The organism is Streptococcus sp. 2018110, from assembly GCF_019754115.1.
Classification (GTDB): domain Bacteria; phylum Bacillota; class Bacilli; order Lactobacillales; family Streptococcaceae; genus Streptococcus; species Streptococcus hashimotonensis.
Map to the genome: position 1 here is coordinate 115,343 of NZ_JAIJZO010000001.1, position 57,671 is coordinate 173,013.

General features: G+C 40.0%; 55 protein-coding genes (2 of these 55 running past the window's edge). 26 read left to right on the forward strand and 29 right to left on the reverse strand.

Going from position 1 to position 57,671, the window contains the following annotated elements; all coding sequences use genetic code 11:
• From yihA to lepA, 3 genes are all read left to right on the forward strand, one after another.
• Positions 1-365, forward strand: partial view of a ribosome biogenesis GTP-binding protein YihA/YsxC gene (gene yihA, locus K5Q34_RS00575; protein WP_014638915.1) — the 3' portion only. Its footprint begins 223 nt before the window's first position; the window shows 365 of its 588 coding nt (coding positions 224-588); the start codon falls outside the window, past its left edge; its stop codon occupies positions 363-365.
• 22 nt (positions 366-387) lie between these two features.
• A complete protein-coding gene (ndk, locus tag K5Q34_RS00580; RefSeq protein WP_221864344.1) occupies positions 388-801 on the forward strand; it encodes a nucleoside-diphosphate kinase in 414 nt (137 codons plus the stop codon).
• Positions 802-896: 95 nt separating this feature from the next.
• Positions 897-2,729: a translation elongation factor 4 gene (gene lepA / locus K5Q34_RS00585; RefSeq protein ID WP_105151301.1), complete on the forward strand. Its 1,833-nt coding sequence runs from the start codon at positions 897-899 to the stop codon at positions 2,727-2,729.
• A gap of 46 nt (positions 2,730-2,775) precedes the next feature.
• On the opposite strand, the gene K5Q34_RS00590 is transcribed toward lepA, so the two are convergent.
• Positions 2,776-2,958, reverse strand: coding sequence for a 4-oxalocrotonate tautomerase (locus K5Q34_RS00590; protein WP_002934978.1), 183 nt, complete (start codon positions 2,956-2,958; stop codon positions 2,776-2,778).
• Between the two features lie 134 nt (positions 2,959-3,092).
• Here K5Q34_RS00590 and K5Q34_RS00595 point away from each other — a divergent pair, with 134 nt between their 5' ends.
• The 13 genes from K5Q34_RS00595 to K5Q34_RS00655 all read left to right on the forward strand — a co-directional run bounded on the left by K5Q34_RS00595 (position 3,093) and on the right by K5Q34_RS00655 (position 18,782).
• Positions 3,093-4,406: an excalibur calcium-binding domain-containing protein gene (locus K5Q34_RS00595; RefSeq protein ID WP_167787238.1), complete on the forward strand. Its 1,314-nt coding sequence runs from the start codon at positions 3,093-3,095 to the stop codon at positions 4,404-4,406.
• 382 nt (positions 4,407-4,788) lie between these two features.
• Entirely contained in the window at positions 4,789-5,370 is a 582-nt protein-coding gene (locus K5Q34_RS00600; protein WP_012028098.1) for a thymidine kinase, read from the forward strand.
• Between the two features lie 271 nt (positions 5,371-5,641).
• Positions 5,642-6,721, forward strand: a complete 1,080-nt coding sequence (prfA, locus tag K5Q34_RS00605; protein WP_105154735.1) for a peptide chain release factor 1 — start codon at positions 5,642-5,644, stop codon at positions 6,719-6,721.
• The gene (gene prmC, locus K5Q34_RS00610) at positions 6,721-7,554 is read left to right on the forward strand and encodes a peptide chain release factor N(5)-glutamine methyltransferase (protein ID WP_202845798.1); all 834 of its coding nucleotides are present in this window, start codon (positions 6,721-6,723) and stop codon (positions 7,552-7,554) included. Before prfA ends, prmC begins: the two co-directional genes overlap by 1 nt.
• Positions 7,541-8,149 carry an L-threonylcarbamoyladenylate synthase gene (locus tag K5Q34_RS00615; RefSeq protein ID WP_202845799.1) on the forward strand — a complete coding sequence of 203 codons (609 nt, stop codon included), beginning with the start codon at positions 7,541-7,543 and terminating at the stop codon, positions 8,147-8,149. The genes prmC and K5Q34_RS00615 overlap by 14 nt, the downstream gene beginning before the upstream one ends.
• Complete coding sequence (locus K5Q34_RS00620) at positions 8,146-8,577, forward strand: GNAT family N-acetyltransferase (RefSeq protein ID WP_202845800.1); 432 nt, start codon at positions 8,146-8,148, stop codon at positions 8,575-8,577. The genes K5Q34_RS00615 and K5Q34_RS00620 overlap by 4 nt, the downstream gene beginning before the upstream one ends.
• A 23-nt stretch (positions 8,578-8,600) precedes the next feature.
• Positions 8,601-9,860: a serine hydroxymethyltransferase gene (gene glyA / locus K5Q34_RS00625; protein WP_172011589.1), complete on the forward strand. Its 1,260-nt coding sequence runs from the start codon at positions 8,601-8,603 to the stop codon at positions 9,858-9,860.
• Positions 9,860-10,834 (forward strand): nucleoid-associated protein, encoded by a 975-nt coding sequence (locus K5Q34_RS00630; RefSeq protein WP_015646852.1) that lies wholly within the window; start codon positions 9,860-9,862, stop codon positions 10,832-10,834. The genes glyA and K5Q34_RS00630 overlap by 1 nt, the downstream gene beginning before the upstream one ends.
• Complete coding sequence (locus K5Q34_RS00635) at positions 10,835-11,434, forward strand: lysozyme family protein (RefSeq protein ID WP_002934990.1); 600 nt, start codon at positions 10,835-10,837, stop codon at positions 11,432-11,434.
• 336 nt (positions 11,435-11,770) lie between these two features.
• Positions 11,771-16,765, forward strand: a complete 4,995-nt coding sequence (locus K5Q34_RS00640) for a starch-binding protein (RefSeq protein WP_202845801.1) — start codon at positions 11,771-11,773, stop codon at positions 16,763-16,765.
• A gap of 117 nt (positions 16,766-16,882) precedes the next feature.
• On the forward strand, positions 16,883-17,641 hold the full coding sequence (locus K5Q34_RS00645; protein WP_202845802.1) for an SDR family NAD(P)-dependent oxidoreductase: 759 nt from the start codon (positions 16,883-16,885) through the stop codon (positions 17,639-17,641).
• Positions 17,642-17,657: 16 nt separating this feature from the next.
• On the forward strand, positions 17,658-18,407 hold the full coding sequence (locus tag K5Q34_RS00650; RefSeq protein ID WP_202845803.1) for a DUF6287 domain-containing protein: 750 nt from the start codon (positions 17,658-17,660) through the stop codon (positions 18,405-18,407).
• Between the two features lie 21 nt (positions 18,408-18,428).
• Positions 18,429-18,782, forward strand: a complete 354-nt coding sequence (locus tag K5Q34_RS00655; protein WP_002943204.1) for an HIRAN domain-containing protein — start codon at positions 18,429-18,431, stop codon at positions 18,780-18,782.
• Between the two features lie 20 nt (positions 18,783-18,802).
• Here K5Q34_RS00655 and K5Q34_RS00660 read toward each other — a convergent pair whose 3' ends face one another.
• The gene (locus K5Q34_RS00660; RefSeq protein ID WP_172115220.1) at positions 18,803-19,660 is read right to left on the reverse strand and encodes a hypothetical protein; all 858 of its coding nucleotides are present in this window, start codon (positions 19,658-19,660) and stop codon (positions 18,803-18,805) included.
• A gap of 118 nt (positions 19,661-19,778) precedes the next feature.
• Positions 19,779-20,567, reverse strand: a complete 789-nt coding sequence (locus K5Q34_RS00665; protein WP_172115222.1) for a hypothetical protein — start codon at positions 20,565-20,567, stop codon at positions 19,779-19,781.
• A 195-nt stretch (positions 20,568-20,762) separates the two neighbouring features.
• Here K5Q34_RS00665 and K5Q34_RS00670 point away from each other — a divergent pair, with 195 nt between their 5' ends.
• Both K5Q34_RS00670 and mcrC read left to right on the forward strand, forming a co-directional pair.
• Complete coding sequence (locus K5Q34_RS00670) at positions 20,763-22,460, forward strand: AAA family ATPase (RefSeq protein ID WP_172115224.1); 1,698 nt, start codon at positions 20,763-20,765, stop codon at positions 22,458-22,460.
• On the forward strand, positions 22,457-23,506 hold the full coding sequence (mcrC, locus tag K5Q34_RS00675) for a 5-methylcytosine-specific restriction endonuclease system specificity protein McrC (protein ID WP_172115226.1): 1,050 nt from the start codon (positions 22,457-22,459) through the stop codon (positions 23,504-23,506). Before K5Q34_RS00670 ends, mcrC begins: the two co-directional genes overlap by 4 nt.
• A 274-nt stretch (positions 23,507-23,780) precedes the next feature.
• On the opposite strand, the gene guaA is transcribed toward mcrC, so the two are convergent.
• A complete protein-coding gene (guaA, locus tag K5Q34_RS00680; RefSeq protein WP_105105855.1) occupies positions 23,781-25,331 on the reverse strand; it encodes a glutamine-hydrolyzing GMP synthase in 1,551 nt (516 codons plus the stop codon).
• Positions 25,332-25,606: 275 nt separating this feature from the next.
• Here guaA and K5Q34_RS00685 point away from each other — a divergent pair, with 275 nt between their 5' ends.
• The 8 genes from K5Q34_RS00685 to xerS all read left to right on the forward strand — a co-directional run bounded on the left by K5Q34_RS00685 (position 25,607) and on the right by xerS (position 34,305).
• On the forward strand, positions 25,607-26,305 hold the full coding sequence (locus tag K5Q34_RS00685) for a GntR family transcriptional regulator (protein WP_172115228.1): 699 nt from the start codon (positions 25,607-25,609) through the stop codon (positions 26,303-26,305).
• Positions 26,306-26,406: 101 nt separating this feature from the next.
• The gene (locus tag K5Q34_RS00690) at positions 26,407-26,739 is read left to right on the forward strand and encodes a putative DNA-binding protein (RefSeq protein ID WP_002935001.1); all 333 of its coding nucleotides are present in this window, start codon (positions 26,407-26,409) and stop codon (positions 26,737-26,739) included.
• Positions 26,740-26,751: 12 nt separating this feature from the next.
• Positions 26,752-28,326: a signal recognition particle protein gene (gene ffh, locus K5Q34_RS00695; RefSeq protein WP_172115230.1), complete on the forward strand. Its 1,575-nt coding sequence runs from the start codon at positions 26,752-26,754 to the stop codon at positions 28,324-28,326.
• Positions 28,327-28,519: 193 nt separating this feature from the next.
• Positions 28,520-29,188, forward strand: coding sequence for a SatD family protein (locus K5Q34_RS00700; RefSeq protein ID WP_172115232.1), 669 nt, complete (start codon positions 28,520-28,522; stop codon positions 29,186-29,188).
• 3 nt (positions 29,189-29,191) lie between these two features.
• Positions 29,192-29,932 (forward strand): DUF3307 domain-containing protein, encoded by a 741-nt coding sequence (locus K5Q34_RS00705; protein ID WP_221864345.1) that lies wholly within the window; start codon positions 29,192-29,194, stop codon positions 29,930-29,932.
• A gap of 579 nt (positions 29,933-30,511) precedes the next feature.
• The gene (locus K5Q34_RS00710; protein ID WP_221864346.1) at positions 30,512-31,669 is read left to right on the forward strand and encodes a trypsin-like peptidase domain-containing protein; all 1,158 of its coding nucleotides are present in this window, start codon (positions 30,512-30,514) and stop codon (positions 31,667-31,669) included.
• Between the two features lie 15 nt (positions 31,670-31,684).
• Positions 31,685-32,545 (forward strand): hypothetical protein, encoded by an 861-nt coding sequence (locus tag K5Q34_RS00715; RefSeq protein WP_208546433.1) that lies wholly within the window; start codon positions 31,685-31,687, stop codon positions 32,543-32,545.
• A 689-nt stretch (positions 32,546-33,234) separates the two neighbouring features.
• A complete protein-coding gene (gene xerS / locus K5Q34_RS00720) occupies positions 33,235-34,305 on the forward strand; it encodes a tyrosine recombinase XerS (RefSeq protein ID WP_221864347.1) in 1,071 nt (356 codons plus the stop codon).
• A gap of 343 nt (positions 34,306-34,648) precedes the next feature.
• Here the strand turns inward: xerS and K5Q34_RS00725 are convergent, their stop codons facing one another.
• The 25 genes from K5Q34_RS00725 to K5Q34_RS00845 all read right to left on the reverse strand — a co-directional run.
• Positions 34,649-36,157 carry a phosphomannomutase/phosphoglucomutase gene (locus tag K5Q34_RS00725; protein WP_221864348.1) on the reverse strand — a complete coding sequence of 503 codons (1,509 nt, stop codon included), beginning with the start codon at positions 36,155-36,157 and terminating at the stop codon, positions 34,649-34,651.
• Positions 36,158-36,232: 75 nt separating this feature from the next.
• Positions 36,233-37,174 carry a sensor histidine kinase gene (locus K5Q34_RS00730; RefSeq protein ID WP_172115241.1) on the reverse strand — a complete coding sequence of 314 codons (942 nt, stop codon included), beginning with the start codon at positions 37,172-37,174 and terminating at the stop codon, positions 36,233-36,235.
• The gene (locus K5Q34_RS00735; protein ID WP_161943640.1) at positions 37,171-37,839 is read right to left on the reverse strand and encodes a response regulator transcription factor; all 669 of its coding nucleotides are present in this window, start codon (positions 37,837-37,839) and stop codon (positions 37,171-37,173) included. Before K5Q34_RS00735 ends, K5Q34_RS00730 begins: the two co-directional genes overlap by 4 nt.
• Before the next feature lie 38 nt (positions 37,840-37,877).
• Positions 37,878-38,135, reverse strand: coding sequence for a type II toxin-antitoxin system RelE/ParE family toxin (locus K5Q34_RS00740; RefSeq protein ID WP_172115243.1), 258 nt, complete (start codon positions 38,133-38,135; stop codon positions 37,878-37,880).
• Entirely contained in the window at positions 38,119-38,370 is a 252-nt protein-coding gene (gene relB, locus K5Q34_RS00745; RefSeq protein ID WP_172115245.1) for a type II toxin-antitoxin system RelB family antitoxin, read from the reverse strand. Before relB ends, K5Q34_RS00740 begins: the two co-directional genes overlap by 17 nt.
• 234 nt (positions 38,371-38,604) lie before the next feature.
• Positions 38,605-40,575: an ABC transporter permease gene (locus K5Q34_RS00750; RefSeq protein WP_172115247.1), complete on the reverse strand. Its 1,971-nt coding sequence runs from the start codon at positions 40,573-40,575 to the stop codon at positions 38,605-38,607.
• Positions 40,576-41,328, reverse strand: a complete 753-nt coding sequence (locus K5Q34_RS00755; protein WP_172078915.1) for an ABC transporter ATP-binding protein — start codon at positions 41,326-41,328, stop codon at positions 40,576-40,578.
• Between the two features lie 8 nt (positions 41,329-41,336).
• Positions 41,337-41,726 (reverse strand): NisI/SpaI family lantibiotic immunity lipoprotein, encoded by a 390-nt coding sequence (locus tag K5Q34_RS00760; protein ID WP_208546431.1) that lies wholly within the window; start codon positions 41,724-41,726, stop codon positions 41,337-41,339.
• 12 nt (positions 41,727-41,738) lie between these two features.
• Positions 41,739-41,879, reverse strand: coding sequence for a hypothetical protein (locus K5Q34_RS00765; RefSeq protein WP_032532220.1), 141 nt, complete (start codon positions 41,877-41,879; stop codon positions 41,739-41,741).
• A 141-nt stretch (positions 41,880-42,020) separates the two neighbouring features.
• Positions 42,021-43,187 (reverse strand): acetyl-CoA carboxylase biotin carboxylase subunit family protein, encoded by a 1,167-nt coding sequence (locus tag K5Q34_RS00770; RefSeq protein ID WP_208546430.1) that lies wholly within the window; start codon positions 43,185-43,187, stop codon positions 42,021-42,023.
• Between the two features lie 17 nt (positions 43,188-43,204).
• On the reverse strand, positions 43,205-43,951 hold the full coding sequence (locus K5Q34_RS00775; RefSeq protein WP_024376612.1) for an esterase family protein: 747 nt from the start codon (positions 43,949-43,951) through the stop codon (positions 43,205-43,207).
• 30 nt (positions 43,952-43,981) lie between these two features.
• A complete protein-coding gene (locus K5Q34_RS00780) occupies positions 43,982-44,809 on the reverse strand; it encodes an alpha/beta hydrolase (RefSeq protein ID WP_024385230.1) in 828 nt (275 codons plus the stop codon).
• A 113-nt stretch (positions 44,810-44,922) separates the two neighbouring features.
• The gene (locus K5Q34_RS00785; protein ID WP_208546429.1) at positions 44,923-45,927 is read right to left on the reverse strand and encodes a DNA glycosylase AlkZ-like family protein; all 1,005 of its coding nucleotides are present in this window, start codon (positions 45,925-45,927) and stop codon (positions 44,923-44,925) included.
• 76 nt (positions 45,928-46,003) lie between these two features.
• Positions 46,004-47,338, reverse strand: a complete 1,335-nt coding sequence (trmFO, locus tag K5Q34_RS00790) for a methylenetetrahydrofolate--tRNA-(uracil(54)-C(5))-methyltransferase (FADH(2)-oxidizing) TrmFO (protein ID WP_125175603.1) — start codon at positions 47,336-47,338, stop codon at positions 46,004-46,006.
• A gap of 195 nt (positions 47,339-47,533) precedes the next feature.
• Positions 47,534-48,283, reverse strand: coding sequence for an HAD family hydrolase (locus tag K5Q34_RS00795; protein ID WP_172115257.1), 750 nt, complete (start codon positions 48,281-48,283; stop codon positions 47,534-47,536).
• 182 nt (positions 48,284-48,465) lie between these two features.
• Positions 48,466-49,668 (reverse strand): site-specific integrase, encoded by a 1,203-nt coding sequence (locus K5Q34_RS00800; RefSeq protein ID WP_208546427.1) that lies wholly within the window; start codon positions 49,666-49,668, stop codon positions 48,466-48,468.
• A gap of 22 nt (positions 49,669-49,690) precedes the next feature.
• Entirely contained in the window at positions 49,691-49,918 is a 228-nt protein-coding gene (locus tag K5Q34_RS00805) for a DUF3173 family protein (RefSeq protein WP_001258320.1), read from the reverse strand.
• A gap of 279 nt (positions 49,919-50,197) precedes the next feature.
• Entirely contained in the window at positions 50,198-50,422 is a 225-nt protein-coding gene (locus K5Q34_RS00810) for a helix-turn-helix domain-containing protein (protein ID WP_024390391.1), read from the reverse strand.
• A gap of 149 nt (positions 50,423-50,571) precedes the next feature.
• Entirely contained in the window at positions 50,572-51,471 is a 900-nt protein-coding gene (locus K5Q34_RS00815; protein WP_221864349.1) for an aldose 1-epimerase family protein, read from the reverse strand.
• Between the two features lie 64 nt (positions 51,472-51,535).
• A complete protein-coding gene (lacG, locus tag K5Q34_RS00820) occupies positions 51,536-52,942 on the reverse strand; it encodes a 6-phospho-beta-galactosidase (RefSeq protein WP_221864350.1) in 1,407 nt (468 codons plus the stop codon).
• A 336-nt stretch (positions 52,943-53,278) separates the two neighbouring features.
• Complete coding sequence (locus tag K5Q34_RS00825) at positions 53,279-54,958, reverse strand: lactose-specific PTS transporter subunit EIIC (protein WP_221864351.1); 1,680 nt, start codon at positions 54,956-54,958, stop codon at positions 53,279-53,281.
• The gene (locus K5Q34_RS00830; protein WP_003048451.1) at positions 54,958-55,275 is read right to left on the reverse strand and encodes a PTS lactose/cellobiose transporter subunit IIA; all 318 of its coding nucleotides are present in this window, start codon (positions 55,273-55,275) and stop codon (positions 54,958-54,960) included. The genes K5Q34_RS00825 and K5Q34_RS00830 overlap by 1 nt, the downstream gene beginning before the upstream one ends.
• A gap of 31 nt (positions 55,276-55,306) precedes the next feature.
• Positions 55,307-56,140 carry a PRD domain-containing protein gene (locus K5Q34_RS00835; protein WP_221864352.1) on the reverse strand — a complete coding sequence of 278 codons (834 nt, stop codon included), beginning with the start codon at positions 56,138-56,140 and terminating at the stop codon, positions 55,307-55,309.
• 188 nt (positions 56,141-56,328) lie between these two features.
• Entirely contained in the window at positions 56,329-57,306 is a 978-nt protein-coding gene (gene lacD, locus K5Q34_RS00840; protein WP_221864353.1) for a tagatose-bisphosphate aldolase, read from the reverse strand.
• 1 nt (position 57,307) lies between these two features.
• Positions 57,308-57,671 carry the end of a tagatose-6-phosphate kinase gene (locus K5Q34_RS00845; RefSeq protein WP_221864354.1) on the reverse strand. Its footprint extends 569 nt past the window's final position, so only the last 364 of its 933 coding nucleotides appear in the window; its start codon lies beyond the right edge, outside the window; its stop codon occupies positions 57,308-57,310.

The following is a 57,671-nucleotide window of genomic DNA, read 5'->3' on the forward strand; positions in this document are numbered from 1 at the left end:
TCGTAGATGTTCCAGGTTATGGCTATGCTAAAGTATCCAAAACTGAGCGTGCTAAGTGGGGCAAAATGATTGAAGAGTATTTGACGACACGAGAAAATCTACGTGTTGTGGTGAGTTTAGTAGACATGCGTCATGAGCCATCAGCAGATGATGTTCAAATGTATGATTTCTTGAAATATTATGAAATTCCTGTTATTATTGTGGCAACGAAGGCTGATAAAATCCCACGAGGAAAGTGGAATAAGCACGAATCGATGATTAAAAAGAAATTGGATTTTGATAAAAATGATCAATTCGTTATCTTTTCTTCTGAGACTCGTCACGGATACGATCAGGCATGGGATGCTATCTTAAGCAACATCTAATAAACAGTTCAGGAGAAAAATCATGGAACGTACTTTCATCATCATCAAACCAGATGCTCTTAAGCGTGGACTTGCGGGACAAATTCTTTCACGTATCGAACGCAGGGGATTTCAAATCCAAGATTTAAAAATGGTTACAGCGACAGAAGAGCTAATCAGTCAACATTATGATCATTTGACCGATAAACCTTTCTTCCCGCAATTAGTACAATATATGACGAGCGGGCCGATGATAGCTGGTATTATAGAAGGGCCAGAAGTTATCAAATCTTGGCGAGATATGATGGGAGCTACCAATCCAGTAAACGCCCTACCTGGGACTATTCGTGGAGATTTTGCGACAGCGCCCGTTGAGGGAATTGTGGCAAATGTCGTTTATGGCTCAGATAGTGCAGAAGCAGCCGAACGTGAGATCGGTCTTTGGCTGGGAAAATAGCAGAGCAGACACCTAGTTTTCTAGGTGTTTTTCTTATGGAAAATTATCACTAAATCTGATATAATGAGGAGTAATACCCTTGTAGAGGAAGAAACATGAATTTAGAAGATTTGAAAAAACGACAGGAGAAAATTCGTAATTTCTCCATTATTGCCCACATCGACCATGGTAAATCAACCTTGGCTGACCGTATTCTTGAGAAGACAGAAACAGTTTCCAGCCGTGAAATGCAAGCTCAGTTGCTGGATAGTATGGACTTGGAACGCGAGCGTGGTATCACAATTAAACTCAACGCTATCGAACTCAACTATACAGCTAAAGATGGAGAGACATACATTTTCCACTTGATTGACACACCAGGACACGTGGACTTTACCTATGAAGTATCGCGTTCTCTTGCGGCCTGTGAAGGTGCGATTCTGGTGGTGGATGCTGCTCAAGGGATTGAAGCACAGACCTTGGCTAACGTTTATCTAGCCTTGGACAATGATTTGGAAATCCTGCCTATCATTAACAAGATTGACCTGCCAGCAGCAGACCCAGAGCGTGTTCGTCAAGAAATCGAAGATGTGATTGGTTTGGATGCTTCAGAAGCAGTGCCAACATCAGCTAAGGCAGGTATTGGTATCGAGGAGATCTTGGAGCAGATTGTCGAGAAGGTTCCAGCACCGACTGGCGATGTCGAAGCTCCATTACAAGCCTTGATTTTTGACTCTGTCTATGACCCTTATCGTGGGGTTATCCTTCAAGTCCGTATCGTCAATGGTGTCGTGAAGCCAGGTGATACCATCCAGATGATGAGCAATGGCAAGACCTTTGATGTAACAGAAGTTGGAATTTTCACACCAAAAGCCATTGGTCGTAATTTCCTAGCAGTTGGAGATGTTGGCTATATCGCAGCTTCTATCAAGACTGTGGCTGATACTCGTGTCGGTGATACAGTAACCTTAGCGGATAATCCAGCCAGTGAGCCGCTCTCAGGCTACAAACAGATGAACCCAATGGTCTTTGCAGGTATCTATCCAATTGATTCCAACAAGTACAATGACCTCCGTGAAGCCTTGGAAAAGCTCCAGCTCAACGATGCCAGCTTGCAGTTCGAACCTGAAACATCGCAGGCCCTCGGCTTTGGTTTCCGTTGTGGTTTCTTGGGCCTCTTGCACATGGATGTTATTCAAGAACGGATTGAGCGGGAGTTTAACATTGACCTCATCATGACAGCACCGTCGGTAGTCTACCATGTCAACATGACAGACGGTGAAATGATTGATGTAGCCAACCCATCTGAGTTCCCAGACCCAACAAAGATTGCTACTATCGAAGAACCTTACGTTAAAGCGCAAATTATGGTACCGCAGGAATACGTCGGTGCAGTCATGGAATTGGCTCAGCGGAAACGTGGTGACTTTGTGACTATGGATTATATTGATGATAACCGTGTCAATGTTATCTACCAAATTCCACTTGCGGAGATTGTCTTTGACTTCTTTGACAAGCTTAAGTCATCCACTCGTGGTTATGCCAGCTTCGACTATGAGATTTCTGAATACCGTTCATCCAAGTTGGTGAAAATGGACATTCTCCTCAATGGGGATAAGGTCGATGCTCTCAGCTTTATCGTCCACAAGGAATTTGCCTACGAACGTGGGAAAATCATCGTTGATAAACTCAAGAAAATCATTCCTCGTCAACAGTTTGAAGTGCCAATCCAAGCTGCTATCGGTCAGAAAATCGTGGCCCGTAGCGACATCAAGGCCCTTCGCAAAAACGTTTTGGCCAAGTGTTATGGTGGTGACGTTTCCCGTAAACGCAAACTCCTAGAAAAACAAAAAGCCGGTAAGAAACGGATGAAGGCAATCGGATCGGTAGAAGTGCCACAAGAAGCCTTCCTCAGCGTTCTCAGCATGGATGAAGATGATAAGAAATAATCTTGATACAAAGAAACACTCCTGCATTGTGCAAGAGTGTTTTCTCTTATTTACGTTTCATTTCACCTTGTGGGTAGTAAGTCCCTTCAGGCATATCATTGATGAAGACATGAATGGCTTCTTTTGGCGCATTAGTATTACGAGATACAACTTCGGTAACTTCACGTGCTAAGGCAATCTTTTGTTCTTCTGTGCGTCCTTCAAACAAATCAATACGTACAAACGGCATATATTTCCTCCTTTATTTTTCGTTTATTGTACCATAGTTTTTATGATTCTCCAAGGATATTTTCATAAGATGTTGCAAAATATATTTATATTTTGTTATAATAATATCGCGATCAACAATAAGGAGAATGATTTATGTTTAAGAAAAAAGCAACTCAGATAGTTAGCGAAACGTCAATTAAAAAATCTAGAAAGTTTCTTAATCGGAAAACAGCAGGAATAACTGGTGGCGTCCTACTTACAACATTTATCGGTTCACAATTAATGACTGCTGAGCTTCCGAAAAAAGATGACCTTTATGGACAACAGTATGTAACAGTCGTAAAACATCTTCAGGAAGCAGGTTTTAAAAATATTCAGGGGGTGGAAATCACTGATTTAGAATTTGGAAAAATAGGTGAAAGCGATCTTGTCGAACTCGTCTCTGTTGACGGAGAAGATTGGAAGGAAGGACGGGCTTTAAAAAATATCCCAATTACAATCTCCTACCATGTTCCCAAAAAAGATGCCGTTGAATTCAACCTACCAGCTTCTAAAAATTTAGCAGATGTCGAGAAAGAGCTGAAAGATTCAGGTTTTAAACAAGTCGAACTAACTCCTGTTCTGCTAGTAGAAGAAGGCAATGCGGACAAAAAAGATAAGATTGATCGCCTTCAAATCGGAAATCACACCTATCAATCCAATCATTTTTACTCTACTAGTCTCCCTGTTACATTAACCTATTTTGACGTTAGCAAAGATAACATCAAACTACCAAAAAATCTAGCAGAGGCTAAAACAAAACCAGAGCTCGAAAAACAGCTAAAAACAGCAGGATTTACAGACATCAAGTGGACTGCTGTTGCAGACAAGGATAAAGCAAAGCACGAAAAAATTCAAAAAATTAGTCTAGGTGGCGCAGAGCTTCAGTTGCCCACCAAACAGGAGATTATCAGCAAAAAATCAACCCCCATTGTAATCACCTACTACGATTTCTCTAGCTTCGCTGAACTGCCATCATCCATTTCAACAAAAACAGCTGCAGATACTAAAAAATTGTTTACTGACGGTGGCTTTTCTCAAGTATCTGAAGTAGCAACAGAGACCAATGAAATTGCTAAAAATGGACAAATCATTGCGGTCGAGATTGATGGAAAATCTTTTAACGAGATGAACGATAAGGTCATCAAAAAAGATAGCAAAGTCATTATCAAATATTGGAACGCTGAAAAAGCTATTGCTGAGAAAGCACGTAAAGAGGAGGAAGAACGTCTTGCCGCCGAAGCGCAAAAAGTTGCAGAAGCAGAAGCACAAAGCCAAGTTCAGCAATTTGCTGCTACACCATCTCAAAACACATATTATCCAAATTGTAAGGCAGTTAGACAAGCAGGAGCTGCACCAATCTATCGTGGAGAACCAGGTTACGGTAGTCATTTAGACCGTGATGGAGATGGAGTTGGGTGTGAGTAAGAAAAACATTGACAGCGTTTACATATTTTGCTATACTATCCTTAAAGGAGGGATTACTCATGGCCTATAAATACCGTATGATTTTATCGTTCCTACTCGCTGGATTATGTTTGTATCTAGTAGCAACTGTTTTTGCCGAGAGTATATGGGAAGGACCTTTGTTTCTTGCATTTTCTTTTTACAGCCTAATATATGGTTGTGTTATGCTCTACAAGTGGAAACCAACGGCAGCTAAAATCATTTTTGAGTGTGTCGGAAATTTCTTATCATTCCCCTGGTCTTAATATCAAACAAGCTCAAAACGGGCTTGTTTTTCTATTTCCATAAGGACCATTTTATGATAAAATGGAAGGAGTGAAAATTTAAGATTGGAAAGAGAAAAGTGGCTCAATTATATTATAAATATGGGACAATGAACTCAGGAAAAACCATTGAGATTTTGAAGGTTGCCCACAACTATGAAGAACAAGGAAAACCTGTTGTTATCATGACATCTGCACTTGATACTCGTGATGCCTTTGGTGTTGTATCCAGTCGTATAGGCATGAGAAGAGATGCAGTGGCGATTGACGATGATATGGATATCTTTGGTTTTATTGAAAAAATGGAACCGCGTCCTTACTGTGTTCTCATTGATGAAGCACAATTTCTTCGACGTCATCATGTCTACGCACTTGCTCGCGTAGTCGATGAATTAGATGTACCCGTTATGGCTTTCGGTCTTAAAAATGATTTCCGAAATGAACTGTTTGAAGGTTCCCAACATTTGCTCTTATTGGCTGATAAATTAGATGAAATCAAAACAATCTGCCAATATTGTTCTAAAAAAGCGACAATGGTTTTGAGAACGCAGGATGGAAAACCTACTTATGAAGGAGAACAAATCCAAATTGGTGGCAATGAAACCTACATTCCTGTCTGTCGCAAACATTATTTTTCACCAGAAATTAAAGATTTACCCTAATTTTTGAAAATGAGAAGCGGCTGTAAACTGAGCATCTGTATAGAACTGAATTTGCCTATGACTCTGTGCCAATTTTCATGACTTACATATTACAGAAAGGAATTGAATACGGGCTACGAACTGTGCTTGTTTCATGACCGCATATTATAGAAAGGAAATGAACACGCCCTACAAGCTGTGTCAAAAAGATAATTTCTCCAAGTGTTTGTAACACTTGGTCGAAATTCCTATTTTGACTGTGCTTGCTTGACGGGCTTTGTATCTTAATTTTATGAACATCTACGATCAATTACAGGCGGTGGAGGACCGCTACGAGGAGCTTGGTGAATTGTTGTCTGACCCGGATGTGGTCAGCGATACCAAGCGTTTTATGGAGTTGTCTAAGGAAGAAGCTGCGACTCGTGATACAGTAACAGCCTACCGCGAATACAAGGTTGTTCTTCAAAACATTGTCGATGCAGAAGAGATGATTAAAGAATCTTCTGGTGATGCTGACTTGGAGGAAATGGCTAAGGAAGAACTTAAACAAGCTAAGGCTGACAAAGAGGCTTACGAAGAAAAGCTGAAAATCCTTCTTTTACCAAAAGACCCTAACGATGACAAAAACATCATCTTGGAAATCCGTGGTGCTGCAGGTGGTGATGAAGCTGCCCTATTTGCTGGAGACCTTTTGACCATGTATCAAAAGTATGCAGAAGGTCAAGGCTGGCGTTTTGAAGTCATGGAGGCTTCTTACAATGGTGTCGGCGGTATCAAGGAAGTGGTTGCCATGGTCTCTGGTCAATCCGTTTATTCAAAACTCAAGTATGAATCAGGAGCTCACCGTGTCCAACGTGTCCCTGTGACAGAAAGCCAAGGTCGTGTCCACACCTCAACAGCAACCGTTCTCATCATGCCAGAAGTTGAAGAAGTGGAATACGACATCGATCCAAAAGATCTTCGTGTCGATATTTACCACGCATCTGGTGCTGGTGGACAGAACGTCAACAAGGTTGCAACTGCCGTGCGTATCGTTCACTTGCCAACCAACATCAAAGTAGAGATGCAGGAAGAACGGACCCAGCAGAAAAACCGTGAAAAGGCCATGAAGATCATCCGTGCCCGTGTTGCAGACCATTTTGCACAAATTGCCCAAGATGAGCAGGATGCAGAGCGTAAATCAACTATCGGTACAGGTGATCGTTCAGAGCGTATCCGTACTTACAACTTCCCACAAAACCGTGTGACAGATCATCGTATCGGCTTGACCTTGCAAAAGCTGGATACTATCTTGTCAGGTAAGATGGATGAAGTCGTAGATGCTCTTGTACTTTACGATCAGACGCAAAAACTAGAAGAGCTTAACAAATAATGAATTACGCTCAATTATTTGCAGCATACGAAGAACAATTAGTCGCAATCGGTGAAGAAGCAGAATCCCTGTCCTTCACCTTTCGTGGCTTAAAGGGATTGAACTTTACGGAATTTCTCCTCCTGCTCCGTCAGGAAGTCACACCGACTGACAAAGAAGAGATTGATGCGATTTTTCAGCAACTTTCCCAGCACCGACCTGCCCAGTACATTATCGGCAAGGCTGATTTTCATGGCTTGGAGTTTGCAGTGGATGAGCGAGTCTTGATTCCAAGACCTGAAACGGAAGAATTAGTTGATTTGATTTTGCAGGAAAATAGCAGAGCAGGTTTGCGCATCTTAGACATCGGTACAGGAAGCGGTGCCATAGCTATTTCCCTTGCAAAAGCTAGACCTGATTGGGAAGTGGTTGCGGTTGATATTTCAAAGGATGCCCTGGCAGTGGCTCAAGAAAATGCAAGAACCAACCAAGTCTCTGTTCACTTTCTAGAATCGGATGTCTTGCAAGCAGTGAAAGGGCAATTTGACATCATTGTTTCCAATCCGCCCTACATCTCACCAGATGACACAGATGAAGTTGGACTCAATGTATTGACTTCTGAGCCACATCTGGCCTTATTTGCGGAAGAAGATGGCATGGCTATTTATAGACAAATTGCGGAGCAAGCAGGGACATTTTTGAAGGAGAATGGAAAACTCTACTTTGAAATTGGCTACAAGCAAGGGCAAGACCTAACTGACTTACTCGCTCTGCATTTCCCCAAAAAGCGAATTCGAGTCCTCAAAGACCAATTTGGACAGGATAGAAAGGTTGTCGCGGATGACAATGGATAAACTCCGAACAATTCTTGAAAATGGTGGTGCTGTTATCCTTCCAACTGAAACAGTCTATGGGCTTTTTGCCCAAGCCTTGAATGAAGATGCAGTCAATCGTGTCTATCAGTTGAAACAGCGTCCGAGGGATAAGGCAATGAACTTAAATGTCTCAAATCTGAACGATATTTATTTTTTCAGTCAAAATCCACCCCATTATCTGGAAAAACTGTATAATAGGTTTATGCCAGGACCGCTAACGATTATCCTGAAAGCGAACGATAACGTTCCTTTTTGGGTTAATTCTGGACTGGATACTGTTGGTTTTCGTCTTCCCAATCACGAACAAACCTTGCGTTTGATTTCAGAGACTGGCCCACTTATTGGGCCGTCCGCCAATATTTCAGGAAATGAAAGTGGCAAGAAGTTTTCGGACATCCAGGCACAATTTTCAGTTGATTTGCCTGGCATTGAGGATGACCAAGCTCTGACAGGTATTGATTCAACGATTTTGGACCTTTCTGGACAGAAAGCGCGGATTTTGCGCCAAGGTGCTATCAGCCGCGAAGAGATTCAGAAAGCCATTCCCGAAATAGAATTTGAGGTAGTGTTATGATTCGTCCCATTGAGAAAGGTGACTTGGTAGTCATCCGAGAAATCAATGCTCAATCCTTAGGGTATGATTGTTCATTGGAACAAACTGAGCGACAGTTTTTTAGATGCACGAGCACATTGGGGCATACCTTATTGGTCTATATAGATAACATAAGTGGCGCAGTGCAAGGCTACATTCACGCACAAGTCTATGAAAGTCTCTATTCGGATACAGGCCTCAATATTCTCGGACTAGCTGTTTTGCCTAGTCATCAAGGACAAGGGATTGGAGCAAGTCTGCTGAAAGCCGTTGAGCAAATTGCACAGAAAGAGGGCTACCATTTTATTCGCCTCAATTCTGCTGAAAGTCGTCTCCAAGCCCATCTTTTCTACGAAAAGAATGGCTATCACTCCGATAAAATGCAGAAGCGTTTTATCAAGCACATTTAGCCCAATACAAAGGAGTACCGCACATGATTTTTGACAAAGTTAACTACAAAGAATTTGATAAAGAAGTTTGGGACGCTATCCAAGCTGAAGAAAAACGCCAACAAAATAATATCGAATTGATTGCGTCTGAAAACGTTGTTTCTAAAGCTGTTATGGCAGCTCAAGGTTCTATTTTGACCAATAAATACGCAGAAGGTTACCCAGGTCGTCGTTACTATGGCGGTACGGAATGCGTTGACGTAGTTGAAAGTTTAGCTATTGAACGTGCTAAAGAAATATTCGGTGCAAAATTTGCTAACGTTCAGCCACACTCAGGAAGCCAGGCCAATTGTGCTGCCTACATGGCCTTGATTGAGCCAGGAGACACTGTTATGGGAATGGACTTAGCAGCAGGTGGTCACTTGACTCACGGTGCATCCGTTAGCTTCTCAGGACAAACTTACAACTTTGTCGCTTACAATGTTGATGAAGAAACTGGCTTGCTTGATTACGATGCAATTTTAAAACAAGCAAAAGAAGTACAGCCAAAATTGATTGTAGCAGGTGCTTCAGCCTATGCGCGTACAATTGACTTTGCTAAATTCCGCGAAATTGCTGATGCAGTTGGTGCAAAATTGATGGTGGACATGGCCCATATTGCTGGTCTTGTAGCTGCTGGTCTCCATCCAAACCCAGTTCCACACGCTCATATCACAACAACAACAACTCACAAAACACTTCGTGGACCTCGTGGTGGTTTGATTTTGACCAATGATGAAGAGCTCATCAAGAAAATCAACTCAGCCATCTTCCCAGGCATCCAAGGTGGTCCATTAGAGCATGTTATTGCTGCAAAAGCCGTATCTTTCAAAGAAGTTTTGGACCCAGCTTTCAAAGACTATGCTCAGAAAGTGATTGAGAACAGCAAGGCCATGGCCGAAGTCTTCCTTGCAAATCCTAACTTTAAAGTCATCACAGGTGGAACAGACAACCATCTCTTCCTCGTTGACGTGACCAAAGTTGTTGAAAATGGTAAAGTTGCTCAGCATCTCTTGGATGAAGTAAATATTACTCTCAATAAAAACTCAATTCCTTACGAAAAACTCTCACCATTCAAAACAAGCGGTATCCGTATTGGCTCTGCGGCCATTACTGCTCGCGGTTTTGGAGTAGAGGAAGCTCGCAAGGTTGCACAACTAACTATCAAAGCACTTGAAAATGCAGAAAATGAAACCGCTCTTGAGGAAGTCCGTCAAGAAGTGCGTGCTTTGACAGATCAATTCCCACTTTACGAAGGTTTATAATGGATATATTTGTAAAAAAAGCCATCATACATCAATTTAGTCCTGATGATACAGAGCTGGTCCTTGCCGACCAGCTTTTGACTGTTAGCCCAAAAATAGAAGAATATTTGCGTAAAAAGATTGAACGTGTCTTTTCTGATGAAGCAAAAACAGGACAATTTAACCCCGACAATCCTTTTCTTGACTATTTAGATGGTGACCTACTGACCAACTCTGTCAAGATTGCTAATCTCTGGAAAGAAGAATTTTCAATTTCTGAGAATTTAAAAACCAATGACCTCATTTTCATAGAGTTTGAACGAAATGGTGTTGAACATTTTGCCTTTTTGAGAATCTCACTGCGTGAAAATCTCGCCCACGTTGGTCTGGAAAGCGGAAGTCCTTTAAAAATCACCCAGAATAATTTACCTGGAGCGGGTTCAGCACCTGATGAAGCCTTGATTGTCAATCTTCAAACGCGGAAGTATCATTTGATTGAGAAAAGAATCAAACACAATGGAGCCTTCCTCAATTATTTCTCAGATAATCTTCTGCAAGTTACACCAGCTATTTCTGCAAAAAAATCAATCAAAGCAGTAGAGCAAACTGCACAGAAGATTGCTGACAATTTCCATCAAGGCGATTTTCAATTTCAATCGAAAGTCAAGTCAGCTATTTTCAACAATTTGGAAGAAGATAACGAGCTTTCACCTGAAAAATTGGCTGATCAGTTATTCGATAACAACCTGACTGCTCGTTTAAATTTCGTCGATCAACTGAAAGAGGTCATACCTGATAAGATTTCCTTCGATGAAATTGATAGTAGCCGTCAACTTAAGAAATTTGAAAATCAGAAGCTATCTTTATCAAACGGAATTGAGTTGATTGTGCCAAATGCAATCTATGAGGATGCAGAATCGGTTGAATTTATTCAAAATGACAACGGAACCTATTCTATTCTTATCAAAAATATTGAAGACATAAAGAGTAAGTAAATGAAAAAACTGATACGTACGCTGATACTTCTTTTGCTGATTTTTCTCGGTTACAAATTCTATCAAACCTACAGTGCAGTCAAGCAAGTGATGACCTATCAAACTATGGTACAAGAAGTATTGGCAGAAAACGACACACCAGCTAATGAAGAACTAGTCCTAGCAATGATTTACACAGAAACCAAGGGACAAGAAGCAGATGTCATGCAATCAAGTGAGTCCGCTACTGGCTATGCTAACACCATCACGGATAGTAGAGAGAGTATCCGGCAAGGAATTATCTACCTGACAGAAAACCTACGGTTGGCTGAGGAAAAAGGAGTAGAGGTTTGGACAGCAGTTCAGGCGTATAACTTCGGTCCAGCCTATATTGACTATATTGCTGAGCATGGTGGAGAACATACACTCTCTTTAGCGAAAGAATACTCCAGAACAGTAGTAGCACCAAGCTTAGGGAATACTACAGAAGAAACGTATACCTATTTTCATCCTTTAGCTTTGCTAAATGGTGGGAAGTTATATGTAAATGGTGGGAATATCTACTATGCTAGACAGGTTCGTTTTAATATGCACCTGATGCGCCTCATTAATTTATTTTAATACCTATCAAACTCATCGGAAATCTGATGAGTTTTTTTGTTCCTCCTTCAATAAAAATAGATAGCGGTATCAAAATCACTTCAAATTCCAGTTAAAATCTCGAGAAAGCGCGTCACTACTGGCTTTTTTAGATTTTTTACATATTTGAATTTTGCATACAAATATGCTACCATCTTTTTGCAACCGTTTGCATTCCGTGCATAATGACTAGATTTCAGAAGAAAGGAGAGAGAAAGTTCCTCTACCGTTAATGATGATTTATAGAATCGTTAGCCGTAGGTTATATAAAAAATGAAATGCAAGCGTTTTCTTTTAACAATTTTTTAGGAGGTTTATATGACTTATCAAAGTCAATGCAAGAGAAGGCTGTCTAAGTTAGTAAAAAAAGGGGTTAGCTTCACTCTGATATTATCCATGTTCTCTGGGATTGAACAGGCGCTTACTGTAACAAGAGTAAACGGAGAAACAGTTGTTACAAGTTCCAACCAGCAGGTTTCAATGAAAGATGGGACTATTTTGCATGCTTGGTGTTGGTCGTTTAATGCTATCAAAGAAAATATGGCGGCCATTAAAGAAGCAGGCTATACAAGTGTTCAAACATCCCCAATTAATGCTGTAGTTGTTGGGAATGGTGGCGATAAGAAATTTACAGAGCAATGGTATTATCATTATCAACCAACCGCCTATACGATTGGTAACTATCAGCTTGGGACTGAAGCTGAATTTATCGAGATGAATCGTGTCGCAGAGCAGTATGGTATAAAAATTATAGTTGATGCAGTACTGAATCATACTACTTCTGATTATAATGCGATCTCTTCAGAAGTTAAATCCATTACAAAATGGACTCATGGAAATACTAAAATTGAAAACTGGGGAAGTCGTTGGGATGTAACTCAAAACTCTCTGCTTCAGCTCTGGGAATGGAATACACAAAATCCAGAAGTACAACAGTATTTGTTGAAATTCTTAAAAAATGCAGTTGCTGATGGGGCTGATGGTTTCCGTTATGATGCTGCAAAACATATCGAATTACCAGGAGAATATCCAAACGAATTTGGTAGTAATTTCTGGAATGTTATATTAAATAATGGTACTGAGTTCCAATATGGTGAAGTGTTACAAGACAATATTTCACGCGATGCAGATTATGCGAACTTGATGAGCATTACTGCATCCCAATATGGACACTCTATCCGAGACATGCTCCGCAATCGAAATGTCCATGCTGGAAATCTTGGCAACTACCAAGCAGGAGTAGATCCATCTAAACTCGTACTTTGGGTCGAATCTCACGATACATATGCAAACGGAAAAACGGATAGTGAATCCGAATCAGCTTGGATGAGCGATGAAGATTTGAAACTTGGCTGGGCAATGATTACTGCACGCGCCAAAGGTACACCTCTATTCTTCTCACGTCCAGTTGGTGGCGGTAATGGTGTCCGTTTCCCTGAAAAAACTAAAATCGGTGATGCGGGTAGCAATCTTTATAAAGACCCTACGATTGTAGCAGTAAACAAATTCCATAATGCTATGGTTGGTCAATCAGAATATATTCGTAACCCGAATGGTGATACAACCGTTGCCATGATTGAACGAGGCACTCAAGGCGCAGTAATTGCAAACCTTTCCGACGGCGAGAAAAGCTTAAATACTGTGACAAAATTGGCAAATGGTACCTATAAAGACCAAATTTCTGGTAAAACCTACACCGTTTCGAATGGACGATTGGACGGTTCCATTGCCAGACGCTCTGTTTTAGTATTAACAAATGGTGAAAGTTTTGATAATCTAGCATCCTTGTCTGTCCAAGGGTACCAAGAAGGTAACCATAGCTTTTTGACAGATACATTAAATCTTACTTTGCAAACGTCTAATACAAGTGAAGCTACCTATTCAGTAAACAATGGTGCACCAATTAGTTTTGAAAATGGAAAAGTTATTACGATTGGAAGTCAAATTCAATTTGGTGAAACAGTAACGATTACCTTATCTGCAAAAAATGCTAAAGGACAGAAAGTTCAATCCGTTTATCGCTTTACAAAAGAAGATCCAAATGCTAATACAACAGTATACTTTGACAACCCCGAAAACTGGAGTCAAGTATATGCCTATATGTATAGCGGAAAGGATACCGTCTTACTCGATAAATGGCCAGGAACAGCATTGAATAAAGATAGCTCAACAGGTTATTATAGCATAGCTATTCCAAATTCATTTATCAGTAAAGGTGCCAAGGTATTGTTTACCAACAATCAAGGGGCCCAGTATCCACAAAGCGTAGGCTTTGAAGTAAAATCAAATGGTCTATATTCTCGTGATGGCTTTGTAAAAGTTGTTGAGAAACAAATTACTGAACCAGAAACACCTGCTACAACAGAACCAACAATCCTCTCAAGCCTAGCAAGTGGCAGTTCCTTTACAACTGAAACTGCTAAAACAAGATTGAGTTTAAAAAATGCAGTAAAAGGTGAGTATTCAATCGACGGTGGTGAGATAAAAACATTTACGGATAGTACGGAAGTGGTACTAGGTGAAGGTCTTGTTGGTAATAAAACCATTACTGTGAAGACAAAGGCCTACGCATCGGATGGTAGTAGCACAGAACAAACCTTTGCATTTGAAAAGAAATTTATTGTAAAATCTTCATCAATCCCATCCACTCCAAGTCAATCTTCAAGTCTGCCAACGCCATACTATACCACAAATGGTACTGGATACGGAAAAGAAAAAACAATTGTTATTGACGGTGATGCCAGTGATTGGACAGAAGATATGAAAATTGCCCAAAGCGCTGCTTGGGATGTGGCCAATCATTGGAAAGGGGGACATGAGAATAGTGTTCTTGACACCACTGGTCTGTATGCAGCTTGGGACAATGAAAACCTCTATCTGGGCTGGCAAATGGTCAATACTACTGATACCTGGGCACGTTCTGGAGATGGTCCTCTAAGCGATGGAGGACATGTGTTAGATGTTCCGCTTATCCTAGCTTTGTCAATTGATCCAGCTTCAACATCCATGTCCAATAAAAATACGAGTGGAGGATCTATCTGGGGACAACGAATGGGAATTGAGTTTGATACCCATGTTGATAAACTCCTTTATATGAGTGGCAAACCAGGATTAGGTACGCCTGCAATGTTTAGTGCTGTAGATGAGGATGGAAATACAGACTACACAGATGGTTGCGTTGGCTTCAAAGATGCTGGAATTCAGTACAAACTAGCGACTACAAATATCGATTCAACTATCTGGGGATTGAATCAATCCGACTCACCCGCAGACATTTTATCATCAAATTCTGACTGGATAAATTACAAAACCTATGTAGGTTCAGCAGGTAAACACGATACCAGCTTCGATTCATTCTATGAAATGAAAATTCCTCTATCTCAACTTGGAATTGATAAGAATTACTTAACCAACAATGGTGTAGGTGCAATGCTTTTAGCTACTCGTGGAGAATCAGCAATGGATTCAGTTCCATTTGACCCGTCCATGATTGACAATGCAACTGAGAGTTATTCAGCCGACCCAAGTACATCTGCTGAAAAAGAAGACATTGACCGTATCACAGTACCTTTTGCCAAAATTGGAACTGCAACTAATGCTACGGGTAACCAAACGCCACTTCAAGTCAACTTCGGTGCTGATATTTCAGGAAACCAGGTTGCTGGTCAGGAAAGAACCTTAACAGCAACAGCACATGGTGGTTCATCAGGTTATACTTATCAATTCTATGTCAATGACCAACTTATATCGACAGAAAAAGGTAAGAGCACAATTTCAGTGAAATGGACACCTTCTGAAGCAGGTACCTATACCATTAAGTGCACTGTAGCAGATACTAACGGCAATACTGTCACAAGTAAAAAAGATTACAGTGTAAGTGAACCTCAAACACCTATTATAAAACCTGCAGTGCTTGGAATAAAAGACCAATCAGCAAGTGAGATTACTATTGCAGATGCTATTGAACTGACCTTACAAGCCAATCAAGTGACAGATGCAACCTATCAAATCAACGAAAGGGATGCAGTTTCCTTTAACGATGGCGATACATTGACACTTGGTCAGGAGTTGGAAAATGGCGAATCGTTAACCTTGACGCTATCCGCAAAAGATTCAGTTGGTGAATCCGTGACGAAAATATTTACTATCACGAAGAAAGTAGCAGAAGTACCTAGTGAACCAACAGAAGAACCAGCTACTCAAACAACCATTCGCTTTGAAAATCCAGATAAATGGACGGATGTTTTTGTTTATATGTATAATGCCAAAGGCGAGAAATTGTTGGGAGCATGGCCAGGAACAAAGATGGAGAAAGCAGATACAGGTCTTTTTGCCATCACTCTTCCTACATCATATGAGACTGAAGGCGTAAAAGTACTCTTTTCTAACAATAAGGGGGCACAATATCCACAATCCGTTGGTTTCGAGTTTAAATCAGGCGGAACATACTCTAAAGACGGTCTAGTTCCTGAACAACCTGCTAGTGAGTTCAAAGAAGAAAGTGAAGAACTTCCAATTCCATTTGAAACACAGTATGTAGACAATCCTGAACTTGAAAAAGGACAGAAAGTAACTCGCCTTGAAGGTCAAGACGGAGTGAAGACAATAACTTACCGTTCAGAGTACATTGGTGGTCAACTTGTTGCTAAGACAAAAATCAGTGAAACTGTTAGCAAAGAGCCAGTAACACAAGTGGTTGAAGTCGGTACAAAAGTCCCAGACATTGAGCAACAAATTGCCAACCGTGTTTATTTCAACAACTCACAAGGCTGGTCTAAGGTCTATGCCTATGTTTATGACAATAAAGGCGTACCTCTTGTTGGTAATTGGCCAGGGCAGGAAATGAGTCAAGATGAGTATGGCTATTATATTGAACTTAACGAGGAATTTGATGGAGGAAAAGTTATTTTTAACAATCCTGATACGAAAGTTCAATACCCAGCACAAAATAAACCTGGTTATGATTTGGAACTCGGCCAAGTCTATGAAATAGATGGTAGTCATAGAGCAGTTTTGCCAGATCCAGTTGCTGAAGGTCATACTCGCATTACATTTGATAATCCAGGTGGCTGGGATGCGGCAAATGTCTATGCCTATTATGGCAATCCAATCCAAATGCCATTGGGTGCTTGGCCAGGACAGGCTATGCTGAAAGATAGCAAAGGCCATTTCTATATCGACTTACCAGAAGAGTATGCTAACTCTAATGTAAAATTATTATTTAATAAACCAAATACTCAAATTCAATTCCCAATTTCAGTAGGTTTTGACTTTGAGGTAGGTGGCCATTATACTAAAGATGGTCTAAAATAAATGAGTCCCCTTCCTAAAAAATAAGGTCCTCCAAAACGGAGGATCTTATTTTTCACTTCTACAGTTTAACAAACTAGGTAAAATTGTAGTATAATAAAGAGAATAGGAGACAGAGTGATGAAACGAAATGTATTGATTACAGGTGCAAGTAGTGGCATTGGCAAAGCAATCGCTTATGTGTTTGCTGCTAATGGTGATAGTATCATCATTACAGGACGAAGATTGGACAAACTAGAAGAAATTAAGCAAGATATTGAAAAGCAATACCATGTTCAGGTATCAGTTCATTCATTTGATGTTACGAATATGGAACAAACGATTGTAAATTGTCAAAAAATCTTAGAAGAAGTTGGACAAATTCATATTTTGGTAAACAATGCTGGCCTGGCATTGGGATTGGACAAATTCCAAGACTATGATTTGACTGACATGATGACAATGATTGATACCAATATTAAAGGATTACTAACTGTAACACGTCAGTTATTGCCACAAATGGTTGAAAATAATGAGGGTCATATTATCAATATTGGATCAACAGCCGGTATTTACGCCTATGCAGGAGCTGCTGTCTATGCTGCAACCAAATCGGCTGTCAAGGTACTTTCAGACGGGATCCGTATTGACACGATTGATAAAAATATCAAGGTAACTACCTTACAACCCGGCATCGTTGAGACTGATTTTAGCCAAGTCCGTTTTCATGGAGATAAAGAGAGAGCAGCGACAGTCTATCAAGGAATCGATGCTCTTCAAGCAAATGATATTGCCAACTGTACGCTATTTGTTGCAAATCAACCTGCACACGTGCAGATTTCTGATATGACCATTATGGCAACCAAGCAGGCAACTGGCTTTACTATTCATAGAGATTAGAGGGGAGATAGCTAGAATGAAAAGAAAATATTTAGCACTCGCTCTTGGCTTGCTCACTATCATGTCACTTTCTGCCTGTCAAACTGAAAAGAAGGGCAGTTCCGCAAGTACCTCAACTACTGATACCCAGGTTTCTAATGCCAATACAAGCACTTCATCAACAATCCAACGTGAGATTTCTCTTAGTTCTATGGATATAGATGCTCTAATGCAAGGCAATTACGATAGTATACTAGGCACCTGGCAAAATAGTCAAGGAAATTCACTAGTCTTCAATAGCAAAGGATTAGTAGCAGATAGCCAATCCTTACTTGGTCGCGGAAAAATAACTGACGGAATTTTTGAAACAGGCTATGTAGACGCAACGATTGGCGATGTAACACTATTAATGATTCCCAAAGGAACACAAGCAAATACAACTGAGACAGACACTACTGACTCTACGCGCGATAGAATGATTGTAATAAGCCAAGAAACAGCAGCAGACGTAATAGATGTTTATTATCGCTTGACCGATTCAGCCACTAGCGGTATAGACCCATTAAAAAATACTGAAACAGGCGTCCAGTTGGATAGTGGACCAAAAACGATTGATTATGCCAACTCAATTTTAGGCGAAAACAATTGGCGCGTCATTGAAGGTAACTACACGCGCACCGAATCTATTCCTTATAATATTTTGGAAGGCGATGATAATGCCCGTTACACTATTTACCAAAACGGTGTCATTATCAATGCAGATTATCAAATTGTTTATCAACCATAATGATTCTCTAGGAGGTTAGACATGACATTCACATCATTTGAACCAACACGCAATGTTCAAGATTTTCATTTAGCAGCCTTTGCCTACTATGATGGACTAGATGTAATCGACCAACTCAAACCAGGAACACCTGTTCAGCTAGTCGGAGAGCCGTCAAACCCACATGACTCAGAAGCTGTAGCAATCTTTTATCAGGGCACAAAGTTAGGATATATCCCATCGGATAAAAACTCACTAATCAGTCGGTTAATCTATTTTGGACACGGCGATATTCTAGAGGCACGTATTCAGATGTCCAATACAGAAAATCATCCTGATCGCCAGTTTCGAGTCGTTGTAAAACTAAAAGATAATCGTAAAAATGATAGTCGGTAATTTACCAACCTAACCATTTTCTACTTAACACGGAGCTGTGCCCTCCGTTTTTGCTCTTCAATAATACTTAAAAAGGCTGCAAACTCCCTATCCAGGCGATGTTGGTAGGCCTTATTTTTTATTGTGAGGTCTTCAAGGAACACTGGATAGGTTCCTTTTTTATACAATTCTCCTTGAAAGAAGAAGCGGTCCGATAATTTATCAACTGAAACAAGCGAAGAACGCCAGCGGCTTTTACGAGAATGAGAAGGCTTCCAAGATATTTTTAATTGCTTCTCATAAAAGTACCAGCCCATAATATAGATTTTAGTAATCTGATTTCGTTTTCTGTCTTGATAGAAACAAGGAACTGCATAAACATTTCCATGCTTTGTTTGCAAAAAAGGATGAAAATCTTTTATCTTTTCGTATTCTTTCTTTGGAATAAGGGTTAATTGATTATCCTTAATAACCTTTTTCTCATCAATAGTATACGAATATCGGTAGGGGTCATAAATGGTTGAATGCCCACGCGCTCTATAACGCTCTGCCATTTCCTTAAAAATAGGTAGACGTCCATAACCATCCATCAGACTAGATAGACTAAGTCCTCGTCGATTATTATTTTTCTTCACACCAAGAATCTGGCAGGTAGGCCAATAATTGATAGGAATGGCTCCTAATCCAACCAGAAGACCGGCGCTGTCAAAATGACTGGCAAAGCGTACCTCACGAGTGTGACCAGTCTCATTTTTCAAATCAACAAATACAGGTTGCTTGTCCTGTTCAAAAACAATTATATAATTTCCAGAAGACTCCGCATTTTCTCTAATTGGAACGGTGTAGAAGTGGTGAAAATTTGGTAATTCTAGTAACTTTCCAAGTGTTGATGTTTTCATAACACAAGTATAACAAAAAATATTTTTCAAATCCACAAAAACGTTTAATTCGTTAAACAAAAAATATAAAGAAGCTGGGAAAGACATCCATGACGACTTTCCCACTCCCACCGTTTATTCAAGGATAGGTGATAATTGTCTTATCTACCGAATCTTCCAAAGCCTGACGCGATTCTTCTGATAAACGCAAATCTGCAAGGGTTTGTTCTGAAAAATAGTAGGGATTTAGACTATCTACAAATGCAGAAATTGAAATGATAGCTTTCTCCAATATCAGAGATTTTTCAGTGTAAGAAAAGGGAATAGCAGACCAATCATCACTCTCAAACATTTCTAAAATATCTTTTTGAACTTGAATCTCAGCCTCATTTTTAGCTGAAACTAGGATTGTTTTTAGTGTAGTACGAAAACTCTCCTTGTCTTGCACCAAGTCTTCCAAGGTCAGCAAGCTTTCATCTGCCTTCTCATAAAAAATATCTAATTCCGTCTCTGACGAAGTGGTCACATGGAGCCAGTCAGCCTTAATACTGGTTTTCATTACTGCATAGGCAGAAGTATTTTCAAAGGGACTGCTGCGCGTTTGAGGATAGAGAACAATCCACTCTTTCTGGAATAGATTGTCAGGTTTAGCTATTTTCAATTCCTCCTCAGAAGCTGTACCAATCCGCTGGCTGATAGCAGTAGTGGCATCTCGTTGATAGAATCCAATGATACGCGGATTTTGCGGACCACCAATGGCATCAATTTTTGTTCCTAGATCATTAATAATACGTATGTTCAAGGAATGAAACTGCTCATTTAATAGTCGATTTTGCTCTTTTCCGAGCCAGTAAATTCCGATATAAGATAGACCAGTGGCAATAAGCAAGATAAGTAACAGCACTTTCGAGTATTTCAGCACAGCCATCACACCTTTCTAAAACGTTTTCAGTCACATATTATTATATAAAAATATCAAAAGCAACTATTTTGAGGTACCGCATTAAACGGTTACACAAGTATATAAATTCTAAGTTTACGACAGGAATGTTTAATGATAAAATATAGGTAAATTCGAACTCATAATTTAATAGGTGTGGATACAACACCGTTGGAGGATACTATGGATGAACAAAATCAATTCAATTGGGTAAACTTTTATAAGGAATTTGCTTGGAAATTGGTAGACTATAAAGATAATAGAGCAGAGCTGGTTGAGAAAGTAAAAGCTATCTATACCAAAACAAAGATACATATGCCCACGTTAGAAAAGGACAATCAACTGATAGATATTGATCCTTTTACGATATTTGGACTCTTCAATAAGCAAATAAAAGAGAAGAATCGCATCAAAATTCTGACAGCTATAGCAGAATTATTCCACCTCCAAGCGGAAATCCCATCCTCTTTTGAAAGCATACCAGTACTGATGAATCAGAATGCGACTTTCTATTACTTTATCGGAGATCGTGATGAGAAAGATATTGATGACTTATGGGAACTTTTCATTGCTGCTTTGACCTATAGCAAGGAGCCTACGGCTGAGAAGAAAGAAAAATTTTCACACTATTTTGATTTGGCTATAAACAAGAAAGGAAATGGCAACAGCAAGATTACGATGGCCTTGTATTGGATTGCTCCCGACTTTTTCTTGAACTTAGATAGCAGAAATAAGTGGTATGTGTACGAATCTGGGGAGATTCCTACTGATGTCATCAAAAAACTACCAAAGATGAAGTCAAAAATTTCTGCCGATGATTATTTTTATATATCGGACTCTATGCATCATTATTTAAACAGTGCAGAGAGCAAACTGAAAGATTTTAAAGAATTATCAGCCATGGCTTGGAAATACTCTAAACAGATCAATCAAGAAGAGAAGGAAAGAAGTGCAAGAGTGATTTCTCCACTGGCTGATGAAGCTGATACTGGAAACGATATAGGTAGAGAAGAGGTAGTAGAAGATACCTATACGAAAAATCACTTCCTATCAGAAGTCTATATGACAGAAGAAGAGTATGATAAATTAACCTCCATACTCCAAATGAAAAAGAATATCATCTTACAAGGAGCACCAGGAGTTGGAAAGACGTTTGTTGCAGAACGCCTAGCATTTTCATTAATGGGTAAACCAGATTTAGAAAGAGTCATGACAATTCAGTTTCACCAAAGCTATTCCTACGAGGACTTCATCATGGGCTTTAGACCTTCGACAAGTGGCTTTGAGCTGAGAAGGGGGGCATTCTATACTTTCTGCAAAAAAGCAGAATCTGACAAGGGGCATGAATATTTCTTTATTATTGATGAAATAAACAGGGGAAATTTGAGCAAAATTTTTGGTGAACTGTTTATGCTGATAGAAAATGACAAACGAGGCAAGTCTTTACAGCTCCTCTACTCGGATGAGCAATTCTCAATTCCAGAAAATCTATATATCATCGGCATGATGAATACCGCAGATAGGAGTTTAGCCCTACTTGATTATGCACTGAGACGTCGCTTTGCCTTCTTTGACATTAAGCCAGGTTTTTCAACTGCGGGATTCAAAGATTATCAAACAAATCTGAAAAACGAAAAATTCGATAGACTCATTTCCTGTGTAGAAAAGCTAAATCAGGCCATTTCAACAGAGGAAGTACTGGGAGATAGCTTCTGTATTGGGCATAGTTACTTCTGCAGTTTATCGGCAAAAGTACTGGACCAAGGTTTGCTAGAAGCCATTGTTGAATATGAACTGATTCCCCTCTTGAAAGAATATTGGTTTGATGAACCGACAAAAATTCATGATTGGAGTAGTAAGTTAAGGAGTACCATCCAGTGATACCTGTCCAAAATATCTACTATATGCTATCCTACGCATTCAAAATCCTTCATAAGCAGGAATATAAACGGATCGCTACGGAAGAATTTAAAAATGCTGCAGATCTACTGGCGGAAATAATGATCATTAGCCTCTCGATACAGGTGAAAAGAGGACTTGGTCGAGAGTATCGTTCTCAAACCGAGTCACTCTCGGCACTTAAAGGTAAAATACATATCGCTGAATCTTTAACACCTCCGAATTGGCGTAGAAAGCAACTTGTTTGCCAATACGATGATTTTTCTCTTGACAGTACAATGAATCGCATTATCAAAGCAAGCATTGAGATACTGCTAAAAGCTGATGTAAGCAGAGACAGGAAAAAGAAATTGAGAAAACTCTTAGTTTTCTTTGGAGAAGTCTCAAAAGTTAATCTACACTCAATCAATTGGAATTTACAATATAATCGAAACAATCAATCGTATCAATTACTAATGTCAATCTGCTATTTGGTAGTGAATGGATTAATTCATACAGAGAGGGAGGGGAATAAGAAATTGATGAATTTTCTTGATGAGCGGAGGGAATCCTTGCTATATGAGAAGTTCATTCTTGGATATTATAAAAAGCATTATCCCCAAATACAGGTTACCGCCTCTCAGATACCTTGGGCACTAGATGATGGTTTTGGAGAAATGCTCCCCATCATGCAGAGTGATATTTACCTCAAATATAACGATACTATATTGATTATTGATGCTAAATATTATTCTAGTAACACACAGATTCACTTTGATAAGCGCACACTCCATTCACATAATCTATACCAAATTTTTACCTATGTGAAAAATCAGGCTTATCGCCTGTCAGATTCAAACGATACAGTAGCAGGAATGCTTCTATACGCTAAAACCGATATAGATATTCAACCTAATCAGGTCTACCAAATGCATGGAAACCAGATTAGTGTCAAAAATTTGGACTTAAACCTGCAGTTTGCAAGTATTGCTGAACAACTGGATGACATCATTACATCGCATTTTCTATCCCCTCCAAAACGGTACTAGTTAGAGTTTTAAGCTAGAAAACAAAAAAACAATCAAAGTAGTAGCACTAAACTACTCTTTGATTGTTTTTTTATAAGACTCTTTCCTATTTTGGAGTGTCGTGTAAATTGATTTCCCAGATCAGCGACGCTTTCTTGTTTTCAGGCGTCGGGTAAAACAGTCTTGATGGACCGGCTGATAGAGCCTATCCCCAGGCAACGATGCTTTTGTGTTTTTAGGCATCGGCTAAATTAGTCTTGATGGACCGGCTGATAGAACCTATCCCCAGGTTCTATCACTCCCACTCAACCGTTGCTGGTGGTTTACTTGTTATATCATAGACGATGCGGTTGACGTGGTCTACTTCGTTTACGATGCGGACAGAGATTTTTTGAAGAACATCCCATGGTAGTTTGGCAAAGTCAGCTGTCATTCCATCAACAGAAGTGATAGCACGGATGGCGATGGTGTAGTCGTAGGTACGACCATCTCCCATGACACCTACAGAGCGAACGCCAGTATTAACCGTGAAATATTGCCACACATCGCGGTCAAGGCCCGCTTTGGCGATTTCCTCCCGCAAGATAGCGTCAGATTCGCGGACGGTTTTAAGTTTTTCCTCAGTGATTTCACCCATGACACGAATGGCAAGGCCTGGTCCTGGGAATGGTTGGCGCCACACAACTTCATCCGGCATACCAAGAGCAGTACCGAGGGCGCGAACTTCATCCTTAAAGAGAGTATTGAGCGGTTCAATCAACTTGAACTGCATATCTTCTGGCAGACCACCAACGTTGTGGTGAGATTTAATTGTCTCTGCAGTATCCGTTCCTGACTCGATAATATCGGTATAAAGTGTTCCTTGCGCTAGGAATTCAACATCAGTCAACTTACTCGCTTCATCGTCGAATACGTAAACAAATTCATTACCGATGATTTTACGTTTCTTCTCAGGGTCAGATACGCCAGCAAGCAGGTCTAGGAAACGCTTAGCAGCATCAACGCGAATAATATTGAGACCGAACTTACCACCCAACATTTCCATAACCTGATCGCCTTCATTCTTACGCAGAAGTCCGTGGTCAACGAAGATACAGGTCAACTGGTCACCGATAGCACGTTGAAGAAGGACACCAACAACAGACGAATCCACACCGCCTGACAAACCGAGCAAGACTTTCTTGTCACCGACTGTTTGGCGGATTTTTTCAATTTCTGTTTCGATGAAGTTTTCCATTGTCCAGTCGCCCTTAGCACCACAGATACCAAATGCGAAGTTTTTCAAAATATCATTTCCATAAACCGAATGACGGACTTCTGGATGGAATTGGATACCGTAGATACGGCGTTCAGTATTTTCAATAGCAGCAAAAGGACAGTCAGCAGACAGACCAACCAAGTGGAAATCAGCAGGAATTTCAGTTACAGCATCCCCGTGGCTCATGAGTACAAGCTGTTCTTCTGGTGTTCCAGCAAAAAGCGCTGATTCAGTCTTCAGTTGAAGATTTGATTGACCATATTCACGATTTCCAGCCTCACCAGCAGGAACAACCTTACCTCCCAATTTATGGGTAATTAACTGCATACCGTAGCAGATTCCCAGAATTGGAATACCTAATTCGAAGATTTCTGGATCAATATCAAAGGCATTTTCTGCGTACACAGAATTTGGTCCACCTGAAAGAACGATACCAATTGGATTGATGGCACGGACTTCCTCAGCTGTAATTTTATGGTTTTTCAATTCTGAAAAGACACCAAATTCACGAATTCGACGTGAAATAAGTTGGTTGTACTGGCTACCATAATCCAATACAATAATTTTTTGGACATCTTGTTTTGTCATGTTTTTCCCTTTCGTTTTGAAAAAAATTCAAATACTAGTAGTTATTTTAACATAAAAGCGAACATTTTCCAAATTTTATTTGTTAAATATCTGTTTTGCAAACTATGAATGATAATAAAAATGTTAGTGTTCGTATTTTTATTGTTTTTACTAACTTTATTTTAGGCAATCTGACTTCATTGTTTGCCTAGGAGAATTTTACCAATGGAGTGTAGCCTGAATTAGCCAAACGCCTTTATTTTTGGTAAACTAGAAAGAAGAGAAAGGCTAGATAAATGAAAGCAGCATATATCACAATTCACGATAAAATTAAGGAACAAATCGATAACGGAATCTGGAAAATTGGTCAACGTTTACCAAGTGAACGCGATTTAGCAGATGAATTTGGTGTTTCTCGTATGACACTCCGTCAAGGAATCACACTTTTAGTGGAGGAAGGGGTGCTACAACGCAAGATTGGTTCCGGTACTTATGTCGCCAGTACACGGGTTCAAGAAAAGATGCGAGGCACGACTTCCTTTACTGAATTAGTACAACTCCAAGGAAAGACGCCAAGCAGCAAATTATTATCCTATACACGAACCAAACCTAATGAAAAAGAAGTTGAACAATTAGGTTTATCCCGGGGTGAGTATGTTATTCGAATGGAACGGGTCCGCTATGCAGATAATGTTCCCGTCGTGTATGAGGTTGCCAGCATTCCTGAACGCTTGATAAAAAATGTCCCCAAAGAAGATGTTACCAACCATTTCTTTAAAACACTTATAGACAATGGTTATCGAATTGGAACGAGCAAACAAACCATTTTTGCTCGTTTAGCCAATGAAAAAGTGGCTCAATATTTACAAATTTCTAAAAACCAGGCTATTCTCGCATTAAAACAGGTATCTTATCTCGAAGATGGTCAAGCATTTGAATTTGTAAATAGTCAGTACGTTGGAGAACGTTTCGAATTCTATTTAGAAAATAGTTAGCATAAAAATAATTATGTAAAGCATTTTAAAATCCGTAATCTTTCTAGTGATGACGGATTTTCTTATTTATAAAATATGGAATTTTTGATATAATAAAGTTTATGGAAATTGAAAAAACCAACCGAATGAATGCCTTATTTGAATTCTACGCAGCCTTGCTAACAGACAAGCAAATGAACTACATTGAGCTCTATTATGCCGATGATTACAGTTTGGCTGAGATTGCTGAAGAATTTCAAGTCAGCCGTCAGGCGGTCTATGATAACATTAAACGAACAGAAAAATTACTGGAAGACTACGAGATGAAGCTACATATGTATTCTGACTATGTGGTGCGTAGCCAGATTTTCGATGAAATACTGAATAAGTATCCAGAAGATGCTTATTTGAAGGAAAAAATCGCTATTCTAACCAGTATTGATAATAGAGAATAAGAGGAGAAGTATATGGCTTTTGAAAGCTTAACAGAACGTTTGCAGAATGTGTTTAAAAATCTGCGTCGTAAGGGAAAAATTTCTGAGAGTGATATTCAGGAAGCAACCAAGGAAATCCGTCTAGCCTTACTAGAAGCCGACGTTGCCTTGCCAGTTGTCAAAGACTTTATCAAGAAAGTACGTGAACGTGCTATCGGTCATGAAGTCATTGATACTCTGAACCCTGCTCAACAAATCATCAAAATCGTTGATGAAGAATTGACGGCTGTATTGGGTTCTGAAACTTCAGAAATTATCAAATCACCAAAAATTCCAACTATCATTATGATGGCTGGTTTGCAGGGTGCTGGTAAAACGACCTTCACTGGTAAGTTGGCCAACAAACTCAAGCAGGAAGAGAATGCCCGTCCACTCTTGATTGCTGCTGATATTTATCGTCCAGCTGCCATTGACCAGTTGAAGACCCTTGGTCAACAAATTGATGTACCTGTTTTTGAATTGGGAAACCAGGTTCCAGCACTTGAAATCGTTCGTCAAGGTTTGGAGCAAGCTAAAGCCAATCACAATGACTATGTCTTGATTGATACGGCCGGTCGTTTGCAGATTGACCAAGCCCTTATGGCCGAATTGAGAGAAATCAAAGAGTTTGCTCAGCCAAATGAAATCCTCTTGGTCGTCGATGCCATGATTGGTCAGGAAGCTGCCAACGTTGCGCGTGAGTTCAATGATCAACTGGCTATTACTGGTGTGATTTTGACCAAGATTGACGGTGATACACGTGGTGGTGCAGCCTTGTCTGTCCGTCACATTACGGGACAGCCAATCAAATTCACCGGTACTGGTGAAAAAATCACCGACATCGAAACCTTCCACCCAGACCGTATGTCCTCGCGTATTCTGGGCATGGGTGACATGCTGACCTTGATTGAAAAAGCCAGCAAAGAATATGATGAGAAGAAATCATTAGAACTCGCTGAAAAAATGCGTGAGAATACCTTTGATTTCAACGATTTCATCGATCAATTGGACCAAGTTCAGAATATGGGACCAATGGAAGACCTGCTGAAGATGATTCCAGGTATGGCTGGTAACCCAGCCCTTGCCAACTTAAAAGTTGACGAGCGTGAAATTGCACGAAAACGAGCTATCGTATCTTCTATGACACCAGCCGAACGTGAAAATCCTGAATTGTTGACACCGAGCCGTCGTCGTCGTATTGCTAACGGTTCTGGAAATAGCTTTGTCGAAGTCAATAAATTTATCAAGGATTTCAACCAAGCGAAAACCATGATGCAGGGTGTCATGTCAGGCGACATGAACAAAATGATGAAACAAATGGGAATCAACCCAAATAATCTACCTAAAAACATGCCAAACATGAACGGCATGGATATGTCTGCTCTTGAAGATATGATGGGCGGTGCAGGAATGCCTGATATGAGCCAACTAATGGGAGGAGCTGGCATGCCAGATATGTCCCAAATGTTTGGAGGCGGTTTGAAAGGTAAAATCGGTGAATTTGCTATGAAACAAGCCATGAAACGCCAAGCCAATAAAATCAAGAAAGCCAAAAAGAAGAGAAAATAATCTCTTCTTTTTTACTTTTTATTCGAAGAAGTAAGATACAGCAATATAAAATAGAAGTAGCAAAGCAGAAAAAATGATTTTTGAACTTTATCGCTTTCCATTTTAACGGAAATAATTAAAAATATCCTTTTTGATGGACAATTTTTATATTGTCCGTTATAATGGAAATATAATAAAAAACAGAGGACAAGTTATGATTTATATCGCAATAATAGGAGATATTGTCAATTCAAAACAGACTTCCAACCGCTCTAGTATTCAAGAGCGGCTAAAACAACAGCTGAATAGAATCAATCATTCCTTCGCTCAGGACTTCGCATCACCTTTTACCATTACAAAGGGAGATGAATTTCAAGCCTTATGCAAGCCCAACCCTTATATTTTTTTGATGATTGACCAAATCCAATTAGCCTTTCGTGATGAGGTGGAGATTCGATTTGGAATTGGTTTGGGTGAGATTCTAACAGCTATCGATCCCAAGCTAAGTATTGGAGCAGATGGTCCAGCTTATTGGGAAGCACGCAAGGCTATTGACTTCATTCATGACAACCATGACTATGGCACCAGCAAAATTGCATTTTCATCTGAATACAAGCAAATCGATCGTGTGATCAACCCCTTGCTAACTTCTAGCGATTTCATCAAAGCTGCTTGGAATCGTTCGCAAACGGATCTGTTTGAAACCTTAATCTCCCAAAAAATCTATCAAGAAGATTTCACACAAAAGCCAATTGCTGAGAAAATGAAACTCAGTCAAAGCGCCTTTACCAAACGTTTGAAATCCAGTGGAATCAAACTCTACCTGCGTAATCGCCAAACTGCCATGAATTTGATTCTCCAGCTCAGTCAGAAAGAAGGATAAAGCATGTCATTTTCAGTTATTTCTAGCTATCTTATTCAACATCCAGTTTTAACCGCCTTGCTTATTGCCCACTTTTTAAGTGATTTCACCTTCCAAAGTCAAGCACTGGCAGATGCTAAAAAGCTTCATTTTAAAGCTCTTTTCATGCACCTTTTCATTGTTGCTATCCCGCTTCTTATTCTAGCCTTACTTACCCCCATTCAAAACGGAGATTTATTTTTTCAAGTTTGGCTGAGCCACCTTGCGATTGACTATGTCAAATATTTTCTCAACAAACACCATTGGATAAAGGACTCCTGGGAAGCTGGAGCATTCTTAGCAGATCAATTGCTACATATCATCTCTGTCATCATTCTTTATCACACTATCGGTGTTAATGTCTCTTCACACTCACTCTGGATTGAACCAAATTATCTCCTCCTGCAAATCCTTTTTATCCTTCTGATCAGCAAGCCCGTCAATATTCTTTTCAAACTCTACTTTAGCAAATATCAGATAGTGGAAGGAGAAGAAGAGCAGACTGTGACAGGTGCAGGAGCCTTGATTGGTCAGTTGGAGCGCCTCATAATGGGAATTTTTCTGCTTCTGGGGCAATACACAGCTATCGGACTGGTATTTACAGCAAAGTCCATCGCACGCTATGATAAAATATCCAAAAGCCAAGCCTTTGCTGAATACTATTTAATTGGTTCGCTATTTAGTATCATTAGTGTCCTAGTATTGTACTTTTTATTGATTTTATAGAAGAAAATAGTTTACATATTTTATTTTATGTAAACTATTTTTGTAAAAATAGACTTTATTTTATTCTTTTCAATACATGGGTTTATGGTTCAGCCCCATATAATTACTTCAATAAATCACGATTCAAATATGCATTTCTAGTAATCAAATCAAGTGAATAATGAGTTTTCAAAAGTACGTTTTTCAGTACATTCTATTTTATGGATTTTATGGGATAGTTTTAGAATTCTTATTAGTCAATATTTTTTATTTTTGAGGCTCTACAAAATTGAATACCAACATGATAATACATTTAAAGTAGCTATGATATTATTATGAAAAATATTTTTTATTTTGTAATTTCAGAAAATGTAGTCTTATTGGAAAGGGAGAGTTTTTATGGATTTTTATACAATAAACTAGTTACAATCATTTTCTTTGTGTGTTCGTCCCATGATTTTTATAGCTTGCTTGACAACGACCTTTTTAATTGATAAACTAAACTTGAAAACGATTGCTTTAATTAAAGATGGTAGAGTTTAAAAATACTGTAATAGGTTGGTTGAGCTTATTATTTTTGAACGTTATTGAAGGAAATGTATGAAAAAGAATAAACTATTTATTGCTTTGATTAGTGCAACATTGTTGGTGACAAGCGTTTTATTTGTCAGGGCAGATGAAGCATTTACAAATTTACCATCATCTGAAGTTATCATCGGAACGGACGACAGACAGTATTTATCTGATACAACTAGTACTTTAAATAAGAAGATGGTAAGAATTACATTTGAGGGTCTTAATGAACATGGTCAGAGAATAGTAGGTAGTGGATCTGGTGTAATGATTAGTGAAGATATTGTCTTGACAGCAGCTCATTGTGTTTATAACTCAAGAAATAAGGAGTATTATCAAAATGTAAAGGTTGTTCCATCAGCAACCTGGAATGGAGAAACTTTTACAGCACCACTTGGATATTCTGTTGCACAGGAGACGGAAGTATTGAGTGGCTATTTAACTGGAGATAGTACACAAGATATTGGTGTTATTAAACTTCAATCATCGCTTGGTAATCAGACAGGATATCTAGGATTAGCAGTTCAGCAAGCTAATGTTGGACAGTATATTAAGACCATTGGTTATCCAGGTGATAGAATGGGAATGTATTTATCTGAAGGAAAAATTATAAGTTCATCTGGTTCAACTATCACTTATAATTTAGACACATCTGGTGGACAGAGTGGTAGTCCAATTCTAAACGAAGCTAATCAAATTATTGCAATACATTATGCAGGGAACCAGACTGAACAGCATAATATAGCAAGACTTATTACACCAGATGTTCAACAACTTATAGAATCAGTCAATTCAACTTCAGGCGCGGTCTACCGGGTATACAACCCTAATTCTGGATGGCATCATTATACAAGTAGTCTTGGTGAGAAAAATCATTTAGTAAGTTTGGGATGGCAAGATGAAGGAATTGCTTGGGAAGCAGGGAATAATGTTCCTGTTCACCGTCTCTATAATCCAAATAATGGTCATCATTTTTACACGACAAACACCGCTGAAAAAGATTCTCTTGTGGCGACAGGGTGGAAATACGAGAACATTGCTTTCTACTCAGGTGATAACCTAGAAGTTTTTCGACTCTATAACCCAAATACAGGTGAACACTTTTATACAGTCAATTATTTAGAAAGAAATCACCTTATTGCTGTTGGTTGGGGGTATGAAGGTGTTGCATTTAAAACTAAATAGGTTGGAGGAAGTATTATGAAAAAAATTTTTTTAGGTTTGGTAACAGCATCTTTATGTTTATTGGCGATCCGTTCGGTTTCTATTAGTGCTGAAGAGACGGTTAGTAGTGTTTATGCGGTAAATCAATCTGATAGTGCATTAGAATTTGTCGCAACTTTTACGGGATATGAATATGTAGGATTACCTCTAGAGTTGACTGTAGGTCAAGTTGGACAGGTAAAACGTCCAATGGAGCATTATTTAGCAAAAACACAGTACTCTTTTACATTAGAGAGTTCCGATCCGAGTGTATTGAGTTTTAATGAGAATGGCGAATGGATAGCGCTTAAGTCAGGAAAAGCTATAATAAAATTTGGCGTTTCTGATCCTAGCAAGAATCCTAAATTTAGTAATGAATTGAAACAATTAGGACTAAGTACCAATTGGAGAATTCAAGAGATTTATATGGAACCCGTTACAGTAACAGTATCTAACACTACGAATGCTATGTATCGTCTTTATAATCCTAATTCTGGCGAACATTTTTATACCGCTGCTCTCGGAGAGAAGAATTATCTATCAGCAGTTGGATGGCATTTTGAAGGAATTGGATGGTATGCCCCTGTAGTTGGTGAGCCGGTATATCGTCTTTATAATCCAAATAACGGAGATCATCATTATACGACTTCAAAAGGGGAACATGATATTCTAGTAACGCTTGGGTGGCGTTCAGAAAATATTGGCTGGCAGTCTGGCGGTACAATTCCAGTTTATCGCCTCTATAACCCTAATGCACTCGGAGCAGGAAGTCATCATTATACGACTTCAAAAGGGGAAGCTGACTATTTGGATAGTATTGGATGGAATTATGAAGGAATAGGCTGGTATGCAGAATAGCCTTTACTACAATACAAAAAACATTAGTAATGACACACTTCCGTTACTAATGTTTTTTTGTATTGTAATTCATTATTTGGAGAATCTTATCCGAAAAACGAGAAATAAAAACATTTATAAAAAGCACAAATAACATTGCACAATTATATTATAAGGATGAGAATTTTCAAGTCATCGCAATCATAACCAATAAAACTCTTAACGCTGAGAGTTTCATTCTTCGAAATCGTTCCCAAGATATTCAAACTGGGCTGTTGACAACTGAGAACAAAGAGATTGAGGAGTATAGTGTATAATCAACTAAAATATCTATGATGAATTGCGAACAGAATGGGCTTATTTAAATAATCTATAACTATATAAAATCATTAAAATACTAAAAAAACTTGGTAGGTATGTCAAACGAATCCAGAGCATCGATATACTATGGATGTATACGGTAGAATTATACAAATAAAACGTGAAAAGAAAAAACTAAAAATTTATGAACAATCGACTTAACATAGTCTAACCCCATGATAATACCGAGATAGAAACATAAAGCACGTTTTTTGCTGATTTTTCCTAAAAATTTTTTCCAGTTATTATTAAAATATCCCTACATACTTCTTTCCGAAAAACTATAATTTTCTTGAAACTTATATAAGATTATGCTATACTACTCATATAGCTAAAATCAGGAGAAAATGATGAGACGCGAGTTATTATTGGAAAAAATTGATCAGCTGAAGGAAATTATGCCTTGGTATGTTTTGGAATATTATCAGTCCAAGTTGTCTGTGCCTTACAGTTTTACAACCTTGTACGAATACTTGAAAGAATACCGTCGTTTTTTTGGGTGGTTACAGGATTCAGATTTGGTCGCTGTTGAACGAATTGCTGACATTCCACTGGATGTTCTGGAACATCTGACCAAGAAAGATATGGAGGCTTTTATTCTTTATCTGCGGGAACGTCCCTTGCTGAACGCCAATACCACGCAGAATGGTGTGTCGCAGACCACCATTAATCGTACCCTCTCGGCACTTTCTAGTCTCTTCAAGTATTTAACCGAAGAAGTGGAAAATGAGCAGGGCGAGCCCTACTTCTACCGCAATGTCATGAAGAAGGTGTCCACCAAGAAGAAGAAGGAAACCTTGGCAGCGCGGGCGGAGAATATCAAGCAAAAGCTCTTTTTGGGCGATGAAACGATGGAGTTCTTGGACTATGTCGATAAAGAATACCAGGTAAAGTTATCCAAACGTGCCCTCTCCTCCTTCCAGAAAAATAAGGAGCGGGATTTGGCGATTCTGGCACTTCTCTTGGCTTCTGGCGTCCGTCTGTCAGAAGCGGTGAATTTGGACCTTCGAGATGTAAACCTCAATATGATGATGATCGAAGTAACCCGTAAGGGTGGTAAGCGGGACTCGGTCAATGTGGCTGGTTTTGCTAAGCCCTATCTGGAAGCCTATATGAGCATCCGTCAGCAACGCTACAAGGCTGAAAAAACGGATACAGCCTTCTTCTTGTCTGAATACCGTGGTCTGCCCAATCGTATCGACGCTTCTTCTATTGAAAAAATGGTGGCTAAGTACTCTGCGGACTTCAAGATACGTGTGACACCCCACAAACTCCGTCACACGCTGGCAACACGGCTCTACGATGCCACCAAGTCGCAAGTTCTGGTCAGTCATCAGCTGGGCCACGCCAATACCCAGGTCACCGACCTCTACACTCATATCGTCAACGATGAGCAGAAAAATGCTCTTGATCAGTTGTGATGTTGCGTAAATTTAATTACGTAAATAAAATGTTAAAAGAGCTGGAATCAAGTCCAGCTCCACTCACTACTCAGGGTTTGTGTCAACATCTCAGCGCAGTGGTTGATTGGCTTTAACAGTCTGGGAGACTGTTAAAGGTGGGAGATAGGATTTGCTTCGCAAATCTCAGCACTTCGTGTTTCACACTCCAAATCCGACCTATACGACTGAAGCGAACAGAGTTCGCCTTATTTCCAACCTCCAACAGTCACTACTCTGACTGTTGGAGCTGTGCGGGGGTGGGGAAACGAACTCCTTTTTATTTGTCGAGTTCTTCCCCACTCCCACTCCTTTTCTACTAAATCTAAATCAATTCTTTCAATTTGTCCTGATTAACTGCTGGGTACTGGTCCAAAAAGGCTGAGAGGGTGCGTAAAACGGCAGGAATATAGCCTATCTGGTCATTCTCCACCTGCAAGACCAAGAGTGGCTCGTGGAGGCTCATTCGGAGCAAGAGCCAGCCATCACCATAAGGCCCGGTCAGGTCAAACCGCACTCCTTCTTCGTTTTCTGGGTTAAAAGCAAAGCCTTCGATGCTGGTTTGGCGGAGGTCAGCGATGACCTGTTCACCCAGTACGCGATAATCTTCTGCTTCTAGTTTGAACCGCACTTCTTGGGTTTCCAGAGGTTGTTTGAGCTGGGCAATCAAGTCGTCCAAGGATTTGCCTTCCGCTTGCAGTTTTGGTAAGAGCATGAGAATCTTAGCCGCTACATAGGTTCCGTCATCAAGGAAGTAATTTTCCTTAAAGGCAGCGTGTCCAGAGGTTTCGATAGCCAACTGGCAATCAACTCCCTCTTGGTTTGCTAAAATAGCACGGTTAATCACGTTGCGATAGCCTGAAATATAGCGAATTTGTTTGCCGCCCAGGCTTTCTATAAAGACCTTAAGGTGTTCAGTTGTTGGGGAATTGGTCACAATGCTGGTTCCTGGATGTTCAGCTAGGACAATCTGGCTGAGAACGGCAATCAGGTTGTTACGATTGAGAATTTCTCCTGACTTGGTAACCAGGGCGGCACGGTCAACGTCGGTATCAAAGATAATGCCTAGGTCTGCACCTTGCTTCAAGACGGCCTGACGAATACTTTCCATAGCTTCCTTGTTATCAGGGTTTGGAACATGGCTTGGGAAGGTTCCGTCTGGGTCTAGGAATTGTGAGCCTGTGGTATCTGCTCCCAATTCTGCCAAAACTTTCTCAGCAAAAAATCCGCCTGCACCGTTTCCAGCATCGACAATGATATTAAGACCTATCAATGGTTTTTCTTGTCCACCACAGGCGGTACGAATTTTACCAACCAAGTCTTGGGCATAAGGCGTAATCAGGTCAGCACTGGTGACACTTCCAAGGGAAAAAGCTGGCAAGTCTTCACTATGCGAGAGGATGAAGTCAATATCTTCGTGCTCCGCTCCGCCATTTTCCGAAAAAATTTTAATGCCGTTGAAGTAATAGGGCAGATGGCTGGCAGTGATCATGACACCAGCGTGGCACTTGAACTGCGGGAACTGGGTGCTCATGAAGAGAGCTGGCGTGGTGGCCATGCCAAAGTCAATCAGCTGAACCCCCAGACGAACGGCTTCTTCTGTAAAGGCTGAAACCAAATCTGGACCGCTGAGACGACTATCTCGACCGATACCGATGGTTAGCTGCCCTTCTTGATAGGCTTGAGCCAGTTCTGGCTTCTGAGTTAGCCAATGAATAAGTCCGCGAGCCACTTCCTTGGTGGCTTGTGGAGTGAGATTGACAGCATATTCGTCTGTAGCGATAGCAATGCCGCGAATATCTGATCCATTTTGCAAGATGTGATGATGGGACATAGTAACCTCCTAATTCAAACTAAATTTAGTATATCATATTTTTGAAGCGGTTTCAAAGCAAAAAAAGCACAGCTTTTACTGTACTTTAGTGATGCTTACAGTTGTCCCAGCTTCCAATTGACTTTCCACGGAAATAGCTAGTTCCAACTGATTCAAGACCCGCTTGGTCAGATACAAGCCAAAACCTGTCGCTTTTTGGTGTTCACGGCCATTAAAACCTGTAAAACCTTCGTCAAACAGGCGTGGAATGTCTTCTGCCAGAATTCCAATTCCCGTATCGGAAATGGAAATTCCCTTATTCAGTTCAACGGCTACCTTACCACCAGTCTTATTGTACTTGAGGGCGTTGTCGATGATCTGTGATAGGGCAAAGCTGAGCCACTTTCTGTCGGTTTTCAGTAACCAATTTCCATCGATGGTCACTGAAATGTCTTTTTGCAAGAACTGATTGCGGTATTTTTTGACCAAATCGACCACTACTTCTCTTACTTCCACCTGCTCAAAGCGAAAATCGCTGGCATGGTTAGTCAGTTTGAGGTAGTTGAGGAGATTCGCCATATAATTGTCCAAGCGTAAGAGCTGGTGATTGACATCCTGCTGGTTGAGATTATCAGTCTGGCTCATCAAAGACAGGGCAGCCAAAGGCACTTTCATCTGATGGGACCACATTTTGACCATGGCTTGCAGGTCCTCTTCTCGTGACTTATAGTCCAAGAGCTGCTCCCGCGTCGCCTCCTTCTCCGCTTCAATCAAGTTGAGATAGGCAAGGTCCACAGGCTTATTAAGCAGGGGCAGAGCTTCTTCATGGACATAGTCTTCCAAGGCTCTCAGGCGGTTGCGAAACTTCCAGAAAAGCCCTGCAGTCAGTAGGATCAAGAGGGTTAGGGACAATAGCAGAGCGTTTTGCAGGAATTCGGAGGGCAGTTTGTAAAGATAAAAGAGCAAGATAAAACTGCCAGCCAAGACCAGATAAGCAAAATAAAAACTACGGTATTCTCGGATAAATTTTGCTATCATTTGACCAGGTACCCCACGCCACGAACAGTATGAATACGGTCAAAACCAACTTCACTCACCTTCTTACGCAGTCTAGTCATGTTCACATTGAGGGTATTCTGGTCGATAAATTCTTCATTCTCCCAGAGTTTTTCCAAGAGTTCTTCCTTACTGACAATCTGCCCTTGTCGTTCTAGTAAGGCGGACAAAATTTTGGTTTCAGTAGGTGAAAGCTGAACCTGTTCCGATTCGCTTGAAAAACGCCCATCCAAACTAAGCTGGAACTGGTCGATCGACAAGTCAGTTGTTTTGCTGAATTGATTGACTCGACGCAGGAAGGCACCGATTTTGGCATCTAAAATTCCCAGTGAAAAAGGCTTAGAAACAAAATCATCGCCTCCCATGTTCATAGCCATGACCGCATTCATCTCGTCATCGCTAGAGGAGATAAAGATAATGGGCATGGTCATGGTTTTACGGATCTCTGTCGTCCAGTAAAAACCGTTGTAATAGGGTAGGCTAATGTCCATCAGCACCAAGTCTGGTTTGATTTCTGCCACTTCCTGACTGACAGCTCGGAAATTCTGCACACTTTCTACCTGATAAGATTTGCCCAAATGTTGCTTTAAGAGTTGGACAATCATCTCATCATCTTCAACAATATAAATCTTTTCTTTTTTCATCATTTTCATTCTGCAAAAGCCAGGACACAGGTCTTGGCTTTCTATATACTTCCGTTTCTCATTTTTAGACTTGTCAAAATCAATTTATCATCTTCAATACTGACGATCACCCTGTAATTTCCGATACGATAGCGCCATTGGCCAGAACGATTGGAAGTTAAGGCTTTTCCGTATTGTCTGGGTTTGTCAGTCACATGACTGGACAGGTAGTTGGTAATCTGCTTTTGAGTAAATTTATCCAGCTTTTTCAACTGTTTGATAAAACGACTGGTTGGTACGAGTTTATAACAGGTCTTCATCCGTCAACCCCAACTCTTCCAACATTTCCTCCCAGCTAATCGGTTCAAGTCCATTCGCCAAGTCAGCCTCGTATTCTGCCAGAGCAATGTCTGCCACACGCGCATCATACTCATCTTCAAGGGCTTCAAGGGTTTTAGTCCGAATGAGTTCTGACAAACTCACGCCTTCAAACTTTGCCATAGCCTGCATAAAAAGCTTGTCCTGCTCAGAAACTTTCAATGTAATAGCTGCCATTTTCTCACCTCTTCTAGTATTCCGTTGGTATTACCATTGTAACACCACTTCCCTAAAAAAGCAAGGGAGTGGGACAGAACTTGAAAAATAAAAAAAGTTCGTCGTCCCACCCCCGCACAGTTGATTAGGTCAGATTTGGAGTGTAAACACGAACAAATCTGCCAATCAACCACTGCGCTGAGATGTTAGCACGAGGCTCTGAGAAGTGGTGCTGGGCTTTAGCCCATCCGATTGCTATCGTTCAATAATACGATAATAGGTTCGACTGGTCCACTTGTAGATGACAAAGTAAATCAGGACAACTGCCAACAATGTAATTCCACTAACCGTGTAAATCATGCTGGAAGAAACCACACCGAACATCATCAACATTTGTTTGAGCATGACCAGGGCAACGACAAAGTGCAGGGTCGCCATAACCAGTGGCATAAAGAAGACCAAAAGCGTTTGAGAGTTGATGGTTTTCTTAACAGCCTGCTGGCTCATACCCACTTCCTGTAAAATCTTGTAGGATTTCTTGTCCTCATGCCCTTCCGAATACTGCTTGTAGTAGATAATCAAGGCAGCACCTAGCAAGAAACTAATACCCAACAAGAAACCTGTGAAGAGGAAACCACCTGTGAAGCCCATGATCATATTGGTAAAGTCTGTTTTCTGCATGACGTATCCAAAAGATTCTCCATTAGCATCACTGATATTATAGGCATCGCCTGCCTGCTCACCAAGAGTGGCCACTTCCTCATTGGTCATATCAGTAAAGACACGGTAGTCCAGACTAACCTGATAGCCTTGCGGATTATTTGACTCATAGTAACTGCGAATGGTTTCCAAGACACTATCATCACTGACCACCATGACGGCAGCATTGAGCGTATTGGTGATGTCTGGGAAAATAGCTGTATCAAGATTGGCTACGTTCTCAAAGCTACTATCACCCAAAGTGACTTTCTCTAGCGAAGGCTTTTCACTCGGACGCATAAAGGCAACTTGATTGGCAGCCAGCTCTGGCAGGTCATTGCCCAACTTCCTGAAATCATCTTGGGTGATGAAGTAGGTAAAGGCCATCTTGCTAAAGTCTGGATTAGCAATGGTTTCTGGACTGATTACTATCTCACTACCACCATCATAGACCAGACCAGCTTGGTAGGTCATATAGGTCAGGCTATCTTCCGCTTTTTCTGGAAAATGGCTGAGCACCGATTGCTGAAAGGCCATTTCACCCTGACTCCTATCCGCAACAGGATAGGTAATGGATGTTTCCTTTGGATAAAGTCCACTAGTCATATTTGCCATACCTGTATAGAGGGATGTCGTTGTCGCAATGGTCACAAAGGCCATGACCGCAAGCAATGTGATATTGGCCAAGCCTGTTGCGTGCTGCTTCATCCGAAAAATCATCTGCGATGTAGTAATGAAATGCTCTGGCGTGTAGAAATAGCGTTTGTTTTTCCGCTGAGCCTTCAAATACCAAGTCATAAAGCTTATGTAGAACAAGTAGGTCCCCGCAATGACAAAGAGCACAGCGATAAAGAAACGATAGATGACAGCCAGACCTGCCGATTGAGACGAAAGTGACAGGTAGTATCCAACACCTAGGCTAAGGACACCGAGAGCAGCCAAGAGGAGATTCCCACGCGGCTCCTTCTCACCCTTTTCACTAGCTCGGAACAAAATCAGCGGACTGGTCTTGCCAATAGTCCGAATAGCCAGTAATTCCAAGATAAAGAAGATGCCTGCAAAGAGAAAGGCGGTCATGGCAAATGCCAGAGGTGAAATACTAAAGTGTAAGTCACTATAATTGGTCAGATTCACAAAAATCAAGTAGAGAACATTGGCAAATACACCTGCTAATGCAGAACCCAGCACAATGACCAAGAGGAAGATGAAAAACAACTCAATGCTGGCAACCAGGGCCACCTTCTTCTTGTTCATCCCCAGCATATTGTAGAGACCGAACTCTCTAGTCCGTTGTTGCATGAGGAAATTAAAGCTATATATTTCCATAATCAGCGAGAAAATGGTCAATACAACAACACCCAGCCCAATAGAGACTGCCCCTGTTCCCATGGTTTTCATGACTGGACTGAGCATGAGCAAGAACATAGAACAAATCAAGGTAAAGAGGACCAGACTGGCTAAAACAAAAGGAGCAAAGACACCCATGGATTTTCGGATATTTTGTCCAGCAAGTTTGAGGTAAAACATCTACTCACCCCCTAAAAGTGCAGACATATTGAGCGAAATTTCCTTGGCAAAGTCCTGATTGCTCTTACCTGCCTTGTATAACTGATGGAAAATCCGACCATCTTTGATGAAGAGGACGCGTTTGGCATGGCTGGCTGCGTTGGCTGAGTGGGTCACCATGAGAATGGTTTGTCCATCTAGGTTGATGTCTTCAAACAAATTCAGCAAGTCTTCCGAATTGCGGTAATCTAGGGCAGCTGTCGGTTCGTCCGCTAGGACAATTTGTGGCTGGGTAATCAAACTACGGGCAATGGCCACGCGCTGCTTTTGTCCACCAGATAGTTCAAAAGGACGTTTTTTCAGCAAATCTTGAATCCGCAGTTTTGGTGCCAAAACTTTCAAACGTTTTTCCATTTCCTCATGGCTGGTACGGGCCAATACCAGAGGTAAAAAGATATTGTCTTGGATGGACAGGGTGTCCAAGAGATTAAAATCTTGGAAGACAAAGCCTAGGTTACGCAAACGGAAATCCGCCAGCCTGCTTTCCTTGATTTTCGTAATATCCTGATTGTTCAAGATAACAGAGCCCCTCGTCGGCTTATCCAGGGTTGCTAGAATGTTGAGCAAAGTCGTCTTACCAGAGCCACTTTCCCCCATGATAGCGATAAACTCGCCCTCTTCTACCTTAAAATCCACATCTTGCAAGGCACGAGTTTCCTCTTTTGAAAAGCGCGTGCGGTAAACTTTTTCTAAATGATTGATTTCTAATAACATATAAACTCCTAATTGTTTTCTTTGGATAAATCAACTGTATCAAGTAATGCTTGATAGTTGATTCGGTCTGATTCAGCAATATTATTTTCTAAATCTACCTTATAATAACCATCCTGGACACCGATGGCCCAGTCATTGCTAGTGGTTATATAGAGATTATTCAAGGACACTGTCTTTTTCACCGTCCCTTCTTCTTTGACAACTGGCCATTCCATAAACTGAACTTCTGTTCCTTGAATACTATCTTCGGCAACTTCCTGTTTGCTAACGGCATAGTCTTTTCCCTTGTAATGGAAAGTTTGATAGCCCACATCAAAGCTAAGGCTTGCTGAAGAGGAAGAACAAGCGGTTAGCATTATACTGCCCAAAGCCAGCATGCCAAATACTTTCTTTTTCATAGTTTCCTCCCTCTAGTATGCCATAAATCTTATACTTTGCAAATCATGGGCGAGCTCTTCTAAGAATACGGCTTGTTCCAAGAGTTCAGCTTTCTCTTTTTCTGAGAATGCCTTTTCTTCGATTCTCTTTGCTTGAAAAAATTTGAATGACATGTTTTTTTCCTTCTTTCTGTTTCTTATGAGTCTATTATAGAAAATATTCCTCCTGTACTCTCTTACAGTTCTGACTAAGAAACTTACAGCTTTGTAAGGAAAGCAAAAAAAGACACCATTTCTGGCATCTTTCAATCTAGGCTATTTTGTCTCCCCGATAAAGGCAATCATGTCGTCTAATTCCTCCTTGCTTTCCGTCACAAGGAGATAGGCATCATTCCCTTGCAGTTCTGCAAAGGCATCTGGCATCCGTTTGACGGTCTTAATCTTGCCGGCAAATCGTTGATGAATATCATCTGCTGAGTGAACATATTCGGTCGTATCTCGGCGAGTTGCTACCAAGCAGTATTGAGGTTCAAATCTACGCTCTTCAACTGTTCCACCTGTCACTACATTGGCATAATCACGGAAAAGATCAATAGAGTGCGCATAGTTGTATGCTTCTACAGTGAAACCGCCTGCCATACGGTTATTGTATTCAATAGCAATATAATCTTTACCATCCTTAAAAAATTCAATATGGAAGAAACGCTCTTTCATACCGAAGGCTTTGATAATCGCACGACCATATTTTACTAATTTTGGATCTAGTTCTTTCTCGATGAAGTAAGCATTGTCCTTTCTAGACAACATTAGCTCCAGAGGAGTATGAACATAGGTTAAACCTGTTTCGAAAACAACATTTCCCTTGCTATCCACCAATCCATCATAGGTTGTGATAATGCTTGAGTTGACAAATTTCTCAAAGAAATAGGCTGTTTGTCCATCCCAGGATTCTTTAAAGGTTTCCAAGTCAGCTTTTTTGGTTAATTTAAAGGTACCTGATGCTCCAACACCATTGTCAGGCTTGGCAATCATTGGGAAGCCAATTGTTTTCACGGCCTTTTCAATATCTTTTTCTGCTTTGACAACCATACCTGGAACTACAGGAACTCCTGCTTTGGAGAAATATTTCTTCATCTCAGACTTGAATTTTGTCTTCTTCAGGTGTTTTGGTTTGGCTCCGAAGATATTAAATTGTTCACGGAGTGCGGCGTCATTTTCCAACCAGTGCTCGTTGTGTGATTCCACTCGGTCGATTGGACCATGCTTGTAGATAAGAAAGGCTGCTGCACGCTTGACTTCATCCAAGTTTTCAAGATTTTCAACACGGAAGTATTCTGTTAAGGCATTACGAAGTTCTTCAGGCAATTGATCGTACGGTTCTTGCCCGATACCTAGAACCGTAACGCCTTCTTTTTTAGCCAATTCAATGGTGAATGGTTGAAAATTTTCTGGATAAAAAGGTGAAATAACGAGATAATTCATAGGTAGTCCTTTCTAGCTTATAGTCCGATAGAATGAAGGAAGAATGGCATTTGCTTTCTCCACCACACCCAGTCGTGGGCCACATCTGTACCCCATGTATCAAACCAAGCTGGGATATTCTTCTCTTCAAAGGCACGTTTTAGGTTGTAGAATGAGTCCAGACCGTCTTGTTCCCAATCGCCCAAACCTGTGCAGACGATAATATCAGCTTGACGATATTTGTCAATAAACCAGCCGTCGTTTTGGTTCCAAATGTAATCTGATGGTGAGTTTTGATAAACAGCATCGTCATTGCCATAGTCTTGATTGTTGTTGAAGAAACGAGCATCATAGACACCAGAAAGGGCGATGACTTTTGTGAAAACATCTGGATGCTGGAGGAAGAAATTCAGCGCGTGGTAGGCACCCATCGAGCAACCAGTCGTCATCATCCCATCGAACCAGCCTGTTTTATGTTTGATAAATGGAATCGCTTCTTCAATCACATAGCGTTCGTAGGCGCGGTGTGCTTCTGCTTTGTCATGAATAGACTTCCAGTCCGCCAACCAGCTTTCACTATCGTAACTCGTTAAGGTGAAAAATTGAACATGACCAGCTTCAATAGAGCCACGACAAGCTTCAATCATACCAAAATCAGCATATTCATTATAAGAACCGCCAGATGAGGCAAAGACAACAACAGGAATCCCTGCGTGACCATAACGATTTAGATTCATTTCTCGGCCAAGATTACCTGACCAATGACTTAAAAATTCAACGTGCATAGTAAAGCCTCCTATTTAAATATTTTTGTTTTATGACCAATGTTCGCTTAGGAATCGTAGGCAAGCTGGCAAATAGAGCGCCCAAGCCTCCTCATTGTGAACAGCTCCCGAAACAACTTCTAAGGTTATGTTGTCCAATTTAACACCGCCAGCAATCAACTGTCGATAATAGCTTAAAGACGAATTAATATAGGCTTGTTTGATATTGCCAGCCATGAGCGTTTTATCTGTATCATCTGCTTCTTCTGTCCCAACATAGATGTAGACACGTTGATCTGAATCTAATTGTTGACGTTCAATATAACGGTCGAAAGCATCTTGATGAAGCCAGTTGGCAGATGAAAAGACACCCAGACAGCCAATCTGGTTCTGATAAGCCAATCCCATAAACTGGGTGATATTGCCTCCCAACGATGAGCCAATCATTGCAGTGTGAACTTTATCAGATTTTGTCCGGTATTCTTGATCAATAAATGGTTTGACGACATCCATCACAAATTCAGCATACAAGGTTCCCTTACCACCGAACTGCACCCCAGGAATCCCCATCTCACTAAACTTCCAAGCAGCGTATTCATGCATGCGATCAGCACCATCATTATCAATAGCCACTACGATCATTTTTGCAATGTCTGGATTACGCTTAATAGTTGGGATGACTTTCCATGAATGACCTGAAAAAGCTTCCTTACTGTAGAGTACATTCTGCCCATCGTGGAAATAGACAACGGGATAGGTCTCTTCTGTATTTTCAGCATATCCTTTCGGCAATAAAACACGGACTCGACGTTTTCTTCCTGTAAATGGTACATCTAATTCATGAGTTCTCATGTCCAAATAAAAGTAAGACTTATTCATATCTATCTCTTCCTTACGTATTTTAAGTATTATATCATAGTTTTTTTGGAATATTCAGAAAATTTAGTTATTTATTTGCAATTTTCGGATTTTCCGAACATAGTTAGTTAATGTCACAGAATTTTCTCATACATTTGGCGGTAATGAGCCAATTCTTTTTCTTCTTGTTGTGTGATGTCTTCAAAAATATCTAGCAAAATGGTACCTTTATCTCGTTTCCAGGTTGCCACAAATCGCCCTTTATAAAATACAACAGGTTTGACAATACCCGTCAAAGTATAGATATTACGGATGTATTTAGGATTAAAAAAGAGATTAGCTTTCTTTTCATAGCCTAGCAAAAGTTGATCAAATCCTGCAACGAAAAGGCAGTCAGGCAGTTCTGCTTCTTCTAATTCTCCCAGATAAAAACGTTCTTCCCCTGCTACCTCAACCGTTTTCAGGTCTAATTGCTTCATCCATTTTAGGACCGTAGATTTATTTTCCTTGAAATAGTAACGGGCATCGGCTAGGCTGACAGGGCCAAAACCTGCAAAATACCGTCGAGCGATTTCCAGCTCTGCTTTTTCCCGAGAAAGTGGCTGAAAGTCTGTCAGACGGTGAAAACGCTTGGCACCGTACTCTTGATAGACTTCCCCACGCTCGACCATGTAACGAAAGAGGCCGCCCCAGGCGTTAAAGACCAGCTTCTCCTCTTCTTGTGTCATCTTTTCCCCACGGCAAAGGACCTTGAGAGCCTCACGAGTCATAGGACCTTGTTCAAGGGCTTCTAAAATCAGCTGGTGGTACTTCTGCTTGGTCTGAGGGCTAAACCCGTCCCGTCCTTCTGTTTTTAAGTATTCGGTGCTGGCCAGCCGCCCCTCGTGGATATAGAGGGGAATTTCCGACTTGAGATAGGCATGGACCGTTCGCCGAATGGACCACTGGCGTGTCAACTCCTCCTGCCAGCTACCCTCATGAAAATCCTCCGCTGTCATACGGTTGCGAAATCCAATATGAACATAGGGCTGAAACTGAGCCTGCAAACCATTGAGATTTTGGCAGATTTGCTGAACAGACTGGGGTTTTAACAGACCTTGTTTCTGTAGAATAATTCCCTTCCAAGTATCGTGGTGCATCGTATTTCTCCTCCGCTTTTCTAATCCCAGTATAACACAAAAGACACCCGAAGGTGTCTGGAGATAGCTAATTATCTTAGTAAGTCAAAAACTCTTCCAAGTCCTTGAGGGAACGCTCTGCTATTGCCTCATAACGCTCCTTCTTGTCGCGGATACGCGGTCCATCCAGCTCCTTGATGATACCAAAGTTGACATTCATGGGCTGGAAGTGCTTGCTTTCGGTGTGGGTGATGTAGAATGGCAGAGCTCCAATGGCTGTGGTCTGTGGGAAAATGACTGGGTCTTCGCCACGGAAGCGGCGAACAGCGTTGATACCGGCCACTAAGCCAGAGGCGGCAGACTCGACATAGCCTTCTACTCCTGTCATTTGACCTGCAAAGAAAAGATTTGGATTTTTCTTGGTCGCAAAGGTCTGTTCCAATAAGTTTGGCGAATCCATGTAGGAATTGCGGTGCATTACGCCGTAGCGGACAAACTCCGCATTTTCAAGTCCTGGAATCATCTGGAAGACCCGCTTCTGCTCCCCCCACTTAAGATGAGTTTGGAAACCGACAATGTTATAAAGGCTACCTGCTGCGTTATCCTGACGAAGCTGGACCACTGCGTAAGGTGTCTTGTATTCGCCATCACGTGGTCCCTTGTAATCTTCTGGATATTCTAGACCAACTGGCTTCATTGGGCCATATAACATGGTTTTAATGCCACGTTTGGCCATGACCTCAATGGGCATACAGCCTTCAAAGTATTTTTCTTTTTCAAAGGAGTTAAGCGGTGCTTCCTCGGCTGAAATCAATGCCTCATAGAAAGCGGTGAACTGCTCCTTGTTCATCGGTGCATTGAGATAGGCAGCCTCTCCCTTGTCGTAACGGGACTTGAGATAAACCAAGTCCATGTTAATGGTCGAGCTGTCCACAATCGGTGCTGCCGCATCGTAGAAGTAAAAACCGTCGCCACCGTTGAGGGCGTGAATCTTCTCCGCCAAGGCGTCAGATGTCAATGGTCCCGTCGCGATAACTGTAATAGCATCTTCAGGAATATCTGTAATCTCGCCACGAATGACCTCAATTAGCGGGTGGTTGTGAATTTCATCTGTGACCGCTTGAGAGAAATTTTCACGGTCCATGGCCATAGCACCGCCAGCAGGCACACGGTGAGCCTCACCAGCTCGCATGATAATAGAATCCAAACGACGCATTTCTTCCTTGAGCAGACCAACAGCGTTGGTCAAACTATCGCCGCGGAATGAGTTGGAACAAACCAACTCAGCAAACTTGTCCGTCTTGTGCTGAGGGGTCGGTTTGACACCTCGCATCTCGTAAAGTTTGACAGGAATGCCACGTTTGGCAATCTGATAAGCAGCTTCTGAGCCAGCCAAGCCAGCTCCGATAACATTAATGTGGGTTTGAGACATGAAACTAATACCTCTAGCCAGAAGATCTGGCTACTGTTTGGGAATACCCCAAAACAGAACCTTTCTAAATTTTATACCTATCTAGTATACCAGAAAATGGCTAGAAAAGACAAAACTACCATCATTGAAATGAAAGTAGCTCCGATTTTTTACATAATATATTTTATGTATATCATTTGTTATTCTATAGCTTATTTACAATAGCTCCGCTATATCTCCAACAACCTCAAAGTTCCAACCAAGTCCCCTATAAGAGTCGATTTCTTCCTGACTATACGGGAAAGTATTCAGCAAAATGGAATCCATTCCCAATTCATGAGCAATAGCTATATCGGATGTCAAATCATTACCAATCATAACCGTTTCCTCAACATCAAGATTGTTTTCCTCTAAAACCAGTTGAAGAAATGCTGGTTCAGGCTTCTTCATCTTAAAGTCGGAAGAGATATAAATTTTTTCCATCAAATCAGCACAACCTGTCTGTTCAATTTCTGCCTGAGTAAAAATTCGTTGAGCATTGGAGAGAATAAATAATCGCGCTTCTCTATCCTTTAATGTCTGTAGACTAGTTAGGGTATTTTCATAAGCCTCTAACTTTTCACGTGAAAGTACGCGGAAAATCGCGGCTACTACTTGCCCAAAAGTCTCTAAATCAGTCGGTTTATTGGTACTTTGGTTTTCATTTGGTGCATCCGTTAATAGGCGAATGAAGATTGTTTCTAAATCAATTTCGACATACTGATAACTCACTGTTTCCGCGAGAGATTTCTCTGCCTCTTCTACAAAACGATGATAGGCATTTTTCAACTGGCGTGGTCGATAGGAACAACCAAAAGCATTGTAAATCTGCGTTAGCTGATTCCAGACCTCTAGTTTATTTTCATCTGTACGAATATCAACCAATGTACCATAAAAATCGAAGATATAGTTTTTGTAACTTTTCATGTCTTTCTCCTAATCTTTAGACAGCATTTTTTATATTATACCCCACAACGAAAACGTTTGCAACAATAGAACGAAAAAACCTACCACATTAAGTGATAGGTTTTTATTTTGATTGGAAACTCTATTATTTAAGAGTAACAATTGCACAACCTGTTAAATGTGCAGTATCAAGGGGTTTGAGTTCATAAATTTGAAGTTTGGCAGGAATTTTGGCATAAAATTGAATCCAATCCTGCACTTTTTATATTTTGTGTGATTTCTTCAGAAACTGTTTTATCTAAAGCATTAAACCAATGACTATATGTGTTCAAAGTTGTTGATTTATCAGCATGTCCCATTCGTCTTGCCACATATAAAATATCTTTTTTCAAAACATTTATTAGATAAGAAGCATGACTATGTCTAAGACCTTTCCCTGTTATAACAGGCACTCCTACTTGCTGCGCTTTACGTTTGATGATACGACAAATGGTTGATTTACAAAAAGGATCTCCAAATCTTGAAATGATAAAATCTGTATCTTGATTTGCAAACTGATTTTTTCGCCAAACTTGAAGTACTTCAATAGTTATATCATCCAATTCAATAAGTCGTTCACCTGCTGGAGTCTTTGTTTGGTCTTTACGATACCAATTTCCATTTTCATCTTTCTCCAAGGTTGTATGTACCTTTAGAAATTTTTTATCAAAATCAATATCCTCCCAACATAAAGATAAACCTTCGCTCACTCGTACACCTGTCATATAATATAACCAGATGGCAGTAAATCGTTGCAATTCTTCATAATCATGTAAGTCAAATGATTTGATAAATGTCTGAAACTCCGCATAGGTCCAAAATGGAGTTTCTGGATGTTTACCTCTAGGATTATCTAATGCTTTACAAGGCATATTTGAAATATAGCCAAGTCTTTCTGCATAACCCATACAAGCTTTAAACCTTGACCATAAATTTTTCGCATAGTTTTCAGAATAATTTTCTATGATATGCAATCTAAAAGCCTCGCAATCTCTAGGAGTTATTGCTTTTAATGGCTTTGAACCAAAATATTGAATAAAAAGTTTATGATGAGGAAGAGCCGTCTTATATGTCACAGACTGAACTTTTTGCTTATATGCTCTTAAATAAATTGTGTTCATATAGTTTTCAAAAGTCATATTGTAATTTTCTAAACTGACTTTGTTGGCAAATTCATATTTTATACGAACTAATTCGTCATATGCTTCTTTCATCGTTTCAAAAGTTTTACCATATTGATTTTTTCTAGCTTTCTTTTGTACCCTTTTGCCAGTTACTGGGTCGATTCCAAGATCAATCTGATAAAATATCTTTCCCTTATTATCACAATAAACACCTTTGTATTTTTTACTACTTTTTGTTGCCATTTGGATTCTCACTTTCTAAATGTTATTTAGATAGTGGAATCCCTATTAATTGTTCCACAATTTCTGCTGGTGCGATACCTAGTCTTCGATTGTCAAAGGGCGATTTACTTAATTGTACCGCATTATGGTCAACTTTGCGAGCTTCTTCAAACTTTTTTACAGCAATTCTTTTAGCTTCACGAATAATGTCTCTAGAGGTATGTTCAGGAAATCCTAAGTTCATTAAATCTTTATATGTAGCAGTTCTCATACACTTTCCTCCTTCAAATCACTAAGTTTTTTTTACACGCTAGATGGGATTTGAATGGTTAGTTCAATCATGGGAATTTCACCCGCTGTCCTTTTACGATGGCAGCCTGAACGGTCAGAAGTATCATTGTCATTATTTGTGTCATGGCAGATAGGTTACCATCCTATTTTTGAATAAATAATTTTCGCTCATTTCTTGGCGCATTACATTCTATTGCTCAACAAATAAATAAAGTCCCACCTAGAATTATTCAATTGTCAATGAACAAATCAGGAGGGACTATTTTAAATTATTCTTTATTCGGTGGGGAAAGTCAGTTAGCCCCAACAAATAATCAGTACTAACGTTATATAGATTTGAAAGTTTTATTATTACATCTGCCGATAAAATACGTTCTCCTCTCTCAATTTTTGCATAAGCAGAGTGAGTAAACGAAAGTTTTTCGGCAACGTATTTTTGAGTGAAATCATTATCTTCTCTCAAATCCCTTAAACGTCGGTACATCAATCTTTCTCCTAAGGAAAAGTATAGAGGATAACTAGGAGAAATTTGATATATTGTCCTAATTGGACAATAGAAATAAAACTCCCAAACCGTTTATTTCTTTACAAATTAGACGGATTGAGAGTAGCTTTACTATATGAATTTTAAGTTTAATCTATGTCAATAATAATATCAAAATATTTTGTATCAACTTCATTTGGAGCGACGTAACTAATATTTCGTTTGGCATTGAATATATCAGATTCTTCCAGTGATGTAGAGAGTCCGCTCCAAGGTTCTAATGCAATAAAAGGACTCTGATTTGTAGTTGACCAAATCACTAAATATGGAAAATCATCAAATGCAATCGAAAGAGTCTTCTGATGATTTTTAGATTTCAAAGTTACCTTTCGTGATGCTAATTGATCCAATGTTATGGCATCGTGCTCAAACAGTTGATAGGACAAGTCCAAGATCTTTTGATTTTCCAAGAATGGACGGCGATCTCGCAGATCAAGTAAGCCAGTTTCTGGAAAACTTCTAGGTACTGTACAAGATTCTACTTTTTCAAATTCTAAATAATAGTCTTCATAACTCTCACCATCCAACAAAGGACAATTAAAACCTGGATGACCCCCAATAAAGTAAGGTAGCTTTCTATGTCCTTCAAGATTTTTCACCCGATATTCAGTTCGGATTGTATTGCCAAATAGTGAGTAGTTAATGGAAAGTTCAAATTCAAATGGGTAATTTTTTACGGTTTCCTCATTTGATGAAATAGAAAATTCCACAGAATTTTCAGTTGTTCTTACATTTTTGAACATCATTTTTCGCACAAGTCCATGCCTTGGAATTGTACCTGTAAATGTCGGTCTTTCTGCAGGTTCATAGATAGCCCAATCATTTCGTAAACTTCCACAAATCGGAAATAGAACTGGTGCTTGACCGCTCCAATAGGTCGGATCTCCTTGCCAAAGATACTCGACACCATCATTGTCTTTTATCGAAGTAATTTGCCCACCTAATTCAGAAAATTGTACTGTTAAGTTCTCATTTTTTAATTCGAACATAAAAACTGCCTCCCTTATATGAAAACAAGGATGCTAACTTGAGCTAGGCATCCTTGTATTATTTTTATTCAATAACCTGTGTTTCTGCTACTTTTTTATACCAATAAGCACTTTTCTTTGGATAGCGTTCTTGGGTCTCAAAGTCAACATAGAACAAACCATATCGTTTCTCATATCCATTTGACCAGGAAAATACATCCATCAAGGACCAAATGAAATAACCTTTAACATTGGCACCATCTGAGATAGCGTCTGAAATCACTTCTAAATGCTTTTTCACATAATCAATTCGACCATCATCATAGACTGTACCATCTACAAATTCATCTTTATAACCTAGACCATTTTCAGTGATGTAGATTTTCTTATAGTTTGGATAGTCATTTTTCACACGCATAATTTGATCATAAAGACCTTGTGGGTAGATAATCCAATCCCAGTCCGTTTTTGGAATATCAACTGGAGACTCTCTACGACCAACTCCTTTGATTTGATACTTAGAACTTCCCTTTTCACCTTTACCATTATGGATAATTTCCGTTTCTCCATCATGAGCTCTCATCCAATCACTCATATAGTAATTGATGCCCAAGAAGTCGTTCAAATCTTTGGCAGCATCTAAGGCCGCGAAGTCTTCATCACGAAGGTCTAATTCCCCACCATTTACTTTCAGAATATGGCGAACACCTTCAAGTGTTTTTTCAGAATAGTAACCCAAGTATGTTGCATCTAGGATAAATTTATTGTGAATAATATCTTCAAGTTCCGCTGCACGGACATCGTCTGGATTAGTTGGATCATAAGGATATTTCGTTGGCAATGCATGTACAACACCAATTTCTCCGCTATAACCAGCATCCTTATAGAGCTTAACTGTCTTGGCATGTGAAACCATCATATTGTGATGAGATTGGAATACTTTAGCTAAATCATACTGAATACCTGGTGGGAACTTCCCAACAAGATACTGACCGTCACCAATTGGGCCGATTTCATTAAAGGTCGTCCAGTAATTAACTTCAGGGAATTCTTTGAAGCAAAACGCTGCATAATTGACAAAGTGTTCAATGTTATCTCGATTCAGAAAGTCACCATTAGAATGTAGCGTTTCTGGTGTATCAAAATGGTGAAGCGTTACAAATGGTTCTACGTGACGTTTATGGCATTCCGCAAATAATTTATGGTAAAACTCTACTCCCTTTGGATTCACTTCTCCAAAGCCTGTTGGGAAGATACGAGACCAAGCAATTGAAATACGAATGCCGTTTACCCCAAATTGTTCACTTAGTTCTAAATCAACGGGATAACGATTATAAAAATCAGAAGCTGGTTCCGCAGTGTACCAGTAATTATCCTCTAGATACTTATCCCATGCAACACGACCTTTTCCATCTGTCTTTGTGGCACCCTCTGCTTGATATGCAGCAGTTGCTCCACCAAATATAAAATCTTTTGGTAATGTTTTAACCATATGCCTACCTTCTTCTATATAAAACTAAAGTCTTTTGGTTTGCTTTTAGTACTAGGCAACGAGATGCAGGCTGTACTAGAGTACGGCAAAGTGAGTTAACGAAGTAATAAAAGATAAACCAAATGACGATAAAAGGGGGAGGAGTTGGAGATTATAACTCCCTCCCCTTTTGATTAAGAACCTGTATTCACAAGTGAAGTGCTTGTATATAAGAGATAGTTTTTCGCTAATCAAGGCAGTTTTTTGAGGGAATACTGACTGTATTTTGAAAAAAACTAACGATGAGTAGCTGAAAAACTAGCCTTAGATGGAAGTGCTGAACTGTGAATACAGGTTCTAGAACTGTTGTTTGACAAAGTCAAGAGCACCTTGACCATCACGAGTGAGTTTAATGTATTGAGCTCCTTCAGTTTTGGCGAGTTTAATGCCCAATGCATCGGTTTCTTGTTTTATATCATCGTAGTTTGATGCCACCTGAGGTGCAAGGATTACTAATTGATACTCAGGCAAAATTTCACGGTGAGCACCATAGCTTCCTGCTGTTGCTTTGACTGGAACACCGTATTCTTTTGCAGCTTTAGTTAAAGCGTTGGCAAGTAATCCACTTGTACCGCCTCCCGCACAAAGTACCAGAACATTTGTTTGTTCAGAAATTTCGGTATCGACTGCTGCTTTTTCAAGAATAGCATCTGCTTTGGCAGTATTAAAGTTAGCTGCCACTTTCTCTTTTAAGCTATTTTCAACTTTCCCTGATTGTTCCTCAGCAAGAATTTGCTCATCATAAACTTTCAAGAATGGATAATAGATAAGTACATCGACAACAACCAACAAGATAGCTAGTGCAAAGGCGAGTGGAGCAAAGTTTGTTCCCATGACAATCCCCAATGGTCCTGGAGTTGTCCATGGCAAGTTAACGCTGAAACTGTTCATTTTTAGCGTATCAACAAAGAATTTGAAAATCCATACGTTAGCAATTGGTGCTAAAATAAATGGAACAAAGAATACTGGGTTAAGTACAAGTGGTGCACCGAACAAGATTGGTTCGTTTACACCAAAGAATGTTGGAACAACTGAAGCACGTCCAATTGCTTTGTTTCGTTTAGACTTAGTCAACCACATAAACATGAATGGCACAACCAAGGTAGCACCAGTACCACCCATTGTCACGATAAACATTTGAGTACCTGAAGTCAGGATTTTATCCGCGTGTTGACCCGCCTGTAGAAGCTGGAAGTTGGTTTCAATATTAGCATAAGTAATGGCTGCAATTGCTGGCTCAACAATTGATGGACCATGAATCCCTACAAACCAGAACAAGGCATAGGCACCAAAGATAATGGTAATACCCACATAACCATCTGCGGCTGTAAATAATGGCTCAAATAATTTCAGAATAGCCTCAGCAACGTTTGTTCCAAGGAATTGACGTGTTACAAGATCGATTCCATACAAGACAAAGATAGACAATGCATATGGAATCACATCTTTAAATGCCTGGGATACGTTCGGTGGAACTTCATCTGGCATACGAATGGTGACATTGTTTTTCACACAGACCTTATAGATATTAACCGTAATGAAGGCTGCTAGAAAGGCTGTCAAAAGACCCTTAGTTCCCATGTAACCATTGGCAAACCCACCTTCAATACCATCAGAAGCCAGTAATAGGAAACCTGAAATTGAGGCAATCATGGTTGAAATGAAGTTGATTTGATTTGTTTTTGGTAATTGGCGGTTAAAAGCATCTGTCAAAGATTTTGCGGTCGTTCCTGCAACTAGGACAGCTACAATCCCCATTGTGTAACCGTAAGGTTTCATGATAGCCGCAACCGCTTCATCAGACCAAGTAAATCCAAAGATATTAGGCACGAAAGCCACCAATAGGAAGATACTTGAGAACAAAATAACTGGCATGGCTGCGATAAAACCATCACGGATAGCCCTTAAATAAGGGTTTCTCGAAATCTTTTCAAAGAAAGGCTTCCCTTTCTCAATGAATTCAATTAATTTATTCATTACTTATCACCTCGTTTATAAAGTTCAATCATATGACTCATCATGTCTTTCAGTAACAATGTTGTCATGAGATGGTCTTGACCATGCATGAGCGTCACACTAAAGGCTAAATCCTCACCAGCCGCTTCTTTTTGCAACAAGCTAGTCTGAGCATGATGGGCTTCAACAATACAAGCATTGGCGGCTTCAACTAGTTCCTCTGCTTTTGCATAATCACCTTTTTGAGCAGCAGCCAGTGCCTCCATCAATCGAGAACGTGCATCTCCAGCGAACGCAACAATCTCAAAACCTAATAACGTAATTTCTTCTCTGTTCATAATATGAACCTCCTTTTAAAATTGAATTGATTTACAATAACCGTTGAATATGCAATACAATATAGAACCTTTCACTGTCATTTACAGGTTCATCAACCAATGATGTAATCATCTCAAAAATCTGACTACCTATTTGGTAAGCTCTTGGATTCTGGAGCTTGATATACTGTTCCAAACTAGCAATCGATTCATTTGACTGATGGGATCTATCTAAGTAATTCAGAAAATAGGACAGATGAATCATAAAGCGATCATAAAAATTGCTATTTTCTTTTGAGCGTTTAATCCCGTTCTCCGTCAAGATTTGTTCAACCTCTGCTATAATTTTTTTGCTGATGTCCTGTTCTTCACTTGTGGAATGAATGGTTTCACCCTTTGCATTAATTAAGTGAAGTGCAATTCTACCAATCTCATCATTCGGAAGCTCTTTTAGCAACTTTTCACGAAACATAGCTAAGGCTTCACGCGCCATTTTATATTCCAATGGATATTCGGCTAAAATATTGGGTAACTTACTTTCTTGATAAGTATTCTTTAAAACCGCCTGATATGCACAATAGATATGATCTGTCAGTGTCACATAGAGATATTCTTGTACAGGGTAATGATACGTTGCTACGAGATGATTGATAACCGTGTAGGTTGCTGAAATAAAATCTAAGGGAATATCTTTTAATAAGGTTAGAAAGTTTTCCTTGGCCTCATCATTTTTTAGCGAAAAGATATTTTCTATCTTATCCTGAACAATTAGATCTCCCTTTTTCTTTTGAAAGGTTATACCTAATCCCATCACGACTGCCTGTTCCCCGTGGTCATTTTTCACCAGAGCAGCGTTATTATTTAGTGACTGTATAATCCTAAACATAAATCCCTCCTATATTTTTAAGCAAAAAAAGACTACAAACAAACCGAGAATATTCTACTCTCAAATCCATTTGTAGTCTTGCCTAATCGAATTAGTTACAATCCACTCTATTCTTACTGATGAGATTATTATAGCATATTCTCAGAAAATGTAAACCCTTTCTTTTAAGAAAATGGTTATTTTTTATATTATTTTTCTAGCCAAGAAGTAGCAGTTTGAGACAAGATCGCATCAAGTCCTTCAATATTTTCACGACCAACAGTTCGTAACCATTCACGTGCTGCTTCTTCTCCTTGTTCAATATAGACTGGCACAACACCTGCCCATGTTGCACGACCACAGAGAACACCGTTGAATTTTGCACCTGATTCATGTGCAAACACTAGTGTATCTTGGAAGAGTTTTGCAGAAACACCTGCACTTAGATAAATGTATGGCAAATGAGTTGATGCTTCTTGTTGACGGAAATATTCGGCTGCTTCGTCTTTTGTATAAACGACTTCCCCTGTTCCAAAGCCTTCTACAAAATTCATGTTCACAGGTACTTCTACCTTGAGAACATCTACTCCAAAGCGTTCGTCAGAAAATACTTTCATGGCTTCATTTACTTTTCTAGGTTTAACTTTAGCAAACTCAACGCTAGCATTGTCATCAATCGTCTCATCGTAGCTCAAAATTTCCAAGAAGAATGGCAAACCTTCTACCTGACATTCTGAACCTAAGCGTTCGATATAAGCATGTTTTTGAAGATTAACGTATGGATCACCATCAACGTCATAGTAAAGTAGAAACTTAATGGCATCAGCCCCCTCTTCTTTTAATCGTTTTACAGACCACTCTACTAGGCAATCTGGCAAACGACTGGTAGAGCTGGTGTCATAGCCAGTTTTTTCATAAGCCAAAAGTAAGCCACATTGTTCATCGCGGGCGTGTGAAGCTGGCAAACCAAACTCTGGATCTAAAAGAATAGAAGAAGAAAACTGTGTTAGTTCTTCAGAAACTAGAGTTTTTAGCTCTTCCATCTGCTCCACAGTAGGTTCTTCTGCCTGATGTTTTGCCATCATTTTTTTCAAGGCTCCACGTTGGTCGAAGGCAAGAGCTGAAATAACTCCTGCTTCATTGCTTACTTTTTCCATATACTTTCTTTTTTCTGCTGTTAATACCATCTTAAACCTCCTCGACTTCGATTTGAGAATACAATACTTCTGAATGTTCTAAGTTGACATAACCTGTCTGTTCTTCCTGAGCATTTAACATGCCCAAAACATTTGCATTTTTTAGTAGTTCGACATCAGGTAATGCATGTTTCAAACTAGCTGCAATACCTGCAACGGTTGAATCACCCGAACCTACTGGATTGACGACATTTATTTTTGGAATTTTAACATGATAGAACTTGTCATTGTGTTTGGCAAAAGCTCCCTTTGCTCCCAAGGATACGACTATCCATTCAATTCCTTGGAATAATTGATCAGACAGAACTGCTTTCAATTCTTGAATATCATCCGTGACATCTTTTCCAATTAACTGT

What these genes read in the sequence shown, in the direction of transcription:
- ndk (WP_221864344.1), top strand. Translation starts at nt 388, where the DNA reads ATGGAACGTACTTTCATCATCATCAAACCAGATGCTCTTAAGCGTGGA.
- lepA (WP_105151301.1), top strand. Translation starts at nt 897, where the DNA reads ATGAATTTAGAAGATTTGAAAAAACGACAGGAGAAAATTCGTAATTTC.
- K5Q34_RS00590 (WP_002934978.1), bottom strand. Translation starts at nt 2,958, where the DNA reads ATGCCGTTTGTACGTATTGATTTGTTTGAAGGACGCACAGAAGAACAA.
- K5Q34_RS00595 (WP_167787238.1), top strand. Translation starts at nt 3,093, where the DNA reads ATGTTTAAGAAAAAAGCAACTCAGATAGTTAGCGAAACGTCAATTAAA.
- prfA (WP_105154735.1), top strand. Translation starts at nt 5,642, where the DNA reads ATGAACATCTACGATCAATTACAGGCGGTGGAGGACCGCTACGAGGAG.
- prmC (WP_202845798.1), top strand. Translation starts at nt 6,721, where the DNA reads ATGAATTACGCTCAATTATTTGCAGCATACGAAGAACAATTAGTCGCA.
- K5Q34_RS00615 (WP_202845799.1), top strand. Translation starts at nt 7,541, where the DNA reads ATGACAATGGATAAACTCCGAACAATTCTTGAAAATGGTGGTGCTGTT.
- K5Q34_RS00620 (WP_202845800.1), top strand. Translation starts at nt 8,146, where the DNA reads ATGATTCGTCCCATTGAGAAAGGTGACTTGGTAGTCATCCGAGAAATC.
- glyA (WP_172011589.1), top strand. Translation starts at nt 8,601, where the DNA reads ATGATTTTTGACAAAGTTAACTACAAAGAATTTGATAAAGAAGTTTGG.
- K5Q34_RS00630 (WP_015646852.1), top strand. Translation starts at nt 9,860, where the DNA reads ATGGATATATTTGTAAAAAAAGCCATCATACATCAATTTAGTCCTGAT.
- K5Q34_RS00635 (WP_002934990.1), top strand. Translation starts at nt 10,835, where the DNA reads ATGAAAAAACTGATACGTACGCTGATACTTCTTTTGCTGATTTTTCTC.
- K5Q34_RS00640 (WP_202845801.1), top strand. Translation starts at nt 11,771, where the DNA reads ATGACTTATCAAAGTCAATGCAAGAGAAGGCTGTCTAAGTTAGTAAAA.
- K5Q34_RS00645 (WP_202845802.1), top strand. Translation starts at nt 16,883, where the DNA reads ATGAAACGAAATGTATTGATTACAGGTGCAAGTAGTGGCATTGGCAAA.
- K5Q34_RS00650 (WP_202845803.1), top strand. Translation starts at nt 17,658, where the DNA reads ATGAAAAGAAAATATTTAGCACTCGCTCTTGGCTTGCTCACTATCATG.
- K5Q34_RS00655 (WP_002943204.1), top strand. Translation starts at nt 18,429, where the DNA reads ATGACATTCACATCATTTGAACCAACACGCAATGTTCAAGATTTTCAT.
- K5Q34_RS00660 (WP_172115220.1), bottom strand. Translation starts at nt 19,660, where the DNA reads ATGAAAACATCAACACTTGGAAAGTTACTAGAATTACCAAATTTTCAC.
- K5Q34_RS00665 (WP_172115222.1), bottom strand. Translation starts at nt 20,567, where the DNA reads ATGGCTGTGCTGAAATACTCGAAAGTGCTGTTACTTATCTTGCTTATT.
- K5Q34_RS00670 (WP_172115224.1), top strand. Translation starts at nt 20,763, where the DNA reads ATGGATGAACAAAATCAATTCAATTGGGTAAACTTTTATAAGGAATTT.
- guaA (WP_105105855.1), bottom strand. Translation starts at nt 25,331, where the DNA reads ATGACAAAACAAGATGTCCAAAAAATTATTGTATTGGATTATGGTAGC.
- K5Q34_RS00685 (WP_172115228.1), top strand. Translation starts at nt 25,607, where the DNA reads ATGAAAGCAGCATATATCACAATTCACGATAAAATTAAGGAACAAATC.
- K5Q34_RS00690 (WP_002935001.1), top strand. Translation starts at nt 26,407, where the DNA reads ATGGAAATTGAAAAAACCAACCGAATGAATGCCTTATTTGAATTCTAC.
- ffh (WP_172115230.1), top strand. Translation starts at nt 26,752, where the DNA reads ATGGCTTTTGAAAGCTTAACAGAACGTTTGCAGAATGTGTTTAAAAAT.
- K5Q34_RS00700 (WP_172115232.1), top strand. Translation starts at nt 28,520, where the DNA reads ATGATTTATATCGCAATAATAGGAGATATTGTCAATTCAAAACAGACT.
- K5Q34_RS00705 (WP_221864345.1), top strand. Translation starts at nt 29,192, where the DNA reads ATGTCATTTTCAGTTATTTCTAGCTATCTTATTCAACATCCAGTTTTA.
- K5Q34_RS00710 (WP_221864346.1), top strand. Translation starts at nt 30,512, where the DNA reads ATGAAAAAGAATAAACTATTTATTGCTTTGATTAGTGCAACATTGTTG.
- K5Q34_RS00715 (WP_208546433.1), top strand. Translation starts at nt 31,685, where the DNA reads ATGAAAAAAATTTTTTTAGGTTTGGTAACAGCATCTTTATGTTTATTG.
- xerS (WP_221864347.1), top strand. Translation starts at nt 33,235, where the DNA reads ATGAGACGCGAGTTATTATTGGAAAAAATTGATCAGCTGAAGGAAATT.
- K5Q34_RS00725 (WP_221864348.1), bottom strand. Translation starts at nt 36,157, where the DNA reads ATGTCCCATCATCACATCTTGCAAAATGGATCAGATATTCGCGGCATT.
- K5Q34_RS00730 (WP_172115241.1), bottom strand. Translation starts at nt 37,174, where the DNA reads ATGATAGCAAAATTTATCCGAGAATACCGTAGTTTTTATTTTGCTTAT.
- K5Q34_RS00735 (WP_161943640.1), bottom strand. Translation starts at nt 37,839, where the DNA reads ATGATGAAAAAAGAAAAGATTTATATTGTTGAAGATGATGAGATGATT.
- K5Q34_RS00740 (WP_172115243.1), bottom strand. Translation starts at nt 38,135, where the DNA reads ATGAAGACCTGTTATAAACTCGTACCAACCAGTCGTTTTATCAAACAG.
- relB (WP_172115245.1), bottom strand. Translation starts at nt 38,370, where the DNA reads ATGGCAGCTATTACATTGAAAGTTTCTGAGCAGGACAAGCTTTTTATG.
- K5Q34_RS00750 (WP_172115247.1), bottom strand. Translation starts at nt 40,575, where the DNA reads ATGTTTTACCTCAAACTTGCTGGACAAAATATCCGAAAATCCATGGGT.
- K5Q34_RS00755 (WP_172078915.1), bottom strand. Translation starts at nt 41,328, where the DNA reads ATGTTATTAGAAATCAATCATTTAGAAAAAGTTTACCGCACGCGCTTT.
- K5Q34_RS00760 (WP_208546431.1), bottom strand. Translation starts at nt 41,726, where the DNA reads ATGAAAAAGAAAGTATTTGGCATGCTGGCTTTGGGCAGTATAATGCTA.
- K5Q34_RS00765 (WP_032532220.1), bottom strand. Translation starts at nt 41,879, where the DNA reads ATGTCATTCAAATTTTTTCAAGCAAAGAGAATCGAAGAAAAGGCATTC.
- K5Q34_RS00770 (WP_208546430.1), bottom strand. Translation starts at nt 43,187, where the DNA reads ATGAATTATCTCGTTATTTCACCTTTTTATCCAGAAAATTTTCAACCA.
- K5Q34_RS00775 (WP_024376612.1), bottom strand. Translation starts at nt 43,951, where the DNA reads ATGCACGTTGAATTTTTAAGTCATTGGTCAGGTAATCTTGGCCGAGAA.
- K5Q34_RS00780 (WP_024385230.1), bottom strand. Translation starts at nt 44,809, where the DNA reads ATGAATAAGTCTTACTTTTATTTGGACATGAGAACTCATGAATTAGAT.
- K5Q34_RS00785 (WP_208546429.1), bottom strand. Translation starts at nt 45,927, where the DNA reads ATGCACCACGATACTTGGAAGGGAATTATTCTACAGAAACAAGGTCTG.
- trmFO (WP_125175603.1), bottom strand. Translation starts at nt 47,338, where the DNA reads ATGTCTCAAACCCACATTAATGTTATCGGAGCTGGCTTGGCTGGCTCA.
- K5Q34_RS00795 (WP_172115257.1), bottom strand. Translation starts at nt 48,283, where the DNA reads ATGAAAAGTTACAAAAACTATATCTTCGATTTTTATGGTACATTGGTT.
- K5Q34_RS00800 (WP_208546427.1), bottom strand. Translation starts at nt 49,668, where the DNA reads ATGGCAACAAAAAGTAGTAAAAAATACAAAGGTGTTTATTGTGATAAT.
- K5Q34_RS00805 (WP_001258320.1), bottom strand. Translation starts at nt 49,918, where the DNA reads ATGAGAACTGCTACATATAAAGATTTAATGAACTTAGGATTTCCTGAA.
- K5Q34_RS00810 (WP_024390391.1), bottom strand. Translation starts at nt 50,422, where the DNA reads ATGTACCGACGTTTAAGGGATTTGAGAGAAGATAATGATTTCACTCAA.
- K5Q34_RS00815 (WP_221864349.1), bottom strand. Translation starts at nt 51,471, where the DNA reads ATGTTCGAATTAAAAAATGAGAACTTAACAGTACAATTTTCTGAATTA.
- lacG (WP_221864350.1), bottom strand. Translation starts at nt 52,942, where the DNA reads ATGGTTAAAACATTACCAAAAGATTTTATATTTGGTGGAGCAACTGCT.
- K5Q34_RS00825 (WP_221864351.1), bottom strand. Translation starts at nt 54,958, where the DNA reads ATGAATAAATTAATTGAATTCATTGAGAAAGGGAAGCCTTTCTTTGAA.
- K5Q34_RS00830 (WP_003048451.1), bottom strand. Translation starts at nt 55,275, where the DNA reads ATGAACAGAGAAGAAATTACGTTATTAGGTTTTGAGATTGTTGCGTTC.
- K5Q34_RS00835 (WP_221864352.1), bottom strand. Translation starts at nt 56,140, where the DNA reads ATGTTTAGGATTATACAGTCACTAAATAATAACGCTGCTCTGGTGAAA.
- lacD (WP_221864353.1), bottom strand. Translation starts at nt 57,306, where the DNA reads ATGGTATTAACAGCAGAAAAAAGAAAGTATATGGAAAAAGTAAGCAAT.